The sequence below is a fragment of the Micromonospora sp. Llam0 genome (assembly GCF_003751085.1).
GTDB lineage: Bacteria > Actinomycetota > Actinomycetes > Mycobacteriales > Micromonosporaceae > Micromonospora_E.
On record NZ_RJJY01000001.1, the window covers coordinates 2,296,515 to 2,354,185 of the forward strand.

Annotated in this window: 41 protein-coding genes, 1 pseudogene and 1 CRISPR repeat array (2 of these 43 cut by a window edge); of the genes and pseudogenes, 20 read left to right on the forward strand and 22 right to left on the reverse strand. The window is 71.0% G+C overall.

Annotated features, from left to right (window positions below; translation table 11 throughout):
• Nucleotides 1-1,182: the 5' portion of a sugar transferase gene (locus EDC02_RS10340; RefSeq protein WP_123604688.1), read on the reverse strand. It extends 126 nt beyond the left edge of the window; only the first 1,182 of its 1,308 coding nucleotides appear in the window; the start codon lies at nucleotides 1,180-1,182; its stop codon lies beyond the left edge, outside the window.
• 191 nt (nucleotides 1,183-1,373) lie between these two features.
• On the reverse strand, nucleotides 1,374-2,480 hold the full coding sequence (locus EDC02_RS10345; protein WP_123601750.1) for an LCP family protein: 1,107 nt from the start codon (nucleotides 2,478-2,480) through the stop codon (nucleotides 1,374-1,376).
• 281 nt (nucleotides 2,481-2,761) lie between these two features.
• On the opposite strand from EDC02_RS10345, the gene EDC02_RS10350 reads away from it, so the two are divergent.
• The 6 genes from EDC02_RS10350 to EDC02_RS10375 all read left to right on the forward strand — a co-directional run bounded on the left by EDC02_RS10350 (nucleotide 2,762) and on the right by EDC02_RS10375 (nucleotide 10,302).
• A complete protein-coding gene (locus EDC02_RS10350; RefSeq protein WP_233606375.1) occupies nucleotides 2,762-5,452 on the forward strand; it encodes a hypothetical protein in 2,691 nt (896 codons plus the stop codon).
• Nucleotides 5,453-5,508: 56 nt separating this feature from the next.
• A complete protein-coding gene (locus EDC02_RS10355) occupies nucleotides 5,509-6,066 on the forward strand; it encodes an RNA polymerase sigma factor (protein ID WP_123601751.1) in 558 nt (185 codons plus the stop codon).
• Nucleotides 6,059-7,231, forward strand: a complete 1,173-nt coding sequence (locus EDC02_RS10360; RefSeq protein WP_123601752.1) for a hypothetical protein — start codon at nucleotides 6,059-6,061, stop codon at nucleotides 7,229-7,231. The genes EDC02_RS10355 and EDC02_RS10360 overlap by 8 nt, the downstream gene beginning before the upstream one ends.
• A gap of 113 nt (nucleotides 7,232-7,344) precedes the next feature.
• The gene (locus tag EDC02_RS10365; protein ID WP_123601753.1) at nucleotides 7,345-7,563 is read left to right on the forward strand and encodes a hypothetical protein; all 219 of its coding nucleotides are present in this window, start codon (nucleotides 7,345-7,347) and stop codon (nucleotides 7,561-7,563) included.
• A 14-nt stretch (nucleotides 7,564-7,577) separates the two neighbouring features.
• The gene (locus EDC02_RS10370; protein WP_123604689.1) at nucleotides 7,578-9,269 is read left to right on the forward strand and encodes an amidase; all 1,692 of its coding nucleotides are present in this window, start codon (nucleotides 7,578-7,580) and stop codon (nucleotides 9,267-9,269) included.
• Nucleotides 9,270-9,507: 238 nt separating this feature from the next.
• Nucleotides 9,508-10,302: a siderophore-interacting protein gene (locus tag EDC02_RS10375; protein ID WP_123601754.1), complete on the forward strand. Its 795-nt coding sequence runs from the start codon at nucleotides 9,508-9,510 to the stop codon at nucleotides 10,300-10,302.
• Between the two features lie 65 nt (nucleotides 10,303-10,367).
• Here EDC02_RS10375 and EDC02_RS10380 read toward each other — a convergent pair whose 3' ends face one another.
• Both EDC02_RS10380 and EDC02_RS10385 read right to left on the reverse strand, forming a co-directional pair.
• Nucleotides 10,368-12,827, reverse strand: coding sequence for a hypothetical protein (locus tag EDC02_RS10380; protein WP_123601755.1), 2,460 nt, complete (start codon nucleotides 12,825-12,827; stop codon nucleotides 10,368-10,370).
• 299 nt (nucleotides 12,828-13,126) lie between these two features.
• Nucleotides 13,127-13,603 (reverse strand): hypothetical protein, encoded by a 477-nt coding sequence (locus EDC02_RS10385; RefSeq protein WP_199757574.1) that lies wholly within the window; start codon nucleotides 13,601-13,603, stop codon nucleotides 13,127-13,129.
• A 469-nt stretch (nucleotides 13,604-14,072) separates the two neighbouring features.
• Here EDC02_RS10385 and EDC02_RS10390 point away from each other — a divergent pair, with 469 nt between their 5' ends.
• The gene (locus EDC02_RS10390) at nucleotides 14,073-15,767 is read left to right on the forward strand and encodes a S8 family serine peptidase (RefSeq protein ID WP_123604691.1); all 1,695 of its coding nucleotides are present in this window, start codon (nucleotides 14,073-14,075) and stop codon (nucleotides 15,765-15,767) included.
• 33 nt (nucleotides 15,768-15,800) lie between these two features.
• Here EDC02_RS10390 and EDC02_RS10395 read toward each other — a convergent pair whose 3' ends face one another.
• The 3 genes from EDC02_RS10395 to EDC02_RS10405 all read right to left on the reverse strand — a co-directional run bounded on the left by EDC02_RS10395 (nucleotide 15,801) and on the right by EDC02_RS10405 (nucleotide 20,157).
• Nucleotides 15,801-17,936 carry a hypothetical protein gene (locus tag EDC02_RS10395; RefSeq protein WP_123601756.1) on the reverse strand — a complete coding sequence of 712 codons (2,136 nt, stop codon included), beginning with the start codon at nucleotides 17,934-17,936 and terminating at the stop codon, nucleotides 15,801-15,803.
• Between the two features lie 101 nt (nucleotides 17,937-18,037).
• Nucleotides 18,038-18,931: a Clp protease N-terminal domain-containing protein gene (locus EDC02_RS10400; protein WP_158632121.1), complete on the reverse strand. Its 894-nt coding sequence runs from the start codon at nucleotides 18,929-18,931 to the stop codon at nucleotides 18,038-18,040.
• Complete coding sequence (locus EDC02_RS10405; protein ID WP_158632122.1) at nucleotides 18,928-20,157, reverse strand: CHAT domain-containing protein; 1,230 nt, start codon at nucleotides 20,155-20,157, stop codon at nucleotides 18,928-18,930. Before EDC02_RS10405 ends, EDC02_RS10400 begins: the two co-directional genes overlap by 4 nt.
• A 289-nt stretch (nucleotides 20,158-20,446) precedes the next feature.
• Between EDC02_RS10405 and EDC02_RS10410 the strand changes: the two genes are divergently transcribed.
• Nucleotides 20,447-21,751 carry a cytochrome P450 gene (locus tag EDC02_RS10410; RefSeq protein WP_158632123.1) on the forward strand — a complete coding sequence of 435 codons (1,305 nt, stop codon included), beginning with the start codon at nucleotides 20,447-20,449 and terminating at the stop codon, nucleotides 21,749-21,751.
• A gap of 285 nt (nucleotides 21,752-22,036) precedes the next feature.
• Here the strand turns inward: EDC02_RS10410 and EDC02_RS10415 are convergent, their stop codons facing one another.
• The gene (locus EDC02_RS10415) at nucleotides 22,037-23,428 is read right to left on the reverse strand and encodes a PHB depolymerase family esterase (RefSeq protein WP_123601759.1); all 1,392 of its coding nucleotides are present in this window, start codon (nucleotides 23,426-23,428) and stop codon (nucleotides 22,037-22,039) included.
• Between the two features lie 248 nt (nucleotides 23,429-23,676).
• Between EDC02_RS10415 and EDC02_RS10420 the strand changes: the two genes are divergently transcribed.
• The 4 genes from EDC02_RS10420 (at nucleotide 23,677) to EDC02_RS10435 (ending at nucleotide 28,190) form a co-directional block, all read left to right on the forward strand.
• Nucleotides 23,677-24,777, forward strand: coding sequence for a PaaX family transcriptional regulator C-terminal domain-containing protein (locus EDC02_RS10420; RefSeq protein WP_123601760.1), 1,101 nt, complete (start codon nucleotides 23,677-23,679; stop codon nucleotides 24,775-24,777).
• Nucleotides 24,774-25,892 (forward strand): caspase family protein, encoded by a 1,119-nt coding sequence (locus EDC02_RS10425; RefSeq protein WP_123601761.1) that lies wholly within the window; start codon nucleotides 24,774-24,776, stop codon nucleotides 25,890-25,892. The genes EDC02_RS10420 and EDC02_RS10425 overlap by 4 nt, the downstream gene beginning before the upstream one ends.
• A gap of 70 nt (nucleotides 25,893-25,962) precedes the next feature.
• Nucleotides 25,963-26,226 (forward strand): hypothetical protein, encoded by a 264-nt coding sequence (locus tag EDC02_RS10430; RefSeq protein ID WP_148083392.1) that lies wholly within the window; start codon nucleotides 25,963-25,965, stop codon nucleotides 26,224-26,226.
• On the forward strand, nucleotides 26,223-28,190 hold the full coding sequence (locus EDC02_RS10435; RefSeq protein WP_123601763.1) for an HEXXH motif domain-containing protein: 1,968 nt from the start codon (nucleotides 26,223-26,225) through the stop codon (nucleotides 28,188-28,190). Before EDC02_RS10430 ends, EDC02_RS10435 begins: the two co-directional genes overlap by 4 nt.
• Nucleotides 28,191-28,200: 10 nt before the next feature.
• On the opposite strand, the gene fxsT is transcribed toward EDC02_RS10435, so the two are convergent.
• From fxsT to EDC02_RS10450, 3 genes are read right to left on the reverse strand one after another with little or no spacing between them, the layout of a single operon-like run.
• Nucleotides 28,201-32,130 (reverse strand): FxSxx-COOH system tetratricopeptide repeat protein, encoded by a 3,930-nt coding sequence (fxsT, locus tag EDC02_RS10440; protein WP_123601764.1) that lies wholly within the window; start codon nucleotides 32,128-32,130, stop codon nucleotides 28,201-28,203.
• Between the two features lie 55 nt (nucleotides 32,131-32,185).
• Nucleotides 32,186-33,733, reverse strand: coding sequence for a hypothetical protein (locus EDC02_RS10445; protein WP_123601765.1), 1,548 nt, complete (start codon nucleotides 33,731-33,733; stop codon nucleotides 32,186-32,188).
• Nucleotides 33,734-33,763: 30 nt separating this feature from the next.
• Nucleotides 33,764-34,201, reverse strand: coding sequence for a hypothetical protein (locus EDC02_RS10450; RefSeq protein ID WP_123601766.1), 438 nt, complete (start codon nucleotides 34,199-34,201; stop codon nucleotides 33,764-33,766).
• Nucleotides 34,202-34,328: 127 nt separating this feature from the next.
• Between EDC02_RS10450 and EDC02_RS10455 the strand changes: the two genes are divergently transcribed.
• From EDC02_RS10455 to EDC02_RS10475, 5 genes and pseudogenes are all read left to right on the forward strand, one after another.
• Complete coding sequence (locus EDC02_RS10455) at nucleotides 34,329-34,829, forward strand: hypothetical protein (RefSeq protein WP_123601767.1); 501 nt, start codon at nucleotides 34,329-34,331, stop codon at nucleotides 34,827-34,829.
• A gap of 50 nt (nucleotides 34,830-34,879) precedes the next feature.
• Entirely contained in the window at nucleotides 34,880-35,983 is a 1,104-nt protein-coding gene (locus EDC02_RS10460; RefSeq protein ID WP_123601768.1) for a hypothetical protein, read from the forward strand.
• A 66-nt stretch (nucleotides 35,984-36,049) separates the two neighbouring features.
• Nucleotides 36,050-36,703 (forward strand): hypothetical protein, encoded by a 654-nt coding sequence (locus EDC02_RS10465; protein ID WP_123601769.1) that lies wholly within the window; start codon nucleotides 36,050-36,052, stop codon nucleotides 36,701-36,703.
• Nucleotides 36,704-36,743: 40 nt separating this feature from the next.
• Nucleotides 36,744-37,781 (forward strand): sigma-70 family RNA polymerase sigma factor, encoded by a 1,038-nt coding sequence (locus EDC02_RS10470; RefSeq protein WP_123601770.1) that lies wholly within the window; start codon nucleotides 36,744-36,746, stop codon nucleotides 37,779-37,781.
• Nucleotides 37,782-37,884: 103 nt separating this feature from the next.
• Nucleotides 37,885-38,337 (forward strand): annotated as a pseudogene (locus tag EDC02_RS10475) (SgcJ/EcaC family oxidoreductase); the annotation flags it as partial.
• On the opposite strand, the gene EDC02_RS10480 reads toward EDC02_RS10475, so the two are convergent.
• The 4 genes from EDC02_RS10480 to EDC02_RS10495 all read right to left on the reverse strand — a co-directional run bounded on the left by EDC02_RS10480 (nucleotide 38,338) and on the right by EDC02_RS10495 (nucleotide 42,855).
• Entirely contained in the window at nucleotides 38,338-40,782 is a 2,445-nt protein-coding gene (locus EDC02_RS10480; RefSeq protein WP_123601772.1) for an ABC transporter permease, read from the reverse strand. It abuts the pseudogene before it with no gap.
• Nucleotides 40,779-41,501 carry an ABC transporter ATP-binding protein gene (locus EDC02_RS10485; RefSeq protein ID WP_123601773.1) on the reverse strand — a complete coding sequence of 241 codons (723 nt, stop codon included), beginning with the start codon at nucleotides 41,499-41,501 and terminating at the stop codon, nucleotides 40,779-40,781. The genes EDC02_RS10480 and EDC02_RS10485 overlap by 4 nt, the downstream gene beginning before the upstream one ends.
• Entirely contained in the window at nucleotides 41,498-42,091 is a 594-nt protein-coding gene (locus EDC02_RS10490) for a PadR family transcriptional regulator (protein ID WP_123601774.1), read from the reverse strand. The genes EDC02_RS10485 and EDC02_RS10490 overlap by 4 nt, the downstream gene beginning before the upstream one ends.
• Before the next feature lie 554 nt (nucleotides 42,092-42,645).
• Entirely contained in the window at nucleotides 42,646-42,855 is a 210-nt protein-coding gene (locus EDC02_RS10495; RefSeq protein WP_123601775.1) for a hypothetical protein, read from the reverse strand.
• 230 nt (nucleotides 42,856-43,085) lie between these two features.
• Between EDC02_RS10495 and EDC02_RS10500 the strand changes: the two genes are divergently transcribed.
• Nucleotides 43,086-43,841, forward strand: a complete 756-nt coding sequence (locus EDC02_RS10500; RefSeq protein WP_123601776.1) for a Clp protease N-terminal domain-containing protein — start codon at nucleotides 43,086-43,088, stop codon at nucleotides 43,839-43,841.
• A 600-nt stretch (nucleotides 43,842-44,441) separates the two neighbouring features.
• The gene (locus tag EDC02_RS10505; protein WP_233605849.1) at nucleotides 44,442-45,419 is read left to right on the forward strand and encodes an asparaginase; all 978 of its coding nucleotides are present in this window, start codon (nucleotides 44,442-44,444) and stop codon (nucleotides 45,417-45,419) included.
• Nucleotides 45,420-45,665: 246 nt separating this feature from the next.
• Nucleotides 45,666-48,531: a CRISPR direct-repeat array (repeat unit 37 nt; unit sequence GTTGCGATCCTCACCGGGTCCGGGGACCCGGTGCAGC).
• A gap of 126 nt (nucleotides 48,532-48,657) precedes the next feature.
• Here EDC02_RS10505 and cas2 read toward each other — a convergent pair.
• From cas2 to cas3, 7 genes are read right to left on the reverse strand one after another with little or no spacing between them, the layout of a single operon-like run.
• Complete coding sequence (gene cas2 / locus EDC02_RS10510; protein WP_123601778.1) at nucleotides 48,658-48,948, reverse strand: CRISPR-associated endonuclease Cas2; 291 nt, start codon at nucleotides 48,946-48,948, stop codon at nucleotides 48,658-48,660.
• Nucleotide 48,949: 1 nt separating this feature from the next.
• Nucleotides 48,950-49,987, reverse strand: coding sequence for a type I-C CRISPR-associated endonuclease Cas1c (cas1c, locus tag EDC02_RS10515; protein ID WP_123601779.1), 1,038 nt, complete (start codon nucleotides 49,985-49,987; stop codon nucleotides 48,950-48,952).
• Nucleotides 49,980-50,624 carry a CRISPR-associated protein Cas4 gene (gene cas4, locus EDC02_RS10520; protein ID WP_233605850.1) on the reverse strand — a complete coding sequence of 215 codons (645 nt, stop codon included), beginning with the start codon at nucleotides 50,622-50,624 and terminating at the stop codon, nucleotides 49,980-49,982. Before cas4 ends, cas1c begins: the two co-directional genes overlap by 8 nt.
• Entirely contained in the window at nucleotides 50,621-51,484 is an 864-nt protein-coding gene (gene cas7c / locus EDC02_RS10525) for a type I-C CRISPR-associated protein Cas7/Csd2 (RefSeq protein ID WP_123601780.1), read from the reverse strand. The genes cas4 and cas7c overlap by 4 nt, the downstream gene beginning before the upstream one ends.
• Nucleotides 51,481-53,322: a type I-C CRISPR-associated protein Cas8c/Csd1 gene (gene cas8c, locus EDC02_RS10530; RefSeq protein ID WP_123601781.1), complete on the reverse strand. Its 1,842-nt coding sequence runs from the start codon at nucleotides 53,320-53,322 to the stop codon at nucleotides 51,481-51,483. The genes cas7c and cas8c overlap by 4 nt, the downstream gene beginning before the upstream one ends.
• Nucleotides 53,322-54,023: a type I-C CRISPR-associated protein Cas5c gene (gene cas5c, locus EDC02_RS10535; protein ID WP_233605851.1), complete on the reverse strand. Its 702-nt coding sequence runs from the start codon at nucleotides 54,021-54,023 to the stop codon at nucleotides 53,322-53,324. Before cas5c ends, cas8c begins: the two co-directional genes overlap by 1 nt.
• Nucleotides 54,020-56,254, reverse strand: coding sequence for a CRISPR-associated helicase Cas3' (gene cas3, locus EDC02_RS10540; protein ID WP_123601783.1), 2,235 nt, complete (start codon nucleotides 56,252-56,254; stop codon nucleotides 54,020-54,022). Before cas3 ends, cas5c begins: the two co-directional genes overlap by 4 nt.
• Before the next feature lie 877 nt (nucleotides 56,255-57,131).
• Here cas3 and EDC02_RS10545 point away from each other — a divergent pair.
• Nucleotides 57,132-57,671, forward strand: the 5' portion of a protein-coding gene (locus EDC02_RS10545) for a Rossmann-like and DUF2520 domain-containing protein (protein WP_199757575.1). The gene runs 357 nt beyond the window's last position; the window shows 540 of its 897 coding nt (coding positions 1-540); it begins with the start codon at nucleotides 57,132-57,134; the stop codon falls past the right edge of the window.

Genomic DNA, 57,671 nt, shown 5'->3' on the forward strand with positions numbered 1-57,671 from the left:
CCGCAGACCACTGACCTGGGCCAACCCGGTGAGTCCCACCGGGACCCGGTGGCGCATCGCGTAGCCGGGCAACTCGGCGGAGAACTTCGCCACGAAGTACGGACGTTCCGGCCGGGGACCGACCACGGTCATGTCGCCGCGCAGGATGTTCCACAGCTGTGGCAGCTCGTCGAGCGACGTACGTCGCATGAACCGACCGATCAGGCTGACCCGGCGGTCGTCGGCGATCGACCAGGTGGTCCGGGCCTCCTGGTCGGTCTCGGGACGCATCGACCGGAATTTGATCACCTTGAACGTCCGGCCGTACTGGCCGATGCGCTCCTGCCGGAAGAAGATCCCCCGGCCGCCGTCGATGAAGGTGGCCAGCGCACACAGGGCGAGCACCGGGCTGAGCAGGATCAGCGCCACCGAGGCGAGCGCCACGTCGGAGGCCCGTTTCACCATCCAGCGCGGACCGGACAGGGCGATGTGCCGTACGTGGACCAGCGGGATCGCGCCGATGTGGTCGGGTTGCCGCCCGTACGATCCCGACCCCCACATTCTGGCCACCGCCCAGAGGTCCTGGCTGGCGCACTCGGGTCGGCGCAACAGATCCATCAGCCCGGCTTCGGGGCAGTCCGGGTCGGCGATGATGAGCACGTCGCACTCGACCATGTCGATCAACCGGCCAAGGTCGTCGAAGGTCCCGGCCAGCGGCAACGACGTGCCCTCGGTCTGCCGGGCGGCCGAGTCCACGCAGCCGGCGAACCGCAGGCCGTAGCTGGGGTAGCGGCGCATCAGCCGGGCCAGCTCGGCCGCGATCGGACCGCTGCCCAGGATCAGGGCGTTGTGTTCGACCCAGCGGCGGCGGCGGGCGAAGACCACCACCGCCCGGGTGATCGAGCGTCCGATGATCAGCAGTACGGCCGAGACGGCGATCCCCCGCATCAGGTCGGCCACGTACTCCACCGAGTCGTGCCGCAATCCGGCGATGATCGCGACGGTGCCGGACGCGGTGAGCAGGCGTCCGCACAGGGTCGGTAGTTCGTCGAGGAAGCTGACATGGCGTCTGGCCCGGTAGAGCCCGCCGAACGCGAAGACGGCGATGGTCAACGCCGCCATGAACAGGGTGCCCCGCCAGTAACGGTCGGAGATCAGCAGCGGAGCGAGCAACGCGGCGAGGTCCACCGGGGCGGCGATCATCCAGGCCCGTAGCGGCCGAGTGCGGCTCGACGCCCGCGAACCGGCGTACGGCAGCACCGCCGTGGCGCCGGCCGACGGGTCCGGCCCCGCGTCCGGCCGTGGCCGGGGCACCAGCGGCAGCAGCGGGGCTTCCACGACGTGGCCATGCCTTCCCGGTTCGGTGGAGCGGGGCTGGTGGTCGGTGCTGGAGGTCACTGCGCAGCGGCGAGGATCTCGTCGACCGCGTCGCGACGGACCGCGTCGTAGAAGGAATCGGCCGCATCGGTGTCGGCGAACACCACGCTCTCGTCACCGACCCGCCCGGTGCCCTCGGTCGGGCTGGTGACGAAGGTGAGGTCGTCGCCGCGCAGGTGCCGCAGATCCATGCCGAAGTCGATCAGGGACAACGTCTCGTCGACCGCCACCGCGTCGGCGGTGGCCCGGATGAACGAGTTCAGCGTGGCGGGGCTGGACAGCACCCCACCGGATGCCGCCTTCTCCAGGATGGCCTTGATGACCTGCTGCTGGTGGCGGATCCGGGCGAAGTCGCCATCGGCGAAGGCGTACCGCTCCCGGGCGTAGTCGAGGGCCGCCGCGCCGTCCATCGTCTGTGGGCCGGCGGCGAACGACCGTCGGTTGTCCGGGTTGAGGGAGTGGTTGGAGGTGAATGCCTCCTCGACGTCGATCTCGACCCCGCCGAGCGCGTCGACGATCTCCCGGAATCCGGCGAAGTCCACCAGGGCGACGTTGTCCACCCGCACTCCGGTGAACTCCTCGACGGTCTGCACCATCAGCGGGATACCACCCCAGGCGTACGCGGCGTTGATCTTCGCTTCCCGTCCGCCGTGTGTTCCTTCCTGGTTTTCCGGCACGAAGACCCAGGTGTCCCGGGGAATGGAGATCAGCTGGGCACTCTGCCGGTCGGCCGCGATGTGCGCCAGGATGATCGTGTCACTGCGGGAGCCCGACGTGCTCTGCGGGTCCCGGGTGTCGCTGCCGAGGATGAGGATGTTCGTGGCGGTGGTCACCTTCTCCGGCCGGAACTCCTCCGGCACGTCCACGAATGCCTCCACCCGCTCGATCCCGGACTCGATCGACCGCAGGTAGAACCCACCGGCGAGCAGCCCACCGCCGCCGAGCAGCGCCAGCACCACGAGCACCGTCAGAACGATCCGCAGCCCGCGGCGACGGCGGCGCGGCGGAGCGGCGGCGGAGTCCACTACCGACCCGGGATCCTGCGCCCCCGGCCGCACCCCGTCGGCCACCCCGCCCAACTCATGGGTGGCCGTCGGGTCCGCGAGCTGTTCTCGACGTGACATGTCAGTGATAGTACTGACGAAGATTTCCGGATGATGTCCGCCCGGGACAGTCGAAGATCCACTTTAATCATCCACGCCGGTCTTATCCGCATTCATCTTCCGGCCGGCACCGCTCGTGACAGTGACCAACCGTCCGGCCATGCCGGCGGACCTGACGGATTCCCGTCAAACCGCCGGGCATTCTGCCCTAATCGTCCGGTCCGCAAGTTAGCGGGTGGCATGCCTGACCGACACTGGATGGACTGCCCGCTCGACTGCAGGATCGGAGTGCCGAGGTGACCATGGAGGCCGGTGCGGACCGGGGCCGTGACCGGCTCGTCTCCCGAGGCGTCGCCGAGTTGCTGGCCCTCGTCGGCCGGCTGCTGCGCCGGCCCCGGCGCGGCGAGCACGACCTGCCGGTCGTCGTGGCCGTCGGCGCCACCGGGTCCGAAGTGCACGCCGGGCTACTGCGCCGGCTGCGCCGGCCGGCCCGCCGCCGAGTGCCGCACGTAGACATCGACGCCGCCGAGTTCCCCGAGGGAGCCGGGATCCGCCCGCTGCTCGACGCGATGCACCACCAACTCGCCCTCGACGCGTTCGGCGGCGAGCCGTTCATCTTCCGCCACTATCCGCTGGCCCGTTGGCTGATGGACCAGCGGTTGGCCGACGTCGAGGTCGCCGAACGCCGGGCCCGGCTCACCCAGATGCTGCGCGACTGGCGCCGCCGGCCGGCCACCGAGAACCTGAGCGGCGCCTCGGACGCCGAGACCATGTTCGCCACCGCGTACCGGCTGCTGCTCTGGCTGGTCCTGCGGGCGGTCCCGGATGTGGTCTTCCGGGCCGCGTTGTCCGGGCGGCTACCGGTGATCGGCGGCCGGTACCGCTGGTTCATGCGCCAGCAGTACCTCGCGCCACGACAGAGCGGTACCTTCATCGGCTTCGCCGAACGACTCACCACCGACCTGCGAACCGGTGAACAGCCCGAGCAGGTGCGCAAGCTGCTGGTGCACGCCTTCCTGGAGGACCTGCGCGCGGGACATCTGCGCCGCGTCTGGTCACCGAACGGCTGGCAGCGCACCGCCTACCCGGTGCTGCTGCTGCGCGATGTCGCACCGGACAACGCCGGGCACGCCCTGCTGCGGCTGGTCAACGATGTCCGCAACGAGACCGGCCGGTGGGACCCGCTGCTGATCGTGGCCACCGCGGCCGAGGGCTACACCCCGGTACCGGGTGCCGCGGCCCCGGTCCGGCTGACCGAGGTGGACATCGGCCTCGACGAGTGGCGCGACGCCCTGCCGGAGCAGCGTCGGCTACGCCGCGCCGACGCGTGGATCCTGCCGCTGGCGGCGACGACCGACCCCGACGACCGGTACGGGCAGCCGACCGCCGCCGACCTCGCACCACCGGCGCCACCGTGGTGGGCCCGGCGCACCGTCGCCGCCGCCGTGGTCCTGGCCCTGCTCGCCGGTGGGCTGTTCTGGGCCGGCGGGCGGTGGGGTCCGGGTTGCCTGCCGCACCCGGGGCAGGGCGAGATCTCGCTGCGGCTGATCGACGGCGAGTGCGTCGGCTACAGCGACAACCTGGGATACGTGTTCAACCACGACCCGGGCCAGGAAGCACTGCGCGGGGTGCAGGAACGGATCTTCCGGCAGAACGAGGAGGTCATGCAGGTCTGGCGGAGCAGCCAGCGCCGTCGCCCGCTGATGACCCTGGTCTATCTGGGCATCATGACCGGCCAGCGGACCGGTCCCCGGGAGGTCTCCTACGTCTCCGAACGCGAAGAGCTCGAAGGAATGGCGGTCGCCCAGTACGCCCGGATGAAGGCGTCGGCGAGCACCGACGGCCAGGCGCTGCTGCGCATCGTGGTGGCCAACGGCGGCAAGCAGATGCGACACGCGGAGCGGACGGTGGAGCTGCTGGCCGGGCTGGCCCGCCGGGACCCGACGGTGGTCGGCGTGGTCGGCCTGGTGGAGAGCCGCACCACCACGGCACGGGCGCTGCGGCGACTCAACGAGGTGGGACTGCCGGCGGTCGCGCCGACGCTGTCCGCCGACGGGCTGCACCGCAACTCGCGGCTGTACCTGCAGATGGTCGCGCCCAACACCGACCAGGCCGAGCTGGTCTCGGCGTACGCCACCCGGGTGCTCGGCCTGTCCGAGGCGCACATCTACTACACCACCGGCGACAACAGCCCGCTCGCCGACGACCTGTACGTCAACACGCTGGTCACCGGCCTGACCGACCGGCTCGGCGAGCGGGCCACCGCCCGGGCGTTCCGGGTGGGCGACTCGCTCGGTCACGAGTGCGGCTACCCCGGCCTGCTCTTCTTCGCCGGCCGGTACTCGGAGTTCGACGAGTTCCTGGAAGCGCTGCGGGGCTGTCGGAACAATCCTCCGCTGCATCTGGTGGCCGACGACTCGGTCAACCGGTACCTGGCCAACCACCAGCTGCGGGCGAACGCGCCGGGCAACCTGCCGGTGACGTACGTGTCGAAGGCCGCGTTGGCGATGTGCACCCGGCTGGCGGCCGACGCGGTCGCCGACGAGTCACGCCGCCGGTTCCTCGACCTGATTCGGCGCGACGACCTGCTCGGCGAGCGGCGGTGCGTGGACGGCTCGGTTCCGCCGGTCGGCGAACGCGTGGCGCTGGCCTACGACGCGACGATGATGTTGATCGCGGCGGTGGAGCAGCTCGCGGCCCGGCTGAACGTCGGCTCCCAGCCGTGGGACGCGCGGGCGGTCAGCCCGGTCGCGGTCTTCACCGAGGTGCTGCGGCAGAACGCCGCAGCGGCGTACCCGGGGGTGACCGGGCCTACCCGGTTCTCGGCGGACACCGGCGAGCCGGTGCAGAAGCGACTGTCGCTGATGTACGTGGCCAGCGTGCCGCAGGTCGACCAGGAACCGCAGGAGGTCTTCTACTGCGGTCGGGCGCAGCCGGACGACCCGCCCGGCTGCCATCCGGCCCCGGCGGCCCCGACCGGCGACACCGGCTGAGCCACCCATCGGCCGACGGATGGAACCTTCCGGACCGCCGGGGAGTCGGGCACTGCATGGGAGAATCCCCGCCGGACGCCGACGGCGGCGGTCTGGCGCACCCTGACGACGTCGTCGGCCAGGTGTACGCCGGCAGCTACCGGCGGCTCGTCGTGCAGCTGTACGCCGTCACCGGCGACCTGAGCGAAGCACAGGAGACGGTGCAGGAGGCGTTCGTCCGCGCCCTGCTCGCTCCGCACCGCTTCGCCGAGCTGGACAACCCGGAGGCGTGGCTACGCCGGGTGGCGGTCAACGTCGCCCGCAGCCGGCACCGACGCCGGGCCGTTCTCGCCCGGCTGCTGCCCCGGCTGGCCGCCCCGGTCGACACCGAACGACTGATCGCCGACAGCTCGGCCGAGCACGTCGCGCTGATGCGGGCGCTGCGTCAACTGCCGGCCGGGCAACGACACGCTATCGCCCTGCACTACCTGGCCGACCTGCCGGTCGCCGAGGTCGCCGACGCGCTCGGCGTCACCGAGGGAACCGTCAAGTCCCGACTCTCCCGAGGCCGGACGGCCCTCGCCGGCCTGCTCGTCGACACGTCGACCAGTCACACCCGGAGCAGCCATGCCTGACCTGCGGCTGACCACCTTCGACCGGGAGCGGATCAACGAAGCGGTGATCCAGCCGGCGCTGGACCGGCTCCGGGCGCGGGCCCGACGCCGACGGCGGACCATGATCGTCGCCGCCGCGCTCGGCCTGCTGCTGGTGGCGCTGGTCGCGCCGGGCCTGGCCGCCACGGTTGGCCGCCACCGGTCCGACGGCCCCGTGCCGCCCGGCCCGCTGCGGGTCACCGTGTGGGACGACCAGACCGTGGTGGGCTTCGACGGCCCCGACGAGGACTGCCGGTTCCGGTTCACCCGCAGCGACGACGCCGGATCGACGTGGCTGCCGCTGAACGGACCGGACACCACGGCGGACTGTCTGCACGACGCCGACGGCCACCCGGTGTCGCGGGCGGTGGCGTTCAGTCTCACCCCGGACGTCTTCCTGGTCGGCGTCGGCGTCACCGACCACGTGTCCACCGACGCCGGCCGGACCTGGCGGGACGCCACCGCGACGACCCGCACCGTCACCGCGTTCCCGCCCGAGGCGCAGCCGGTGGACTGCCTGACCCACTGCGCCGACCTGCGCCCGCCGGTCGCGGTCGACCCGGTCGCCGGCACGGTGTACCGGCTGGCCGACCCGCCGACGGTCGGCGGGCGGGTGTACGTGGCTCCGGACGGGGCGATCTGGACCGCCGGACCGGCCGGAGCCGGGCCGGGCACCGTGGTCGCGGTCAGCACCGACCGGGGCGCCAGCTGGCGGGCCGCCGCCGGGCCGTCCGGCGCGCTGGTCGCCGGACTCGCGGCCCGCGACGCCCGGCAGGCGTTCGTCCTGTTCGAACCGTCCGACGCGGGCGGCACCGGCTCGTCGGCCGCCCGGCCGGTGCTGTGGCGTACCACCGACGGTGCACGCAGCTGGCAGGACCTGGCCATCCCGCTGCCCCGGCTGGGCCAGAGCGCGCTGACCGTCGGCGGCGACGGCCGGCTGCTGGTGGGCGGCCTCGGCCGGCACACGGTGCCGACGTGGACCAGCGACGACGACGGCACGACCTTCACCGCCGGCACCGCCGGCCCGTACGGCGAGCTCGGCGCCCTGCCGGGGCGGCTGTGGGTCTCCGCCGGACAGCCCGGCACGCCCGGCTCGGTCACCGTCGACGGAACCAGCTGGCAATCCGTGCCACTGCCGACAGAATGATCCGCCGACCTGGTCTGAGCTGCGCGGATTCATGATCACGTGACAGCTGCGTCACGGTGCCGACATCAACCGGCCGGAGATTGTGGCCACCGCTTCACCGCCCAGAGGTTCGCATGGCCCCCACCCCTCCTACCGACGACGAGTTCAACACGTTCATCGTCGCCCAGCTCGCCTCGCTGCGGTCCTTCATGCGCAGTACGGTGCCGGCCCTCGCCGGGTACCAGATGCCGACGTCGGACGCCGCCGACCCGGCGACCGCCATGGCGCTGTCCCAGCAGCCCGCACCGATCCTCTACCCGTCGATCAGCACCGAATGGCGCAAGCCCCGATGACCGCAGAGGACGCCATGACAAAGGCTTCGACAGACGTACAACTGCCGCTCGACCGGCTCCTCGACCGTCGGGCGTTCCTGGCCCGCACCGCCGCGCTGGCCGCCACCGCCACCGCCACCGTCGGCACCGTGGCGCTGCCCGGCCTGGCCGGGCTCGCCTCGGCCGCGCCGAGCGACACCAGCGCCCCGGCCGTCACATTCAACCCGGAGCTGGACCGGGGGGCCGCGTACAACAAGCCGCGCGAGTCGGCTATGTCCGACCCGACCGAATGGACCATCTCGGAAGCCGCCTGGATGATCCGGCACAACAAGATCGTGCCGGTCGAGCTGGTCCAGGCCTACCTGGACCGGATCGTCGCGTACGAGTCGACGTACCAGGCGTTCAACGTGGTGCTCGCGGAGGCGGCGGTCAAGGCCGCCCGGCAGTGGGCCAACCGGCCGCACCGGGGGCCGCTGCACGGCATCCCGCTGGCCATCAAGGACAACTACTTCACCGAGGGCGTGCCGACCACCGCGAACTCGTACCTGTTTCAGGACTTCGTCCCACCGTACGACGCCACCTCGGTCGCCAAGCTGGTGGTGCAGGGCGGCATCGTGCTCGGCAAGACCCAGATGGGTCCGTTGGCCACCACCCGGGCGACCCTGCCCAACGGTCAGGTCACCACCGTCAACGCCTGGACGCCGACGAACCCGTCGACCAACCCGGGCGGCTCGTCGACCGGCACCGCCACCGCCGTCGCCGGACGGCTGGCCAGCTCGGGGATCGGCACCCAGACCGGCGGCTCGATCACCTCGCCGTCCAACGCGCAGAACCTCACCGGCATCAGACCGACGATGGGCCGGGTGTCGCTGGCCGGAATCGTCCCGCTCACCTACACCCGCGACCACCCCGGCCCGCTCGCCCGCGACGCCAAGGACGCGGCGATCATGCTGATGGCGATGGCCGGGCCGGACCCGGCCGACCCGCGCAGCCAGGGCCTGCCGCCGGTGCCGAACCTGATCAACGCGGCGACGCCCCGCTACGACGGCGACAACCTGCGGATGCGGTGGAAGACCCGGATCGGGGTACTGCCCGGCTACGCCGACGGCAGCTCGGAGACGGCGGCGGCCCGCCGCGCGTTCCTCGCCGAGATGGCCGCCATACCGGAGTGCGAGCTGGTCGAGGTGCCGTTCCCGGACGAGTGGAGCCTGCTCACCGGGAGCGCGTTCAACAACGTACGGCTGCCGGAGCGCAGCGAGCCGTTCATGCCGTACCTGCGCAGCGACCTGCGCGGCTTCGGGGTGTCGGTGACCAGTTGGTTGCAGGGCGCGTTGCTGGGCGCCAACGGCTGGGTCACCGGCCAGCGCGCCAAGCTGCTGCTGCTGGACCGGATTCTGGACCAGATCTTCAGTAGCTGCGACGTGGTGGTGCAGACCAGCCCGGTGCCGTTCGACATCGTCGGCCTGCCGGAGATCGCGTTCCCGATCGGCTTCTCCGGCGGCGGGGTGCCGATCGGCGCCATTCTCGGCGGGCAGCCGTACGCCGAGGACCGCCTGCTGTCGGTGGCCGCCGCGTACCAGGCGGTCACCGACTGGCACTGGCGGCGACCGGCCGACCCACCGGCGGCCGCACCGTCACCGGCCGAGGCGGCCGCCGCCCGGTCTGCGGCCGCGACGTCGTCGCGGGGCCGGTTGACCGCCGAGGAGGTCGCCGAGCTCACCCAGTGACCGGACGCGCTTCGGCGCGGTGCGGGCCGTCCACCCGGTGGGTGGGCGGCCCGCAGTCCGTCGCCCGGCGGAACGCGGTGCCCCGACGCTCGCTGCGGGTCGGCCTTCCGGACACCCGGACAACCAACTAAGGTTAGGCAAACCTGACCCGATCACCCCGGGAGTCCGTGGCCACGCCAGCCGCACCAGCCTCTGTCGCTCGGCCGGGCACGCTCCCGCGCGACCTTATGGAGAAACGATGAGCTTCAAGGATGCCAAGAAGCACACCACGCTGTGTGTGGTGAACGTCGTCGGCACCGAACGGATCAGCCCGAACTTCATCCGGGTCACCCTCGGCGGCGACCAGTTACAGCGCCTGCCCGAACACGGATTCGACCACTGGTTCCGGCTCTTCCTGCCGCAGGAACACGGCGAGACCACCTTCGACCTGCCCAACCGGGCCGACACCATCGGCTACCTGAAGTACCTGCGAATCCCGTCGGCAACCCGCCCACACCTGCGCAACTACACGGTCCGCGCGTTCCGTCCGCAGGCCCGCGAGCTCGACATCGACTTCGTCGTGCACGGCGACGAGGGCGTCGCCAGCCGCTGGGTGCAACGCACCAAGGCCGGTGACACCGTCGCCCTGCTCGACCAGGGCTGCGGCTACGAGTTCGCCCCCGACACCACGTTCCACCTGCTGGCCGGCGACGAGACCGCGCTGCCGGCGATCGTCGGCATCCTGCGGGACCTGCCACGTGACGCCACCGGCCTGGCGGTGGTCGAGATCCCCGACCCCGCCGACGCCCAGCCGGTCGACGCGCCCGCCGGATTCGAGGTCCGCTGGCTGCCCCGGCCGGCCGAAGCCCGACCGGGCAGCCTCGCGCTCGCCGCGGTGCGGGCCTGGACGACCGACAGCCCGACCACGGTGTCCGCCTACTTCGCCGGCGAACAGGCGCTGCCCGCAGGGGCCCGCCGCCACCTGGTCGAATCCGGTGTCCCGAAGCGCAGGATCAGCTTCACCGGCTACTGGCGACTCGGCAAGACACACTGAACCGGCGCTGCTCCGGCACGACGACGAAGCCACGCGCGGTGCTCGGATGGTAGGTCGCCCAAGCCTCACCGGTCCGCCCATACAGTGACGTCGACCACCATCCGGGGCCGGGGCGGAGTCGGCGGTTCGACGACCTGGACCAGCGCGGTACGTCGCTCGTCGGTCAGGACGCACAGCTGGTCGCCGCGGTGGATCTCGCTGTGCCGGATCGTGGCCACCAGCCGGCCCGGTCGCTGCTGAAACGTCCGGCACGCCTGGTAACCGCCCGGCCGGCCAGCCCGCACGAGCGCGAACGAGGGCGTGTCCGACGCGCTGCGGATCTGGTGGTACTCGACGATGAGGTCAGCCAAGCCACCATCGCGGACCGGGCCGACCAGCCGCTCGGTGCTGCCACGGCCAGGCTCGCCGGTGTCGGCGTCGATCTTGTCGCGATAGTTGGTGAACACATCCGTCGTCGCCTGCAGGACGCAGCCGGTGCGGTGCAGCAGGACCGGCACGGGGGCTTCGACCGGCCGGTGGGCGGCCACCGCGTCACACACCACGGTGGGCGTGGCCCGGCTCGGACCGCCGGTGACTCCGACCGCGCCCGCAGTCACCACCAGTGCGCAGCCGGCCGTCACGGCCACCCACCATCTACGGCGCCCGGCACGGCGTACGGGCTCGGGATGCTCGTTCTCCCAGCGGTGGGCCAGACGCTCCCGCAGCAACCGGTGCCGGAACTCGTACACACCGCCCACCCGACGCAGTCCCTTGTGCCGTGACTCGTACGCCTGATCGAGGAAACGTATCAGTTGCCACGGCAGCGGGCTGCGCGCAGCCAGCCAGATACGCGCGATCGTAAAGTGCAGCCAGGCCGCTCGGGCGCCTCGCACGATCGCCGCACCGACGCCGAACGTGAAGGCCGTGGCCAGTACGGGCGGATTGTCGGCCGGTCTGACCACGAGCTTGAGCACGAGCCCGGCGAGCATGCCGGTCACGATCGCGCTGAACGCCATGCTCACCAGCGCGGCCCTGCGGTCGTTGCGCAGCACCCCGGACGGCCGGTCCCCTTGCGTCGTGTCCGTCATGACCTGGCCCTGCATCAGCAGCATGACCGCGCCGGCCGGCACCGCGATCAGGTAGCCGGCCAGTGCCATGTGCCAGGCCTGGTCTCGGCCGAACAACACCGTCAAGATCGCCACGAACAGTGTGGCTCCGGCGGCCCCGAACGCCGCGCCCCTTGTCGACTCCTCGATCAGGATCCGCGGCCGCGAGCCGAGCCGCCAGGTAAAGGTGACCGGAGCCGGTGGCCGCCGCGCGGCCTGCCAACCGGCGATGCCGGTCAGCAGCGCGACGACCACCGCGAAGGCGATCCCGACCGAGGCTACGTCCCGCGCGGCCCACAACCCGACCCTGCCGGCCATGTCCGGGCCCAAGGTCGTGACCACGTCCATCCACCGGCCAAGGGCCGCTCCGGCGATCACCGTGAGCACGGTGCAGGCCCCGCCGAGACCACCCAGGACGGCTCCCGTCACATGTGGTGGCAGTTCCGCCGGCAGCCGCCACCAGGCGAGCTCGCTGCTCCCGTTGCGCCGCAGCCGCGCGGCGAGGAACGCCAGAGGTGCCCAGTGCCGCCGCGCCCAGTCCGGGTCGCGCCGATCGGGATCGCCGGCATCGATGAAGGTGTCGATCAGCCGGCTCTGGACGCTCGTCCGGTCAGGGAACCGGCTCGCGTCCAACAGGCCGCGGGGACCGGCGTCCCGGGCACCGTACCCGATGCCGGCCAGCCAGAGCATGAACGGCGTCGCCATCGCCTCGGCCAGTGGTCCGTCCGGCGAGCGGTTGAGACGGGCGAACACCTCGTCCCACTTGGCCTGATGGTGATCGGGTGTCACCTGGCGCAGGTAGGCCATGGCCTGCTCCGGCGGCACCGGCTGCAGTTCGAGCACCGCCGCACCGTCGAGCGGGACGCGGTACCAGTGTTCGTCCACTCCGTTGACAGCGGACGTGTACTCGTCGCTGCGGCAGTTCACGATGATCGGATGCGGGCTGTCGCCGATCATCGTGACCGCCCGCGCGGAAGAACCCGCCCACGCGTCGAACTCGTCGAGAATCGGGAGCACCTGGCCGTCGCGTACCAACGTCAGCGCGTGGCGCAGGGCGCGCCGTCGCGGCCCGCCGAAGGCCCACCCGTACCGGCTGACCAACTGCCGGGCCAGCCACTGGTCGAACGGCCTCGGCTGCGGCACCCGCCGCCGCGAGCCGGGTGGGCGGTAGGTGAGGAGATCACCTGGGTCGCTGGCGCCCAGCGGGAACAACACCGGGATCGGCCGGTTCGGCTGGGTCGTCCCGGGCTGGGACGACGCACGCCGGGACAGCAACTCGTGGGCAAACGCCACCGACACGGCGGTCTTGCCGGCGCCTTCCGCCCCGAGCAGGACGAGACGCCGCCTGGGTAGCCGCTCGAAGGCGTCGGCGAGATCGGCGAGCGATTCGCTGGAAAATCCGGTCGACCAGCGCATGGCTACGTCATCGCTGCCGTACACAACTCGGTCATTCTGCGCCAGTCCGGACCGCGACGGTTTGCGCAACGAAATCCGAGCCTGCGGGCCGACGTGTCTCATCTCCTCATCCAACTGGTCGCGCACCTGCCTGGCCAGTCGTTCGAGGACGATGGAAGTTCCACGGCTGCCCCGGTCGCGGTAGCCAAAAGGCCCAAACAAGCTGAAGAATATTCCGCTCACGGCGATCGACCGGTCGCCGATGGCCGCTGCCGGCCCCGTTCCAGCCGCAGTGACGGTGTCACCCGTCCGTCGCGTGTGCCAGATCACCCGTACCACCCGAGTCAGCTGAGATGGACCCCGCTTGTCGCGATGCTGCCGTCGCCGACGGCCTCGACGTCGCCGGTGTTCGAAACGTCCACCCTCGCCGGCACCGCGTGGGCCGGTGCGCTCAGACCGCTGACCGCCGCCCCGCCGGCGGTGGCCGTTGCCGCACCGGTGGCGGTGACCCGTATCTCCGCCGGCACCACGGCTGCAGGGCCTGCCGGACCAGCGGATTGGTGGACCCGATCGGCCGCTTCTTCTCCCCGCTCGCCGATGTCGGGCAGTTGCCGGCCAGGAGTCGGCTCCAGCGCCGGCCTATCGGACCGGGCCGGCAGCGCACCGATCAGAGCGGCTCCCGCCAGTGCGGACAGGACGACGGCCGCCTGCTCCGCCTGGTCCCACCACAGTGTGACCAGTCCGGCACCGACCACCAGCGCGACCCGGACCGCCAATACCGACCAACGACGCACCAGGATCACCCGGCCAACTTTGAACATACGTAATCACTCCCGCATCTCGACTGTGCAGTTCGGTGCGGCACGGCAGATAACTGGCCACCGAGCCCCGATTGCCGAATCAGACGGGGAGCATAGTCAACCGACTCACCACTTCTCACGTCGACCCGGATGACATCGAGCCGCCAGGAAATATTTATCAGGGCGGATGGGGCATGGTCTTCCGAACACCACCTTGACCACCCGAGTCGATCATGATGACACCAACGACGAGGACATCTCGGGTTAGGACGAACAGTTCGTTCGAGCCACTGTTGACTATCGAGGCATGGCGGCGCGCATTCCCGGGGTGTCCAGTCCCGGGTGTCCAGCGAGGATCCGGCGGAGCGCTCCGGGCCGAACTGGCGGTCCGCCTCGAGATCAACCGGCGGTACAGTACCTCCCGGGACCGCGAAGAGTCGCCGTCCAACTTCAGTGTGAAACCGGCACACTCCACGAAAGGGATGATGTGGTGAGCAGACGCTTCACCGCCGGCGCCGTCGCGACCGCGACCGCGCTGGCCCTGCTGGGCGCCGTACCGGCCGGACCGGCCGCCGCCGCCCCCGACGCCGCAGGTGACGTCACCGAGTACACGGTGGTCGCTGAGGCCGGCACCGGCGCCGCCGAGGCGATGGCGGCCATCGAGGCCGCCGGCGGCACCGTCACCGGCAGCACCGCCGACGTGGGCATGTTCCAGGTCGTCACCGACGACGCCGAGTTCGCCGCCAAGGTCGCCGCCGCTCCCGCGCTGCTCGGCGCGGCGGAGAAGCGGGCCATCGGCTACGCGCCACGCCAGCGCTTCGACGCGGTGGAGCAGGAGCACCGCATCGCCGGTGCGACGTCCGCCGGGGCGGCCGGGCGACGCGGCACCCGGATGGACCCGCTCGACGACAAGCTGTGGGGCCTGCCGATGATGCGGGCGGACAAGTCACGCCGGGTCGAGCCGGGCGACCGGCGGGTCACCGTCGGCATCCTGGACACCGGCGTCGACGGGCAGCACCCGGACATCCGACCCAACTTCAGCTACTCGCTGTCGCGCAACTTCGCCCCCGACATCCCCGACATCGACGGCCCCTGCGAGGTCGAGTCCTGCCTGGACCCGGTCGACCGGGACGACAGCGGCCACGGCACCCACGTCGCCGGGACCATCGGCGCCGCCGCGAACCGCTTCGGCCTGTCCGGCGTCGCCCCCGACGTGACGCTGGTGGCGCTCAAGGGCGGCCAGGACTCCGGCTACTTCTTCCTCGACTCGGTGGTCAACGCCCTGGTCTACGCCGGTGACGCCGGCATCGACGTGGTCAACATGTCGTTCTACATCGACCCGTGGCTGTACAACTGCCTGGACAACCCGGCCGACTCCGCCGAGGAGCAGGCGTCGCAGCGGGCCACCATCGAGGCGGTCAACCGGGCGCTGCGGTACGCGCACAAGCGGGGCGTCACCCTGGTCGGTTCGCTCGGCAACAACCACGAGGACCTGGGCGACCCCCGCCCGGACTCGTCCAGCCCCAACTACGGCGGCACCCCCCGGCTGCGCACCATCGACAACGACACCTGCTGGGACCTGCCGGTCGAAGGCGCACACGTGATCGGTGTGTCGGCGCTCGGCCCGTCGAAGGCCAAGGCGGACTACTCCAACTACGGCACCGAGCAGATCTCCGTCGCCGCGCCCGGTGGCTGGTTCCGCGACGGGTACGGCACCCCGACCCACCGGACCTACGACAACACCATCCTGTCGTCGTACCCGCTGCACGTGCTCCAGGAGGAGGGCGCGGTCGACGCCGACGGCAACATCGTGCCGGACGCCGAGCCGTACGTGTTCAAGGACTGCACGTCGGCCGGGACCTGCGGCTACTACACGTACCTGCAGGGCACCTCGATGGCGTCGCCGCACGTCTCCGGGGTGGCCGCGCTGATCGTCAGCCGGTACGGCAAGCGCGACGGCCGCCGGGGCGGGCTGACCCTGGACCCGGACAAGGTGGAACGGCACCTGTACCGGACCGCCGCCGACACGGCCTGCCCCGAGCCGCGCCTGGTGTCCTACGCCAACGAGGGCCGGTCCCCCGAGTGGGACGCCTACTGCGACGGCGGCACCAGCTTCAACGGCTTCTACGGCCACGGCGTCGTCGACGCCTTCGCCGCAGTCACCCGACCGCTGCACCACCGCTGAGGACACCCGGTCCGGACGGCCGGGGTGGGCTGATCACCGCCCGCCCCGGCCGCCGGCCGCAGCCGGTTCCGCACCGGCCACGTCCAGCCCGGCAGCGGCCGCCGCCAACCGGTCGGCCAACGCCGGATGGGCCTGCCGAAGGCGACGCGCGGCGGACCGGTCGTCGAGCAACTGCCCCCACAGCACACCGCGAGCCTGGTCGAGCAGCTCGACGCCGGCGCCCGGATCGCCGCCGTCCACCGCCACCGCCGCCGCGTCCGCGCCGAGCAGGTGCCAACGCGCCAGCGCGTCCTCCTGGCCGCTGCGGCTGCGCCCGCGCCAGCTCAGTCGGGGAAGCTGGTCCAGAGCGACCCGGTAGCCGTCGGCGGCGGCCACCGGCTCACCCCGCCCGGCATGCAGGCCGGCCAGCTCCACGGCGGAGCTGACCAGCAGGTCGACCGGCAGCGTCGGGTCCTGCAGCACCTGCCGCCAGCCGTCCGACGCTGCCTCGGCGTCGCGCTCAGCGGCAGGGTCAGCCGGCACCCCGTCGCCGGGCGGTTCCGCAGCGGCCGCGGCGGGCGCGGTGCGCACGGACCGCTCCGGGCCCACCCACGAGTCCGGGTCGAGGCCACGCCGCTGCCGGTAGCGGTCCCGCAACGCCAGCGACAGTCCGTACCGCAGCCGGGCCGCCGACACGGCGGACGCGGCTTCCGGCGGCATCCGCGCCAGCACCCGCGTGCCGCGCTCCCCCACCTCGACCGCCCGATCGAGGCCGGCGGCGTCACCACCTTCGTACCAGCGACGACGGTAAATGCTGACCAGGTTGTTCAACCAGATGACCAGGTCGGCAGCTGCGCCGACGTCGGCGGCCGGCAGCGCCTCCTCGGCGGCCCGCACGGCGGCCTCACCGAGCTCGACCGCCTCGTCGATCCGGCCGACCGACTTCAACCGCAGCGCGTGCATGGCCAGCGCCGCCGGCCGGTCCCGGTGCCAGTGCGGCAGTTCGGCCAGCAGCCGGGTGCTCACCTCCAGCGCGGTGTCCCGGGCATGCTCGTCGCCGTACGCATTCCACCGGTCGGCCGCGATCACCGCGTAGTTGCTGAGGTACGCCCACCGGGCCCGGTGGCCCTCCGGGCAGGCGTCCACCGCCTCCGCCGTCCGCAGCAACGCCTCGTCCAGATCGGATGGCTCGGCCCACCAGTCGTAGCGGGTGACGAGCGCGCTGCCCAGCGCCGACAACGCCTGCGACCGGATCACCCCGTCGGATGCCGCCGCGCAGGCCTCGGTCGCCCGGTCGACCGCCGTGTCCAGAGCGGGCGAACCGCCGCCGTGTTCGGCGTACAGCTCGGCCGCGCTGGCGAGGTTCGCCAGCCGCCGCGGCCGCTGCGGATGATCCGTCGGAGTCAGGTCGAGGACCTGCCGACCGAGGTCGACCACCCGCCGGTAGTCCACCGGCCAGCCAGGCGGCGCGTTGAGCAGGGCCATGCCGAGGTTCGTCAGGGCCAGCACCCGCTCCGGATGCCCGGGTGGGCAGCGCCGCACCGCCGCCTCACCCAGCCGAATCGCCCGGGCCCGGTCAGCGTCCGGGCCGGGCAGCACCATCGTCCGGGCGGTCAGCGCCCGGCTGAGGTTACTCAGCAACGCCACCCGTTTCGGGTGGCGCGGGCCGCTGTGCCGCAACGCGCCGACGCCGGCCACCACCGCCAGGTCGGCGAACTGCCGGCTGCCGGTGGCCTCGAACCACAGCTGTGCCGCGTTGTCGAGCGCGTCGAGGGCCGGGGACAGCAGATCCTTCTCCGGGTCCTGGCCCGGTTCGGGCCGGCCGGCCCGGGCCACCGCCGCCGCCCGGCGGGCGGCCGCGATCGCCTGCGGAAGCTCGGCGACCTGGCCGCGCAGGTCCTGGTCGTGCACGATCATCGACGCGTACAGCGCCAACGCCGGGCCGAACAGCGGATCGCCATCCGGCAGTTGGCTGGCGGCCAGGTGCGCATACCAGAGCCCGGTGGTCAGACCGTCGGCGGAACCGGTGATGACCGACCGGGTCAGGTACGCCGTCGCGGCACCCGCCGTGCGCCGCAGCCGGTACGGGTCGTCCGCCGGCGTGTTGGTCAGGATCCGCTCGTACAGCCAGACCGCCCGGTCGGCCTTGGCCAGCGAGTGGTCCCGGTCCGCCTCGACGACCAGCCGCATCGCCTCGTCCAGCGCCTGCGCCGTCGCCGGCTCGACGAACGCCCGCCGGGCCCAGTTGCGTAGCCGGCCGGGCGGTCCGGTGCGCCGCTGGGCGAGCCGGGTCAGCCGCTGCTCGTGTTCCCGCTGACGCTCGGCGGCGGCGTCCGCGAGCGCCGGTCGACGTCGGCGCGCAGCCGGCGCGGGTCGACGCCGTGCCGGTCCAGCACCGCTGACCCGGCCGCGGCGGCTTGGTCCAGCAGTGCCCGGGCCAGGTCGGCGACGCCGATAGTCGGCGGGGCCGACCGGGCGTCGGTGGTGTCGTCGCCGTCGACCAGCAGGCACATCGCCCAGGCCAGCGCCTCGTGCCCGGCTGTGGACAGCGGCAGGAGCCTCGCCGGCTGATCCGGATCGCCGGCAGGGGAACGATCGTGGGCGGCCAGCACCGACAGTGCTTCGGCGACGCCCGGTTCGTCGCCGGTGGCCAGTGCCAGCAGCAGATGGTCGGGGCCGGTCTCGGTCGCCCCGGCCCGCCCGGCACGCACCCCGGCGTCGACCACGGCCCGACCTGCGGCGGCGTCGAGTGCGTCGGTCAGGCCACGGACACCAAGGTAGCCGCCGACGGTCCGCCGACGTACCTGCTCGACGGTGGACCCGGTGGCGGTCCGCGCGGCGGCCAGCTCCCCGTCCGGCTCGCGCAACGCGGCCAGCAGCAGGTGCACCGGTTCGATCCCGGCCGCGCCGAACCGGCCGGCGACCGACGCGGCGGTCAGCAGCACCCGGACCAGGTTGGCGTCCGCCGGGCGGTGCACCGGCGCGGACCCCGGGATCGGCTGTTCCGGTACGCCGAGCGCCGCCAGCACCGGTGCGACGACCGGGTCGCCGGCGGTCCGCAGCGCCACCAGCAGATCATCCACAGTGGTGCAGGTCGGTACGGTCGGCCGGTGGGCGGCCACTGCGTACGCGGCGTCGACGACGGCCTGCGCCGCCGTGCCGTACCGGTCGCCCGCCCCGGTCACGGGCCGGTGTGCGTGAACGGGCTCCACGCTGCCATCGGCGCCCCGGCGGCCCGCACCTGGTGGACCGCGTCGTGCAGCGCGTACGCCGACCGGTCGGCGTCGAGCCGACCGTCGACCGCCAACGCGGTGTAGACAGCCTCGGCGACATCCGCCGCCGTCGCGTCCAGCACCGACCACAGGGTACCGATCACATGCCGGTAGCCGGTGTAGTGCAGGGCGGCGGTCAGGGTGATCGCCTCGTCGGGCAGGTTCACCCCACCGACGGCGGTCTTGCAGGCGGACAGGAACGCGAACTCGCCCTGGTACTGCTGCTGGCTGATGTCGGTGACGGTGAGCGCGCCGTCGTGCAGCAGCAGACCACCGTCGGAGGGCCGCTGGAGGTTCTGGTCACCGTGACAGGCGAAGTGCGCCCAGCGGTGCCGGGGCAGCTGGGCGAGGACCGCCGCCCGGGTGGCCTGCCCGTCGTCGAGGAACGTGCAGTTGCCGGGTAGCAGCCGACGCAGCACCGCCTGTTCCCGGGCGACGTTGCGCAGCGGCGGCTGGTCGGGGGTGTGCGGCAGGCCGACGACCAGCATCCGGGGGTCGGCCGGACCGTCCCGGCGGGCCTCGACGGCTTCCCGCAGCACCCGCAGGGTCGGCGTGTAGGAGGAGACCACCCGGTCGATGACCGTACGTGGGGGCGTGCCAGGTGACGAACCACCGGCGGCGCGGTGGTAGCCGGCGGCGTGCAGCGGCAGCAGCGCCAGCGGCCCGGTCGGGCACCACCACATCCGCGGCCACGGTGCGCCGGCCGGTGGTGTGTCGGCCAGGCCGAGCGCGTCGAGCACCGGCCCGGCCACGTCGTCCCAGAGCCATTCGCAGACGTCGGCGAGGGTGCCGTCGTCGGCCGGCGACGGCACGGTGTCGAACTCCCGGGCGGCGCGCTCCGCGACGCCGAGACTGGTCAGGTAGGCGTTGGCCCGCTCGGTGACGATCTGTGCGGTGAGCCGGGGCAGCTCGACCACGCGTACGCCGGTGGGTTCGACGATCAACGCGTCGCACCGCCACCGGCTGACGTTGATCACCGCGACCGGCCCGTTGCGGGTCGCCGGCAGCAAGGTGGACAACCGGGGCGGCAGCAGGAAGTCCTCGAAGCCGGGCAGTTTGCGGACCTCGGCGACGGTGTCGTCCCACTCCCGGGCGGCCGCCATCCGCCGGTCGACGTCGCGTGACATCGGCGAACTCATCGGACCCTCCTCGTCAGACTCTCCTTGAACCTGTCGGACAGACAGTTTCGCCGGGACGGCGTTGTGTACGGAAACATCAGGTGACACGATCACGAAAAGCATTCACCTAATCCGATCGAGGAGGTGGACATGCGCACGCTGCGGCACCTGGCAGTCCGGCTGGTGGGCCGGAGGCGGGTCAGCGGCCGGTACGAGTGGTGGTACTACCACCAGGCGTAGACAGCCGTCGGACACCGGGAACGAGTGCAGGACCTCGGAGCGGGGTCCTGCACTCGGTAAGGAGCCACAGGTGGCACCGCGTAAGCAGGGCAACCGGCCACCGGGGCCGCGCGGGCACTGGCTCACCGGCAACACCCCGGCCTACGAGTCCGACCGGATCGGCTTCATCGAGCGCAGTCACCGCGAGTACGGCGACGTGTTCACGTTCGACGACCGCACCGTGTTCGTGATCGACCCGGAGTTGGCTCACGACGTGCTCACCCGGCCGGGCAACGCTTTCCTGCCCGAGCTGGCCCCGTTCGACGCCCGCCCCGATCTCGACCGGGCCGCCGAGCGGGCCGAGGCCTGGATGCCGGCCCGCCGGGCGGCATGGGCCGGTCTCGACCGGCACGCCAGCGCCGCCGCGGACGGGCGTACCGTCCAGATCCTCGACGCGGCCCTCGACGCCGCCGCCGGCCGGGAAACCGACGTGCTGGCGATGATGCGACGGTACGCCGCCGCGACGATCGCCGACTACTGCTTCGGCGCCGACGCCGCAGGGGTTCCGGAGCTGCTCGCCGAGGGCGCCGCCGCCACCGCGCCGTTCGAGACCGCGACGTACGGGTTCGCGGCCTGGCTGCCGGTGCGCCGCAACCGTCGGTTCTTCCGCACGCACCGCGCGTTCACCGACGCCCTGCTGTCGGTGGTGCGACGCCGTCGGGCCGGGACGGCCCCGGCCGGTACGTCTACCCCGGATTTACTGGACGTGCTGCTGGCGGCCCGGCCGGCCATGCCGGACCGGGCGGTCGTGTCGACGCTGCGCCCGGTCCTGCTCGGCGGACACGGCGTGCCGGCCGCCGCGCTGACCTCGCTGATCTGGGAACTCTCCGGCCGACCGGAGCTGGTCGCCGCGCTGCGGGCGGAGGCGGGCGGACCGGCCGGGTCCGGCGACCCGCCGCCAGCGGACCGGCTACCGCTGGCCGAGGCCGTGGTCAACGAGGCGCTGCGGCTGTACCCGCCGGCGTGGCTGATGACCCGGACCGCCCGTACGGCCACCGGGTTGGGGCCGTGGACGCTGCGGCCCGGCGACGAGGTGCTGATCGGCGCGTACCTGATCCACCGGGATCCACGGTGGTGGCAGCGGCCCGACGAGTTCGACCCCGGCCGGTGGGCCGCTGGCCGGCCGGCACCGGGGGCGGCGTTCCTGCCCTTCGGCGCCGGGCCCCGGGTCTGTATCGGTACGGCGTTGACCATGCGCCAGCTCACCCTCACCGTCTCCCGGCTGGCCCAGCGCGGCACGGTGGAGTCGTCGAACGCCGCCGCCACCCGGCTGCGGTTCGCCGGCCGACTCGCACCGGCCGGCCTACTGGCCCGATTTGTCGACGGAAGGTCGTGATCACATCTCGTTGCGTACCCGCAACGTGTATGCGATGGTCATGAGAATTACTCACCTCGATCGAGCGAGGAGGTAGCCATGCGGACACTGCGTCACCTGGCCGCCCGGCTGGCCGGCAGGAAGCGGGTCAGCGGCCGGTACATCTACTGGCCCTACCACTACGAGTAGACCGACCCGGCGGACGACGTCGACGACTGCAGGACAGGGTCCCCGGGGCCCCGCCGATCGGCGGGGCCCCGGGGACTCTCCCTGTCTGGCTGTCCGGGCCGGTGGTTCAGCCGCTGGTCAGCTGATGGTGCAGGCGGCGCCGTTGAGGGTGAACGAGGTCGGCGCCCCGGCGTTGCCGGTGTGGGTGGCCTGGAAGCCGATGTCCACCGAGCCGTTGACCGGGATACTGGCGTTGTAGGACATGTTGCGGGCCGTCACCTGACCCGAATTCGGGGAGTAGGTGGCGTTCCAGCCCCCGGTGATGGTCTGCCCGCCGGGCAGGGTGAAGACCAGCGACCAACCGTTGACGGCGCTGGAACCGGTGTTGGTGATCCGGAAGTTCCCGGTCAGCCCGTTGTTCCAGGCGTTGATGGTGGCCGCGACCCGGCAGGCACCGGTAGGCGGCGGTTGCGTCGTCGGCGGCGGCACGGTGGTGGGCGGCGGAGCCGTGGTCGGTGGCGGCGCGGTCGTGGGCGGCGGTGCGGTGGTCGGTGGCGGCGCGGTCGTGGGCGGCGGCGCCGTGGTCGGCGGCGGGGTCGAGGTCAACCCGAAGAACTCGATGGCGACGGCGGCCATGCCGCCGCTCGGCAGGCTGTGGCCGGCGCCCTGGACGCTGTACGCCTCGACCTGGACGGTGCCGGAGCTGTCAGCGAACTGGCGGCGGTTCCAGCTGGGCTGCGGGGTGTCGGTGCGGGTCGGGGTCTGGCTCAGCCCGAACACGTTGGTCCACTGGTCGACCGCCTCCTGCAGCAACGAGTACGGCACCAGGGTGTCGGCGGTGCCGTGCCACAGCTGCGCCCGCGGCTGCGGGCCGGAGTAGCCCGGGTACGCCTGACGGACGGCGTCACCCCACTGCTGCGGCGTCCGGTTCATGCTGCCGCCGGTGCACTGGCTGCTCCACGGCGGATAGTCGGCCGCGTTGGCGAAGCAGTTGTACGGCACCCCCATGAACGCCGACCCGGCCTTGAACACGTCCGGGTAGACGGCCAGCATGTGGTTGGTCATCATGCCGCCGGACGAACTGCCGGTGACGTACACCCGGTTGGGGTCGCCGCCGTACTGCTGTTGGGCGTACTGGACCATTGACATGATCGACACCGGGTCGCTGCCGCCGCCCCGCCGCTTCGCCGCCTCGGACCAGACGTCGAAGCAGTTGCCGAAGCCGGCCTGCTGGGTGGCGGTCGGGTAGATCACGATGAAGCCGTACCGGTCGGACAGTGAGGCGAACTCGCTGCCGGAGTAGAAGCCGGGTCCGGATCCGCCGCAGCCGTGCATCGCCACGACGATCGCCGGGTTCGCCGGGCGGCTGTCCGGCACGTAGACGTGCATCTGCATTCCGCCCGGGTTGTTGCCGAAGTTGGTCACCTGGACCAACGACGCCGCGTACGCCGGCCGGAGCGCCGGGACGACCAGGCCGGCGGCGACCAGCGACATCGCCATGCCGAGCAGCAGTTTTCGTCTGACTCTCATGCACCTGACTCCTTCCTGTCGTGTGCTGTCCCCTGTCGTGTGCCGGCCGACGGGACGTCCGGCCCTGCCCCGCCCGGCCTTCGCACGGCAACGTGTGGCACTTAGTGTTCCCGCCGGACAGACAAGTGTCAATCGATATAGCTCGATCATTGTCGAGGCCGGATCCGGGAACCCAGGTCACCTGCGCCAACCGGAGATCACGCCGTCTACAGTCGGTACCGCTGCCCCCGAGCCACGCCGGAGTGCCCGTGACGAGCCTGTTCAGCATCGAGGAGATCTATCCCGAGGAGGCGGGCCGACCGGTACGGCTGCCCCGACGGCAGACCGGCAACTCGCCGCAGGGCCTCGCCGTGACCCTGCTGGCCGACTACACCCTGCGAACCCGCACCTGGCTGCCATCGGCCGCCATCGTCGCGCTGCTCGCCGAATCCGGCGTCACCCCCGCCGGCGCCCGGACCGCTATCAGCCGGCTCGCCCGCCGGGGAGTGCTCGAAGGCAGTCGACGCGGTCGGCACAGCTCGTACCGACTCGCCCACGCCGCCGCCGCCAGCCTGGCAATCGGCGGACACTGGATCCTCACCGCCACCGCGACGGCCCGGCCGTGGGACGGCCAGTGGACCCTGGTCGCGTTCACCTTGCCGCAGGAGCACAGCGCGCAACGACGGGCGCTGCGCGGCCAGCTCCGGTGGCTGGGGTTCGCGCCGTTGTACGACGGGTTGTGGATCTCCCCCCGCAAGCTGCCCGGACCCGCGATGCGCCATCTCGTCCAGCTCACCCCCGGCACCATCTCGGTCTTCCGTGGCCGGCAGGCCGACCTGGGCGCCACCACCGGTCGCGACCCGCTCGACGCCTGGGACGTCGAGGCCATCGCCGGACAGTACGGCGACTTCATAGACCGGTGGCAGGCGCTGCTGCCCCAGGTGCGCTCCGGCCAGGTCGGCGGGCCCGCAGCAGTACGGGCCCGTACCGAGGTGATGGACACCTTCCGGCGGTTCCCCACCCTCGATCCGCAGCTGCCGGTCGAGCTGCTGCCGACCAACTGGCTCCGGGATCCCGCCCGGGAGGTCTTCGCCGCCGTCTACGACGGGCTCGCCGACGTCGCCGAACGGCACGTCCGGGCCGTCGTCACCCGCTTCGCCGGTGACGCGGCCCCCGACGACGTACGGGCCCACACCACCGGTGATCTGTTGGCGGGAGTCCAGCCAGCCGGTCCCGGCCCCGGCTACAGCCCTGGCCCGGGCTTCGACCCCGGCCCGGGCTTTGGAACGGGCCTGGGCCTCGGCCACGGAACTGAAGCCGGGCACCGGACGGCGCAAGCCGGGTCGGCGGCCCGTACCGTCGGGCGGTGACCACGACCGCACCGCAGCACCCCGACGTCCGCGTGGTCGCCGTCGGCGTCGGCGCCTACCAGGCCGGCGACGGCTGGACCCTGACCGGGCCGGTCGACGACGCCGTCCGGATCGCGCGGTTGTTCGTCGCCCACGGCGTACCCGCCGGCAACGTGGACCTGCTGACCGACCCGGCGCCGCCGGCCGGCGACCTGCCGGCTGGGGTGCGGGTGCGACCCGCCGACCGGGCCACCGTCCGCCAACTGCTGCTGCGCGAGCTACCCACCACCTCCGCGCGGGAACTGTACGTCTACTGGGGTGGGCACGGCTTCGTCGACCCGCGTCGGCGACGCCGGCTGTACTACGCCGACGCGACCGACACCGACGCCGTCGACCTCGACCTGGACTCGCTGCTGGCGACGTACGCCTCGGACCTCGTCGCGGCGCTGCACCGGCAGCTGTGGCTGGTCGACGTCTGCCAGACGCACGGCCCGGCCCGGCCGCGCCGGATCGACGGGCACGAGACCTTCCCGAGCGGCGAGCCGGCCGGCGGACGCAGCCAGGACGTGCTGTTCGCCGCCGCCGTCGGCCAACCCGCCGCCAACCTGGACCGGCAGCGGACCGGGCTGTTCAGCCGGGAGCTGCTGCGGTTGATGGACGTCGACGGCATGGCGGCGCTGGCCGACCCGCAACGGCTCGCGGAACTGCTCCGCACCCGGTTCGCCGCGCTGAACGCCGACGGTCTGACCGCGCAGACCCCTACCTACCTGTGGTATCGCAACGCGTACGGCGATGAAGGTCTGCTGCTGGCGGCGGACCCGGCCGGGCCGCAGCCCGCCGCCAGGCCGACGCGGCCGTCGACGGCGGCTATCGGCGCGGTGGTGGCCGCGCTGCTGGAGATCCCGGAGTTCCTCCGGCCGAACGACCGCGAGGAGATCCTGGCCCTGCTGCCCCCGTCGGTGTACGCCTCGATCCGGCGCAACCCGGCTGCCCGGATCGACGCCGTCAACATCGTCCGCGGCTGCCTGCGCCACGGCACCGGACTGTCCGAACTCGTCGCCGCCGTACGCTTCTTCACCGGCGAGGATCCCGCCGTCGACCACCTCGCCGAGACCGTCGAACGGCTCATCGCGTAAGCCCCTGCGGTCGACACCGCCGCTGTGACGCATGTGCCTCGGCGCTTCCGTTGCCGTGCGGGGATAGGCGATGATGAGGACATCGACCGTCACCTTTCGTGAAGGGCTACCGCTGATGGACAGCACCCCGGCCGGTATCGAGTCCGAGATGCTCGATCTGTCAACGGTGGACGTGGCGACGCTGCGCAGCGTCGACGACTCCGACATGGCCGCCGCGATCGCCCGGGTACGGCATCGGATCGCCGACGCCGAGGGCAGCATAAGCGGCTACAGCGGATCGTTCGCCAGTCGGGTCACCGGAGCCGACCCCCGGGCGGAAGACCGGATCGGTTGACAGGCCAGGCGGCGGCACCCACCCACGCGATCGCCGCGGACGACTTCCGGCAACTGGCCGCCACCGGCGGCGACGAACGGAGCGCTGCCGCCCTGCGCGGCTCCGAACGCAGCTGGCGGCTGACCGCGCTGCGCGCCCTGGTGGACGCCGCCGCGCGCCGCGCCGACGCCACCGGCCCGCTGCCCGGCGTCGACACCGCGTGGCGGCTGCTGGTCCGGGCCGACCGGGCCGACCCGGACACCACCGAGGACGTCGTCGCCCAACCGCAGGTCGGCATCTGGGTGGCACACACCCTGCGCCGGCTCACCGCCACCGGGCCCGGCGACAGCCGGGTGATAGGCGTCGGCGAGGACCAGGCCGGCGACGTGCCGCTCTGGGTCGACGTCGGCTACCTGCACACCCTGGCCGCCACCACGGCGGTCCGCGCCGGGCTCAGCTTCGACCTGACGGTCCCGGCCCGCCACGGCCAGGTCGTGCTGCCCACCGTCGCCGCCGTGGAACTCGCCCCGCAAGTCGACCTGGTGCGCGTGGTCGCCGCCGCCGGCACGGCAACGGTGACCGCCCACGGCACGGCGCCGATCGGCCCGGGCGACCGCCGCTGGCATCCGCCGGTCCGGCTGGTCACCACCGCCGGCGGCATCGACCTGCGGGTCGAGCTGCTCGACCGCGACAGCTACCGGGACCTGCGCGGACCCACGCCGCCGGCACCGCTGAGCTCCGACCGGGTGCGCCGCTGGCGGGCACTGACCCAGCAGGCCTGGGAGCTGCTGGTACGGCAACAGCCGCAGCGCGCCCGGACGATTGCCGCGATCCTGCGTACCATCGCACCGTTGCCGGCCCGGGAACGGTTCCGGCAGCTGTCCGCCTCCGGCGCCGAAGCCTACGGCACCGTCCTGCTGTCCGACCCGGACGACGCCACCCAGCTGGCGATGACGTTGGTGCACGAGATCCAGCATCACAAACTGGGCGCGCTGACCCATCTGCTGACCCTGGTGAACGACGATCCCGACCGGCGGTTCTACGCACCGTGGCGCGACGATCCGCGACCCGTCGCCGGGCTGCTGCAGGGGGTGTACGCGTTCGCCGGGATCACCGACTTCTGGCGGGTGCACCGCCGGCACGCCCCGGCCGGACAGGTCGGGCTGGCCGACTTCGAGTTCGCGCTGTGGCGCCGCCAGACCCGGCACGCGGTGCGATCACTGCTCGGCTCGGACCTGCTGACCGGGCACGGCACCCGGTTCGTCGAGATCCTGCACGACACGGTGGCCACCTTCCAGGCGGAGCCGGTGCCGGCCGGCCCGCAGCGGAAAGCCGACCGGATGGCCGTCGACCACCGCGCGCTGTGGCGGGCCCACAACCTGCGGCTCGACGCCACCGCGCGAGCGGAGCTGGCCGCCGCCTGGACCGACCGGCGGCCGGTGCCGGCGTGGCTGGCGGACGCTCGGTCCGACCGGCCGGCCGCGCTGACCCGCCCCGACCGGCCGGCCGCGCTGACCCGCCCCGACCGGGCCTGGTTCGACGCCCGCGCGGTGCTGACCCGTCACCGGCTGACCGACCCGGCCGGCTTCGACCGGCTGGCCAACGGCCCGGACGCCGTGACCGGCCTGGTCACCGGCGCGACCGCCGCCGACGTCGCGCTGGTCGGCGGCGACGCCGACCGAGCCCGCGCCGGCTACCTACGGCAGCTGGCAGCTGATCTGGCGGCCGGGTCGACGGCGGCGCACAGCTGGGTCGGGCTGGGACTGACCTGGCCGGACGGGTCGACGCACCCGGCGGCGCGGGCTCTGCTGCGCCGGCCGGAACTGGTGATGGAGACGCTGCGGCAGACCGCACGCGGCGGCACCGTGATCGACGTACCCGATCCGGTCGAGCTGGCGGCCTGGGTCGGTGCCGGACTGCCCGCCGACGCGGCCCAGCCGGCAGATTCCGCCGGCTGGCCGGCCCTGGACCGGACCCGCCGCTGAACCCGGCAGATCACAGCGGCAGCGGATCGATGTCGCAGTTGGCCCGCACCCCGGCCGCCGCTGCCGCCGTCGCCGGATGCAGTTCACCGAACGTGGACCGGAACCGGTCCACGATGTCGTCGAACAACAGGCTCGCCGGTGAATCCTGGCCCAGCCCGCGCAGGTCCATCGCGAGGTTGACCCCGCAGGCCAAGGTGATCGGATGGCCGGGACCGAGCTGCTCCGTACAGCTGGTGAACGTCTCGTCGTCGAGTGCCCGCGCCGCCCCGTACTCGCCGAGTTCGTACCGGGCGCTGGCCAGGTTGACTCGGGCGGCGAACACCAGGGCGTGGCTGTCCCCGAGCCGCTGCGCCAGCCGGCGCAGACCCTCCTCGGCCACCACCCGGGCCTGCTCGTGCTCACCGAGCAGGCGCAGCGTCACCGCCAGGTCGACCTGCGCCCCTGCGGTGTGCGGATGGTCCTCGCCGTACAGCGCGCGCAGACCCTGCACGGCCGCCTCACCGGCCTGCCGCGCGGCCCGCAGGTCACCGGTGACCCGCAGGTCGATCGAGACGGTCAGGTTGGCCAGCACCGTGTCCGGGTGGTCGTCGCCGTAGCGGGTGCGGAACCGCCGCAGCGCGTCGGTGGACAGGTCCAGCGCCTCGTGGTGCTGGCCGGCCTTACGTCGGAAGCAGGCCAGCTGGTGACTCTGCCGGACCAGGTCCGGATGGTCGTCGTACTTCAGCACCCGACGGGCGTCGGCGATGAGGTTCTCCTGGCTGGCGTGCGCCGTCACGTAGTCACCCAGCTCGCGCCGGTCGAGGTTGATGCCGCCGAGGGTGTTCAGGCTGTCCGGGTGGTCGGTGCCGTAGATGTGCACCAACTGCTCGTAGGTCTGCTCGTCGAGTTGCAGCGCCCGACCGAACAGCCCGGACAGCCGCATGCTGACCGCAAGGTTGTGCGCGGCCCGCAGGGTGAACGGCTCCTCGTCACCGAAGTTGCGCTTGGACTGCTCGTAGACGGTGATCGAGCGCTCCAACGCCCCGTCGAAGTCACCGGCGACGCGATGGTCGGCGGCGACCGCGCCGAGCGCGTCGAGCGTCTCCTCCTCGGTGTCGCCGACCGTCTGCCGGTACAGCTGCAACGTTCGGGCGTTCAACTTCGCGGCGGCGGCGTAGTCGCCGACGACGAAGTACATGAACCCGAGCCAGGTCGCCATCCGCAGACTGTCCGGGTCGGTCTCGTCGCCGCGGTCGATCCACGATCTGTACGCGCGCTGGGCGAGGTCGCGGGCACCGATGTGGTCGCCCCAGCGCCACAGATACTTCGCCTCGTTGAGCACCATGTCCCGGACCAGCTCGTTTCGGCAGGTCTCCGCACCGGAGGCGACGATGTGCGGGTACAGCTCGGCGTAGCGGGGCCAGTGGTCGGCGTCGTCGGGCTCGTCGGGGTCGTTGCCGGCGAGCAGCAGGTGGGCGCTGTGCCGCAGGTCCTTACGGTCCTGCTCGCTCATCTGGTGGATCAGGACCCGCTGGACCAGCCGGTGCATCTGCAACGAGTTGGTCCGGTGATCGATGCGGGCCAACGACAACCGGCCGATGGTCCGGATCGCCTGCTTGAGCCGGATCGGGCTGCGCACCAGCGGGTCGAGGTCGGGGTGGATCTGCAACCGGGGCTTGGACAGCAGCGACCGACCGATCGGCTCGGACGCGAAGAACGCGCAGACCTGCAGCAGTCGCAGCGCCGACGGGTCCCGGTCCCGCAGCCCGTTGAGGGAGATGTGCCAGGCGGCGGCGACCAGCGGCGGGTAGTCCTGCTCCACCTCGGTCACGTCGTCGACGTCGGGTTGGCTGTCGTGCAGCAGCTGCAGGTACTCGTCGGCGGTCATCGTCGTCTCAGCGCGCCACGCCGCCGCCTGTTCGATGGCCAGCGGCAGGTCACCCAACGCGGCGGCGAGCCGCTCGGCGTCGCTGACCAGCAGCTCCGGGCCGCGCCGACGAAGCAGCTCGATGCTCTCCTGCCGGTCGAACACGTCGACCGGCAGGCTGCTGGCGATCTCACCCCACCGGGAGTCGCGCGAGGTGACCACGATGCTGCCCGGCCCACCCCGGGGGAAGAACCGCTCCACGTCGTCGGGATCCTCGGCGTTGTCGAACACCAGCAGCCAGTTGGCGTACGGGCGACCGACGCGCAGCGCGTCGAGCACCGCCGGCACGGCGGTGTTCGCCGTCGCCGGCACCTGCAGGTCAAGTCGGTTGGCGAGCTCAGCGAGCGCGGACTGGATCTGCGCCGTCCGCTCGGCGGGGATCCACCAGATGAGGTCGAAGTCCTGCTGGTGCTGGTAGACGTACTCGATGACCAGATGGGACTTGCCGACGCCGCCGGCACCGTGCACCGCCTCGGGCAGCACCGCAGTGGTGCCGGCGCGCAGCCGCTGGTGCAGCGTGTCGAGCAGCGCCCGCCGCCCGGTGAAATTGGCGTTGCGCTGCGGCAGGTTACCGACGACGGCCGACTGCTGGTCGCGTCGCTGGGCGTGCAGGACAGCGGTGGTCGGCGGGACGACACTGCCGGTCGGAGACACCGCACTCCCTTCTGGGTCGGATCCGGGGTGGGGCGTCGGCTGCCGGGCACCGAACGGGAAAGGCGCTCCCGGCGACGCCATTATGTCAGACATCGTCGGCTCCATACCTGTATGACTCGCTTGCGAATTTGTCGCCGGATAGCGGGATCTGCGGGGCCGCACCGGCGATCCCAACGCCTGACCGAGCCGCTCGGCGGCGACCAGGTTCGGGCCGCCCAACGCCAGGTGCACCGCCAGCTCGACCCGCAGAAACGGCTCGGACGCCGGGGTCACCCGGGGGTACGTGGCCTGGCGAGGACTGCGGACCCGACGGGTCAGGTTGCGTACCGCCTCGATGTCCCGGCCGAGCTCGCCCTCCACGGTGTACTGGACCTCGATGATGCGGTCCCGGTAGCTCGACGCCAGCAACTGGTCACGGACCCCGTGGCGGAACTCGTACCGCAGCCGGGTGTCCCCGCCGGACGTACCGCCGCCATGCCGCACCGGCCGCAACAGATCGCTGGTCAGCACCTCGGTCAGATGCGCCGGGCCGAGCCGCCCGGCGGTCCGCTGCACCGCCCGGATGATCCGCGAGGTCAACGGAGCGGCGGCGAGCCGGGTCGCCAACGCGAACGCCCGAGGCGACGCCTTGGCCCGGAACCGGGCGACCAGCTCCGTCGCCCGTGCCGCCGACCGGGACCGACGCGGTGCGTGCACCGTGCCCGGAGCCCGATCCGACGAGCGCACCAGCAGCGCCGGCATCCGCACCGTACCGGCCGTCGCCCCGGCCAGCAGCCGAGCCCACCGCGACAACCAGTCGCCGCCGCGCTCGATCACCGGCACAGCGGTCCGCTCCGGCGCGCCGGGCTCCGTCGCCGACCACGGGTCCGGCACACTGGTCCGCCATGGACGCTCGGCGGTCGGCAGCCGGGCGCTGGCCGGGGTCCACAGCACTTCGGCGGTGTCCATTCCCCGGTCGTACCAGTGCTGCTGCGGCAACACGTTGACCACGGCCAACGCCGCCAACGCCGCCCAGCCGACGAGTACCGGGAAGATCAACCCGGTGGTCCAGGCCGGCGACCGGCCGTGCGTCACCAGGAAGACGACCGGCGGCCCGCCGTCACCCGGGGAGACGGTCAGCGGGGCGTCCGGATCTTCGCGCCAGCGCACCGCACCGTCGGCGACCACCACGGACCGGACCGACACCGAGGCGAAACACTCCTGCTCGCGCAGCATCGCCACGAAATCGGCGAACTCGTCGGACCAGAACTCCATCACCGGGTCGTCGTCGATGACGACGAGGACATCACGGCGGCCGACGATCTCCAACTGCCAGGCAGGAGCGGACAGCGGCGGCCGGACGGCGAAGGCCGACCCGCGCGACGACGATGCATCCATCATGGAGCACCATCGGGGCGGGTGGTGTCGCCGACCGTCCCCCGGTGACCGTCACCGCTCATTCGCGGGCCTCTCCCAAGTCGTCGCCGGCTGAGCCAGGCTGTCCGGGCTGCCGCAACGGATCGTCCCACAAGATCACAAAGCCGTGCCCGACGTGCCGGCCCGAGGCAGACGGATCCTCACCCCAAGCCGACTGCCTCAACTTTGAGGCATGCGAGGGCAACTGCGCCACTCCCCCGGCGAAACCATTCGCCGACTCCACCATCGATCGCAGCACCCGGCACAGCTCAGCGGCCAACACCGGATCGCGGTGCCAGACGATGGCTGGGACACCGGACCGTACGCCGACGAGCAGTTGCCGCTCGGCCGCGCTGTCCGGCAACGGCGAATCGCTCAACACCAGAACGACCGCCGCCTCGTCACCCGTCAGCAACGCCTCCAGTTGGGCGTCGACCTGATCGGGCGCGGCGCAGAATATCTGAGAAGACCCACCGCCCGCAGCAACGCCACGCCAACGCACCCGCCAACGCCGATGCCACTCGGGGGATCGCAGCCGCTCCAGCGAGCGGATCACCAGTGGATACTCCACCACCAGCGGACTCGGCACCGGCGACCGAAGTTCCTTGCGCCAGGCGTCGACCGGCTCGTTGATCAACTGCCACGGCAGGACGATTTCGATCGTTACCGGCCCCGCCTGGTGTGCCCAGCGCCGCTCCGTCTCCGACAGCACCTCGTCGACCGCGGCCTCCAGATCGCCATAGCGCACATGACGGTGCTCACCGCGCACCGGCGCCCAGGTCGGCGACGCCCACTGGTACCAGTGCGACATGATGAACGTATCGTCGTCGCCGCCGTACTTCTCGAACTGGATGATCAGGTAGGCCGTCGCCGGGCCGACGTCGCCGTCCGGGACGACGGTGGAGGCGGTGACGGTGGAGCCGGTGACGGCCGCCCCGACGAGTGCGTCCTCCGGCACGTCCCACTCCTCGGCCAGCGTCCGTACCAGCCTACGCAGCCGCTGCCGCGACCCGGCCGGCACACTGTCGTCGAGCCGGCCGAGCAGCCGCAACCAGTGCGGCACCCCGCCGGTCGACGGCGCCACCACAAGATGGGCGAACAGATGCCACAGCGACGTACAGTGCTCCGGCAGCGGCAGCTGCCGGCACTCGACCACGAACCGATGCCACCGCGCGGTCACCGGCACCAGGGACAGGTCGCCACGCAACCAACCCAGATCATGCTCGGCGAACTGCTCGAACACCTGCCACTCGTCGGACAACTGGAACAGCGTCAGGGTCCGCACACCGTCCGGCTCCAGCACGTCGAGACACTCGGCGAGCAGGCGCAGCCCGCCGGTACGGTCGATGCAGGCCGTCACCAGCTCCACCAGCTGCGGCCGTAACACCGCCAGGTCACGCAGCCGCAGCGGCCCGCCGAACGACTCCTCGACCAGACGCAGCAGCACCTGCCGGCTGCTCGGATCCCGGACCACGTCCGACTCCTCAAGCAGACCGGCTACCTCGGCGGTGATCCGGCGACGCTCCGCCCACTGCGGGGACGACACACGCCGCTCGCCGTCACTCGGGTCCAGCATCGGGCTGGCCATTCCAATGGCACCGGGCCGACCCGGCCCGGATCAATCGGGCCGTCCCGGCCCGAACGGATCCAATGTCTCCAGCGCACGAACCACGTCGTCGGCGTTACCAGCCAGCTCCGCCCGCCGCCGCTGACCGTCCTGCTCGAACACGGCGATCACCCGCAGCGGGCCGGAGCGGCTACGTAGCATCGACTGGATCGCGTACCAGCCGGCCGACGACGCGATACCGACCGCGATCTGCAGCAACGTGTCGGCCACCGGGCCCCGGGCGGACAGGATCTCGGACTCCGCCGCCGGATGCCAGGTACGCGCGGTGACCCCCTGCGCGGTCAACTGGTCGACCAACTGTGTCGTGTGTGCCGGGTAGACCGGTGTGCCGTGGTCAAACGCCTGCGGCAGAAACACCACGTCGGTGCCGGCCACCGGCCCCGGACCGGCATCTGCGGGCACGGTGACGACGGATTCCTCGGAGAGCATGTGACGATGGTATGTGGACCACGCGACCCAGCCGACCCCGGACGTCCGACCCGGTTGAGCGACACTGCTACAACAGACCACACAGGCATGACTGTCACCCTTTGCAGCGATCGAGCGGAGGTGCGCGATGCCCGACCCGACCGAGCCAGGCTGGCGGCCGAGCTACACCGGCGACGACAGCCTCGGTGATGTCGGTGCCGGTCGACGCCTCGGAGCACACCTGTACTACCTGTACCGGGCCGGCCGGAACGAGATTCCTGAGATCGCCTCCGTCTACGCCATGCTGACCAGGCGGATGCACGGCATCGTCGATGCGCTGGAAACGCAGTTCGATCGTCCAGGGCTCGGGATGGATCCGGCGCATCTGCGGCTGATGGAGTTGCGGGACGAGACACATGACGTGTTCCGTCAGACATGCCTGCGGATGCAGATGGTCGGCTCTGCGCTCGTGGACATCGCAGACTCGTACGCCGCCACTGACGGGTTGGCCGCCGACGAGTTCTCGCGGCTGCTGGACGAAAACGCCGAGGACTACCGGGCCTCGCCGCCGCACGTCCCTGAACTGCCCGGGGTACACGATCCCCCGCCAAGCAGACAGAGTCATGACGGACGCCTCGGTGGTATCTAAACTGATATGTCCCTGCTTCCCGGTATCGACGCGATCATGAGGAAGTCTTCGTGGCCGAACCTTCGATCACCTTCAATCCACGCGAGTTTCACCGTAAACTCTCGGAAATCCAGGGCTACTTCGCCGAGCTGTACTACATCGACACCGCGATGGCCTTCCTGGAGAAAGAAGAAGCCAGCTGGTGGCACCAGACGCCGGTCGGCCCCGGCACGCACTACATCGAGGCCCGGTTCGGGACCACGTTCCCCTTCACCAAGATCTACCACGTGCCGGCGGACTACGTACGCCTGCCGTGGCACGAAAGCCGCAAGGAGGAGGTCGAGGAGCATCTCCAGACGCTAGCCAATGACGCGGAGACCTGGGCGGCGACCGAGGTCAATGCCATCACGACCCGGGTCAAACCGTATACCTGGCCGGTGGGTGCCTGGTACGAAAGCCAGTGCATCCAGCCGATCCTGAGCGCACACGACATGCTGACCGACGAGGTCAGCGCCGACTTCGGAAAGCTGAGCCACAGCCTCGGGAACTGGGAGGGTGACGCAGCCGACAACTTCGCCACCAACTTCTACAACCCGTTCGAGCACACCCTGCGTAGTCAGAAGCAGCTACTTACCGCGCTGGCCGCTGGCGTCACCGCCGCCAAGGCAATCGCCGAGTCCACTCAGCACAGCCTCATAAACGTCGTGCATTACACCGGTGAGGCGCTCCGCGAGCAACTGGAACTTGCCCAGAGCATGGCGGAACTGGCGCGGCAGGAATCGCTACGCAACATTTTGGTCATCGCCGGGGGTGCGGCGACGGTGTTCGGTGGGATCCTCGGTGGCGCGACGGCGACCGCCGGTGGCCTGTGGGTAGCGAGTTCAGGCGTTGTTGCGGGTGGCGTGAGCATCGCCGCGACGACCATCCCGGACGGCGGCTGGGCGGCGCTCGATCTGCAGGGAAGCACCGCCGCTGACCTGCTCAGATCAGTCTCGGACGCGATCGGGCAGATCATCGAGAACGACAGCGACCAGCACGCGGCGCTGCGGGACGTGACCCAGGAGGCGCTCAACCGCGTCGACTCGCTCCGAAGCGGCGACGAGGATGGCCGGCTCATCCCGGTCGAGCCAAACATCTTGTCCGGCGTCGACGGGACCGACTTCTACCTTCCCTGACGACATCCGACACGACGGCACTGGAGGACTGCCATGCGTCTGCGTACCGCTCGACTCCGAGGCGGCATGATCGCGGTGGCGCTCGTGGTCGTCGCCGCCGGGTGCGGCGCCGGCGGCCCGACGCCGCCGCCTGAATCGAATCCACGGTACGAGCAGATTCCTGAAGACCTGTGCGATCGGCTGCGGTTCGAGGAGGTGTTCGACCGGTTTACTCTGGACCTCGCCCCTTCCCATCAGGATGGCTCGGACTACCGCACGGAGCGCAGCTACTGGCGGGTGCGATGCGACTTCGGCGCTCTCGCACCCGACGAGCGCTTCACCACCGAGTTCGGCGAGTTCCAGCCGTCCGGCGCTGTGCAGGTCCGCGTCTACCACGACCTGACGGGCGCGGTGCAGGCGTACAACCAGGACGTCGCAAACTACATCGATCTGCCGGAGGAAACCGGGCCGAACCCCATTACCGCCGATCTGGCCGGTTGGTGGGGCGACAGCGGCAGGTCGCTCCAGACGGCCCTGGTGCTGGATCCCGATGACTTCACCCTCGGCGACTTCGCCGCCTCCCAGCTCGACGTCACCCACCTCATCCGCCACGACAACCTGGTGATGATGGTGTACGCGGGCGCGGTGGCCCCCACCGGGGAGACCGCAGAGGCGGTCACGCTGCTGCACGACCTGGCGGAAGCGCTGATCGACGAGACGGCCAGCCATCTCGACCGCTGAGCACGAACATCGGGTACGGCGGACGCGTACCGTTTCGCGGATGAGCAAGGAAGGAGACCGGGTGAGCAGCCCGGATCGGACGAGTGGCACGCCCGTACCGCAGTTGTTGACCGCGGCACGCGCCGGTGACGGCACCGCCTTCGGCCACCTGGTCGGCCCGCTCCGCGACGAGCTGCACGCCTACTGCTACCGGATGCTGGGCTCAGTGCACGACGCCGACGACGCGGTGCAGGACACCTTCGACCGGGCGTGGCGCAACCTGGACCGGTTCGAGGACCGGGACGGGTCGATCCGGCCCTGGCTGTACAAGATCGCCACGAACCGTGCCCTGACCATCATCGAGCGTCGCGGCAGGCGGGAACTCCCCACCGACCTGAGCCCGCAGGGGGCACCCCTGGTCGAGACGGTGTGGCTGGGTCCGTACCCGGACCAGCCGGCCGGACCGACGGCGTCGCGCAGCCCGGAAGCGCAGATCATCGCCCAGGAAAGCGTCGAGCTGGCGTTCGTCGCGGCCCTGCAACACCTGTCGGCCACGCAGCGGGCGGTCCTGCTGCTCCGCGACGTACTCGCCTACCCCGCCAGCGACGTCGCCGACCTGCTGGACACGACGGTCCCCGCCGTCAACAGCGCCCTGCAACGCGCCCGCAGAGCCGTCGCCGAGCTGCAACCGGCCGCCAGCCAGCAGCGGACCCTGGCCGCGCTCGGCGACGCCGCACAGCGGGAGCTCGCCCGACGGTACGCGGCCGCGTGGCAGGCGAACGATGTCGAGGCCATCGTGGCGATGCTGACCGAGGACGCACGCTACTCGATGCCGCCGATGACCACCTGGTACGACGGACGCGACGCGATCCGCCCCTTCCTGGTCGACGTGGTGCTGCGGCACCGCTGGCGGTTCCTGCCGACCCGGGCCAACGGGCAACTCGCCTTCGGCACGTACCTGTGGAACGACGACCGGAACGCGTACGTCCCCGCCGGCCTGGACGTGCTCACGCTGCGCGGACAGCAGGTCGCCGAAGTGGTCGCGTTCCTCGACGCCGACTTGCCGACCTTCGGCCTACCGGCCCAGCTGACTGGCTGACTGGCCGGCCTGTCGGACCGGTGTGGCGTGGCGCGATGAGTTTGCGGCCCGGCCGGGGTGGTAGTGCCGACGGACACACCGACCGGAAGGACACCCGCCGACCATGGCCACCAACGAGGAACAGATCCGGACGCTGATCGGACGCTGGGCGGCGGCGGTGCAGCGCCGCGACCTGGCCGCCGTCCTGACCGACCACGCCGACGACATCGTGATGTTCGACGTCCCACCACCGCAGCAGGGGGTACGCGGCATTGACGCCTACCGGGAGAGCTGGCCGCCGTTCTTCCAGTGGCTGGCCAGCGGAGGTGGGGTGTTCGAGATCGAATCGCTGAAGGTCACCGCAGGCGACGACGTCGCTTTCGCGCACGCGCTGCTGCGCTGCGGCACCGAGGCGAGCTTCGCCGAGCACCCGGACGTCCGGCTGCGACTGACCCTCGGCCTGCGCAGGCAGAACGGCCGGTGGATCGTCACCCACGAGCACCATTCCTTCCCACTGGCCGACACCACCCCGCAGGACCCGGCCCCGGATCAGAGCGCGGCCCAAGCCGAACAAGACCTAGGCTAGCTGCACCAGGACGAACCGACCTGCCACCATCGCGGCAAGCACAGGCGGCACGAGCACGATGACCGACAGCGCCAACCACGGTACGTGCCAATGAAGCTCGGTGCTGAAACTGACGTAAGCCGCCGCCGGGCCGATCCCGGACAGCAGGCCGAGCACGGCGCCGACCCCGACGATAAGCCACGCCTGAGCTGTCGTGATGCGTCGGCGGACGTGGGGAGCCGCGCCGACCGCAGCCATGGTCGCCAAGTCCGGCCGCAGCTCCACCGACGCCAGTCCGACCGCCACGGTGCTCGCCACGACGGTGACCAGGACACTCACCGTCGCCAGGAGGTAGAACATCACGCCCACCTCACGCGACGACTGGTCGTCCGCCGGCACGGCGTCGACGGTTACCGGCGACGCCGGCGGTTCGGCGGCGGTGAGCTGCGCCGCGAGCAGGATCGAGTTCGCCGCAGCCAGCTCCTGCTCATCCGGCATCCGCGTCGTGTCCACCACAACGAGCCGGACCCTGGTGTCCAGGCCGATCCGCTGCGCGGTCTCCGGCGCGAGCACCAGGCCGGGAAGCCTCGTGTAGTACTCCGACCGGCTGGCAACGACGGCGGGCACCAACGTGAGCCCTTTGCCGTCCGACGACAGCGCGATACGGCCATCGGGCATCACCAGTGTGTCGTTGAACGCGACCGCGTCACCTCGGTCGAGCGCCTCCTGCTCGGGCCGGGTGGCGGGCCGGCCGGTCACCAACTGGACGACCTCTGCCCCGCCGACGGCAACGTCCCGCTGCTCGGCGGCGACGGAGACCGTCGCGGTCGGGCCGGCCGGCAGATCGTGGTGGGCAACGTTGGCCTGCAGGTCCGTAGCGGTGACTACCCTGACCGTGGCACGGCTCGGCAGGGCACCGGCGACCCGTCGCAGACCGTCCGGCCCCAGCTTCTCCGCCGCGTCCACCGGGACCAGCACCTGGCCGGGACGGGCGTCGAGTCGGCTCGGGGTCACTTCGCCGCGAGCCGCGCCCGCCAGGGCAAGTGCGACGCTGCCGGCGACCGCGGCGGTCACCGCGGCAACAGCCGCAGCCGTACGGAGCCGATGCCGGGCAGCATGGCGCAACGCCAGCCGTGACGGCATGGGAAGTAGACCGGCGACCCGACCGCTCATCCGCACCAGCGCCGGCGTGCCGGCGACCACGCCGAGCAACAGCGCGACGCCGCCAGCGGCAAGCACCTGCGGCCGCCCTTGTGGGTTGCCGGAGACCAGCAACGCCACCACCCCCACGACAAGGAGCGCCAACCCAGCCACCGCGCCGAGGCCATCGACCTTCGACGTGTCCCGCTGGCCGCCGAGGGCGCCACGGACCGAGCCTTGCCGGACGGCGCGGGCCGGCAGCAGCGTGGCCAGCAGCGCGATGCACAGCGTGACGCCGATGACGCCCAGCAGCCGACCGGCCGGAAGCGACACGTCGATCAGGGGATGGTTGGCGACCTTTTCGATCAGCGGGGCGGCGGCGGCGAACGTCGCCAGCCCCAGGAGCACACCTGCGGACGCGGCCACGGCACCGAGCAGCAGCCCGCCTGCGACGACGATCCAGGTGACCTGCCGGGGCGTCGCACCAGCTGCGGAGACCAAGGCCAGCTCCCGACGCTGACGTGCCGCCCCGACCAGGAACGCCGCCCCGACGAGCAGCACGACCTGCGCGCCCGCGAACGTCACAACGAGCAACGCCGCCGCCGTCTCGAGCCGGCGTTCCCCGGTGGTCGGGGCCATCTGCTCCCTGGACAGCACCGAAAGGTTGCTGGACCCGGCGTCCGTCCGTGGCGGCACCCATTCGTCGCCGTCGGGCAGCCGCACCATCAGCTTTCCGGGCGCCGACGAGAGCGGAAACGCGTGCGGGACGAGCAGCCCCGATGTACGCAGCGACCGGCTCCAGTCGACGACACCGACGACGGTGAGCTCCCGCTGCGGCATCCCAGCGGTGACCGAGCCACCCAGCCGCAGCCCAAGATCCGCCGCCAGCCGCCGGGTCACAGCCACCTCGGCGGAGCCGTCCGGTGCCCGCCCGGACCGCACCACGTACCGGCCGTCGTTGGCCGGATGCGCCAGATCCGTCGCTTCGTACTCCTGTGCCCGCAGCCCGGCCGGGGTCCGCAGCACCGTACTGGCCTGGATCAACCCGGTGGTGTCGCTACCGGGCGGCAGGGTGGCTTCGACCCCCGCGAGGTCACCCGACCCGACGATCAGATCCGCACCGCCCAGCGTAAAGGTGATCTCCTGCGCCGACGTGCCGCCAAGGTTGCTCCAGCTCGCGGTCAGGATCGTGCCGGCGTACGCGGGAATGAACAGCATCAGCAGCACGAGAACGCTGCGCCCCCGGTGACGCAGCGCCGAACGACGGGCGAGGCGCAGCGCCACCCGCGACGGGCCGACCAGATTGGCCCCGATCATGACGACTCACCCAGCAGCCGCCGAGGATCGTCGCGTTCCGGCGTCGCGTCGACGAGACGCCCGTCGCGGACGAAGATGGTCCGGTCCGCCCAACCGGCGTACCTCGCCTCGTGGGTGACCAGCACGCCTGCCGCACCGGCGTCGATCCGCGCCCGCAGCACCTTCAGCACGGCGACGCTGGTCTGCGAGTCCAGGGCGCCGGTCGGCTCGTCCGCCAGCACCAGCCGCCGCCCGCCGACCAACGCCCGGGCGATCGCCACCCGCTGCTGCTGCCCGCCGGAAAGCTGATCAGGAAACCGGTCGGCTTCAGCGGCCAGGCCGACCTCGTCCAGCGCGGCGACCGCCGCCGACCGAGCCGACCGCACCCCGGCACCGGCCAGCTCCAGCGGCAGGGCGACGTTCTCAGCCGCAGTCAGGTCGGTCACCAGGTTGTAGTCCTGAAACACGTAGCCGATCCGGTCCCGCCGCAGATGCGCAACCGCAGTCGGGTCGAGACCGCCGAGCTGCACCCCTTCGACCTCGACCGAGCCGGCGGTGGGCGTGTCGAGACCACCCGCGACGGCGAGAAGCGTCGACTTGCCGGATCCGGACGGCCCCATCACCGCGACCAGCTCACCCGGCCTGACCGACAGGCTGACACCCGCCAACGCCCGTACGGACACCTCGCCAGCCTGGTACACCCGCTCCACGTCGGTGAGCCGCAGCACCGGGCCGCTCATCGCCGCGCCTGCTCGGGCATCGGCTGCTCGGTCGCGACCCGGCTCGGATCGGGCGGTGGCCGGTCGTGCCGACGGCGCAGCGTCGTCGCCTCGGCATGGTCGAGCCACCGAATTTCGCTCTCCAGGCCGAAGATCAGATGGTCCAGCAGTAGCGTCCAGGTGAGATCGTCCTCTGCGTCGGAGCGCCGACGCAGATCTGTGTAGTCACGCATCTGCCGCATCGACTCGGTCCGCTGCTTCTGCACCACGAGTGCGATGTCGACGTGCGGGTCGACCGCCGCCATCGCCAGTTTGATGGCCAGTTCACTACGCGGGCGGTCGGTTTCGGTGATCGGAGTGACGTACCAGCTCTCCAGAGCTCGCCGACCCTGCTCGGTGATCGCGAACATCTCCCGGCCGTCGCCGTTGGTCCCAACCGGAGCGACATCGCCGTCCCGGGCGAGACGGTCAAGCGTGGTGTAGATCTGTCCGACGTTCACCGCCCAGCTGCCGCCGGTGCGGGCGTCGAACTCGGTCCTGAGCTGGTAGCCGTACTTGGGGCCGTCGGCGAAGAGAGCCAGTAGCCCCCACCGCACCGCAGTTCGCTGCATACCGGACACCCTACCAAGTAAGTAGTTACCCAGTAAGCACTCCCCCTAGATGCGGCGGTACACGCCTCGTGTCTCCACCCGGTACGGTGACGTGTCATGCACGCGCTGAAGCCCTGGCATCTGGCCGTCCTGCTGCTCACCGGTCTACTGTGCGTCGGCGGTACCACAGCAGTCATCGCCGCTCTTCTCGTGGCCGCCAAACGGGGCAAACGCTAACCCGCAAGAGCCTTCCCGCGTACGCTGCGAGCTGCACCGGGTCCGGGGACCCGGTGCAGCCTAGGCGCAATCCGGCATGGCCTGCACGTGCTGTGCGAGTTGCGATCCTCACCGGGTCCGGGGACCCGGTGCAGCAGCGCGACCGTGCCATCGCCCGCGCTGACTGTGGTTTCTCAGCGCAGCTGATCCGTTCTCACTGAACCTGATCCGTACCTGATCCGTTCTCACGGAACTTGATCCGCCCGTGTCCTGTCTTGCGCGACCTGGCCTGCCGTCGGCTTGAACAGCGTTACGGACTCCACCGCGTCGGGCTCGACGGACCCCGGCCGCGCTATCCCTCACGCGCCGAGCTGAACAAGGCCACCCGCCAACACCGGGTCGAACTCCCACGCCACCGGCTCCGCCACGAAGTACGCCTCGCTACTGGAGCCGCCGCGAACGAGGACCACTTCTTTGACCTGATCCGCGCGACCGACCTGCTCATCCGGCAACGCCTCGGTCGCCTCGACGAGGTCACCGGATACGCGGTCGGGATGCCCGACCACCACGCCGCCACTGGCGGCACAATCTGGTACGGCGGCGGCCGACTCGCACCCGACCTGGCCCTACCCAAGCTGCGTCATCACCGGAGGGCAGCGCAACCCGCCAATCGTTGAACCAGGGTGGCCTGGACTACATCCGACCTCGTACGCCGGAAACGCATCCTGGATAGATAACCCCATAGGGGGTATGCAAGGGTTATGCTGTTCCTGATGGCGTGCACGAGGGGGTTCCAGTGATGCCGAAGATCAACGTCTACCTGCCCGACGAGTTGGCCGAAGCGGTTAAGGAAGCCGGCGTGCCCGTCTCCGCCATCTGCCAGCGGGCGCTGGAACAGGCGGTGCGACGGGTCACCGCGATCCGGGAAACGACTCTGGGTGATCTGGACGACGCGGACCTGGCCGCGAAGCTGCCGCACTTCACGGCGCGGACCCGTGCGGCACTCAAGCTCGGCATCGAGCAAGCGGCAGAGGCGCCGGCGGTGGGCAGTGGGCATCTGCTCGGTGGCCTGCTGACCGAAGGCGGCAACCTGGCCCTACACGTCCTACGGGCGGTGGAGATCGAACCCGACCGAGTCGGCCGTGAGCTTGCCCGCCAGCCGTTGACAGAAGCTGGCGTCGCAGCGGAAGACGCGGCGCGGCGCTTCAGCGGTCCGGCGTCCAACGCGCTGGAGTTGGCCGTCACGGAGGCGACCGCGTTCGGACACAACTACGTCGGTTGCGAACACCTGCTGCTGGGGCTGATCGCCGAGCCCGACGGCACCGCCGGGCAGGTCCTGCGGTCGTTGGGTGCGGAACTGCGATTGACCCGCCGCGCGGTGGCGGCAGCCCTCGCTGGCTACGTGCACCTGCGGGCCCAGACCCCGCAAGCCGCCGCCAGCGGGACGACGGAGACGGCGGCGGCGTTGGCCGCCGTGGTCCGCCAGGAACTGCAGCCCATCGTGCAACGAATCGAACGGCTGGAGGAGCGGGCCGGTGTGGTCACCGAGAGCTGAAACCGGCCTCGACCACCCACCCGGCTCGTCGCGGGGCCGGCCCGGTGCCCAGCCGGCCGCCGGCCCGAACCGCACGACTGGAAGGTGCCCAAACGCGCGTGCCGCCCTGGCCGCAATCGCCGCGACGGCAATGTTCCTACTGCTTCTGCTTCCGTTGCTGGCCGCAACCCCGTAACGCCCTGTCGGGGTACGGCTTGAAGTACACAGGCAAGTACGGCCACACGTACACACCGTGACGGCAAGATCTGCGCTGTACCAGACGTTGGACCGTGCGGGGGTGCCGCGATTTCAAGATCCCTACCGCGCCGCTTCCGCTCCTCGCCGCTGCGCGGCTGCGGTGCGGGCCGGCTTGCTACCGATGACAGTGTCTGGCTGCGGCTGCGCGCCGAAGCTCCTCCATGCTCACGGCCCGCTGCCAGAAGCACGCCGGTCCCGGCTGCCTCTGCAAGGTCTGGAGGCACCTCGGCTGGGGCCATCCAACTTGTTGATCATTTGTCCTTGCAGCGGGTACGACAAAGCTCTGCATACCTAGCCGTACGCGCCTATGTAGACGAGCTTGTACCCCGACACGCCCCGACCGGACAGGTGAAGGAACCGTACGTGACCAAACGTGTGCTGCTCCTGGCGACCAAGGACACCATCGCCTACTCCCGCCGACCCGGTCACGAGGCCGTCGCATCCGGTGCGGATCTCCTCAAGACCATCCCCGCAGACCTGCTGACCGCCGACGTGACCGTCGAGGACGTACTCGCCGAACCGAGCTGGGACATATCACCAGTCACGATGGTGACACTGGCCCGCCGGGCCCGCGCCGCCATCCTCGACGACGGCTTCGACGGCGTCGTGATCACCCACGGCACCGACACCCTGGAGGACACCGCCTTCCTCATCGACCTACAAGCCGGACCGGCCGCCCTACGCGGCGGGATCGTTCTGACCGGGGCGATGCGCCACCTGGACGACCTGTCCACCGACGGCCCACGCAACCTCGCCTCAGCCATCACCGCTGCGGCAGACCGCGCCCTCGCCGGGGTCGGCGTCGTGGCCTGCCTCAACGACGAACTGCACGCCGCCCGCTGGGTCACCAAGGTCGACGCCACCAGGGTGGCCGCATTCTCCTCGGCGCCACATCCGCCGGTGGGCCGTGTGGTCGGCACCGGGGTCGAGATGCTGGCAACCCCGCCACCGAGGCCACCCGAGTCGCAGGGCGAGCCGGAATCCGACGTCGCCCTCATCAAGACCTACCCCGGCATCGATCCAGTCCTACTCACCGCAGTAGTGGACGCCGGTGCGCGCGGGATCGTGCTGGAGGGCACCGGCATGTTCAACGTCCCGGTCAGTCTCCTCACCACCATCAGCGACCTGACCGAATGGGACATCCCCGTGGTCATTGCCTCCCGATGCCGCACCCGCGACATCGACCTGGCGGAGCTGCCCCTGGGCAGCGGCCTTGCCGTCAATGTCGGTGCGATCGGAGCCCGCAGCCTCGCCCCCGGCAAGGCACGCAGCGCCCTGATGGTCGCCCTCGGCCCAGACGGCGGAGTCAAAGCCGCACGTGACTGGTTCCAAAGACTCTGATCCGACAACAGGGACACTTTCGCAACCACAGACCAGATTCAGCGAGACGATCTGGCGCAAACCGCCAGCACAGACCAGATTCGACGAGACCCGGCCGGATAGCAGCGTCTCACTGGATCTGGTCTCCCCCTGCTCGGCGGTCCGCAGCCTTGGACCACATTCGTTGAGACAGGACAGCCCGACTGCGTGCCGCGTCCGGGGCCGTCGCCGGCCGTGCGGGCGTCGACGCGGCGGCAACTGCACGGCGTTGCGATCCTCACCGGGTCCGGGGACCCGGTGCAGCGTTATGGCAACTTTTGACCGCTGTGCGCCGGTTGTCTCGTTGCGATCCTCACCGGGTGCGGGGACCCGGTGCAGCGCGGTCAGTCGCGCCGAGGATCTGGTCACGGCTCAGGAGTTGCGATCCTCACCGGGTCCGGGGACCCGGTGCAGCTCCGCCGCGTAACATGCGTAACGAGTTGGCTACAGGTAGTTGCGATCCTCACCGGGTCCGGGGACCCGGTGCAGCCGGTCAGTACAGCCACCGCTGTTCTCCTCTACTCCTCGTTGCGATCCTCACCGGGTCCGGGGACCCGGTGCAGCACCAGCGCGACCACCTCGGCGGTTCGCGTCAACCTGAAGTTGCGATCCTCACCGGGTCCGGGGACCCGGTGCAGCGAGTTCTGGCGATTCGGCGACCCAGCGGCCTGTCTCGGTTGCGATCCTCACCGGGTCCGGGGACCCGGTGCAGCGCCCTACCCAGTCTGAGTTGCGGCTTAGCCACCCGTTGCGATCCTCACCGGGTCCGGGGACCCGGTGCAGCGAAGGCGTACGTCGACTCATCGGGTGGCGGTGGCGGGGGTTGCGATCCTCACCGGGTCCGGGGACCCGGTGCAGCTTTGGATGTACGCGCACTGCGACTCATGCAGCTGGTGTTGCGATCCTCACCGGGTCCGGGGACCCGGTGCAGCCGACGGTCATCCAAACCCAAGCCAACAACACCAAGATGTTGCGATCCTCACCGGGTCCGGGGACCCGGTGCAGCAAGACCAACCTGACCGAGACGGGCGACGTCGCCGCGGCGTTGCGATCCTCACCGGGTCCGGGGACCCGGTGCAGCTGGTCGTGCGTCCAGGCGACGCCGGTCGCCGCGAGCGGTTGCGATCCTCACCGGGTCCGGGGACCCGGTGCAGCCTGCTCGTCTCGATGGGGGCCGATGGGGAGACATGAGGTTGCGATCCTCACCGGGTCCGGGGACCCGGTGCAGCGATAGACCGTCTGGCATTCGGTGCACCCCACCATCCTTGTTGCGATCCTCACCGGGTCCGGGGACCCGGTGCAGCGTCGATCGCCTCGGTGCACATCGAGCGCGGCGTGGTCGTTGCGATCCTCACCGGGTCCGGGGACCCGGTGCAGCCGTAGCTGCTGTAACACTTCCAGCGCCACCACCAGGCGTTGCGATCCTCACCGGGTCCGGGGACCCGGTGCAGCCCCGGTCCGCTGGCGGCCCTGGTGGCGGCCGGGACAAGTTGCGATCCTCACCGGGTCCGGGGACCCGGTGCAGCGCCGACACCGGGTTGCCGGTTGGGTTTCAGGCAATCGGGTTGCGATCCTCACCGGGTCCGGGGACCCGGTGCAGCCATCACCCGCCGCGACATCGCCCCCGACTGGGTGAGCGTCGTTGCGATCCTCACCGGGTCCGGGGACCCGGTGCAGCTGCTGCACGACGGACCCAAGGTCGACGAGGTCTCCTGGTTGCGATCCTCACCGGGTCCGGGGACCCGGTGCAGCATCGACGACGACGCCGACGACTTCTGGACGGCCGCCCGCGTTGCGATCCTCACCGGGTCCGGGGACCCGGTGCAGCGATCCTGCCGTTGTTGATCACCCCGATGGGCGCAGGGTTGCGATCCTCACCGGGTCCGGGGACCCGGTGCAGCTTCAGCCATGCCGGTGAGACGTGCAGCTGCGCGGCGTTGCGATCCTCACCGGGTCCGGGGACCCGGTGCAGCACGCGGTTCGGGCTGGAGATGACGCGGCTCGGATGGGAGTTGCGATCCTCACCGGGTCCGGGGACCCGGTGCAGCCGCGCCGACGCGACGTCGCCCTCCGAGCTCGCCGCGATGTTGCGATCCTCACCGGGTCCGGGGACCCGGTGCAGCCATCAACCGCAGGTTGAAGCCGCAACTGCAGGAGGCGGTTGCGATCCTCACCGGGTCCGGGGACCCGGTGCAGCAGCCAGGTCACGTTGCCGGCGCCGTCGCGGACGGGTTGCGATCCTCACCGGGTCCGGGGACCCGGTGCAGCCAGGCGACGATGCCCAGACGAACCGTCACCTCGCCGGGGTTGCGATCCTCACCGGGTCCGGGGACCCGGTGCAGCTCGCCGCCAGCTTCCCGACCATGGCGACGGTCTTCTTGTTGCGATCCTCACCGGGTCCGGGGACCCGGTGCAGCCGAGTTGGTCCAGTCCGCGCTGGCCGAGCTTGAGGCGTTGCGATCCTCACCGGGTCCGGGGACCCGGTGCAGCCGGTCGGGCGCCGCGTGACAGGCAGGCCCGGACGGGGGCGAGTTGCGATCCTCACCGGGTCCGGGGACCCGGTGCAGCCGAAGCCCTGCATCTGGCCGACCCGGCGCAGGTGCAGGTCGTTGCGATCCTCACCGGGTCCGGGGACCCGGTGCAGCCTTTCAGGGCGCCGTGCCCTGAGGTGCGCACCCGCTCGGCGTTGCGATCCTCACCGGGTCCGGGGACCCGGTGCAGCCGCGGCGGGACGCCGGCTGGTAGCCGGCCGGCAGGGTGTTGCGATCCTCACCGGGTCCGGGGACCCGGTGCAGCCTCCGTACATCGTAACGATCGGCCGGCCACCGCCGCCGTTGCGATCCTCACCGGGTCCGGGGACCCGGTGCAGCCTCCTTGAGTGGGAGATCTACTACACCAAAAGGCTGGTCGTTGCGATCCTCACCGGGTCCGGGGACCCGGTGCAGCCCTGGCCGACGCCGAGGCCGTAATCAAGGACCGAGGCGTTGCGATCCTCACCGGGTCCGGGGACCCGGTGCAGCACCACGCTGCTGTGGCCGCCGGGCACACCGTCACTCAGTTGCGATCCTCACCGGGTCCGGGGACCCGGTGCAGCCCGGCTCGCGAGCTGCGAAAATAGAAGGCAATCACTTGACTCCCGGTCAGCAGGCGAGCCGATACGGGCTTTTTGCCCGATGTAGTGGTTCGGAACCTCCCGGGATTTCGTGTTCACCGGAGGTTCCTAGATCACGAACGGGCCGCGTGGGTCGATTCCACGGGGACGTCCAAGGTGTTCGACGTCGTCGAGAGCCATCGCGGGAAGACGATAGATCCGTACGCTGTCGCGGGTCGGGTCGATAACCGCCTCGATGGCCGCGACCAGCTTGACCTTGTCCGCGTCCCGGCACACCACCTCGAAGACCGACTTCTGGACGCGGTGCCCGTACCCCTCGCAGATCTTCGCCACCTTGCGCAGCCGGCGGGCCCCAGCCGGGGTGGTCGTCTCGACGTCGTACGTCACGAGCAGGTCCATTTCAGGCGACCGTCCACGGCTGGTACGCGGCCAGGTCCCCGCGAAGGTGCCGGGCGAGCAGCCGTGCCTGTACGAGCGGCAGCAGCGCGCCTTCGACGTCGCGCCGCAGGTACGCGTGCGGCCAGGCCCGCTGCCGGCTCTTCTGCCAGGCGGTGAACACCTTCTTACGCCCATCGTCGGTCAGCTGGTAGGCGCCGTTCGGCAGGTGGTCGAAGTCTTTGTCGCTCAACTCGCGCCGGTTGAGCAGGGTAAAGACCAACCGGTCCACGAGCAGAGGTCGGAACTCTTCCATCAGGTCGAGCGCGAGCGCCGGCTTGCCGGACCGTACGCCGTGCAGCAGCCCGATGTACGGGTCGAGCCCGACCTGCTCCAGCGCTCCGTGCACGGCGCCGCGCAGCATGCCGTAGAGGAAGGAGAGCAGGCAGTTGACCGGGTCGGTGGGCGGGCGCTTGTTGCGGCCGGCGACCTTCCACTCTTTGCTTCTGGTGACCAGGTGCGGCATGGCGGCGAAGTAGTCCCGGGCGGTGATTCCTTCGACGCCGAACACTTCGTCGATGGTGGTGGCGTCGCGCAGCAGGTTCAGCCGTTCGGCGATCAGGTCGGCGCTGGCGCGCAGCGCGGTCTGGCGGAATCCGGAGCTGTCCCGGGCGGTACGCAGTAGCACCTGCCGACTGTTGTGGATCTTCCCGGCGATCATGGCTTTGGAGATCGACACCCGCTGTTGGTGATCGTCGGCGGCCCGGTGCTGGGCCTGCCGCAGCAGCGGGTTGCCGGTGGCCGGCCCGACCGTCCGCATCAGGAACCGCCCGTTGCCGGTGAGGTAGGTGACGGACCGGCCGTCGGCGGCGCAGCGCAGTTGCAGTTCCTGGCTGACGTTGACTCCGCCGAAGGCGACGAGGTGGTCGAGGCGGACGAGCGGTACCCGTTTGGGCGGGGTCTTCGGCTCGTCGTCGGGGTGGAAGGCCCGCAGGGTGTCGCCGTCGAGGTGCAGGCTCGTGCCCGGCCTCTGGATGTACAAAGTGTTCAGCAGTTCAGTCACGCCAGGTTCCGAGTGGTCGCGGGGTGAACAGGTCGAGTAGTGGCCGGCTGTGCCCGTCGGTGGCTTCGGGCAGGCAGGCGTCGCGCAGGGAGCACCGCCGGCAGCGTTTGTCGTTGCGGGCGAGTGGGAGTTTCGACGTGCCGAGGATTTTCCGTACCGCCCCGGCGGCTTCGATGACCTGCTCGATCAGTGTGTCGTCGATGGTGACCGGGTGGCGGCGGCGTTCGGCGACGGAGTAGATGTAGCCGAGCGGCACCTCGAATCCGGCGTCGATGAGGCACAACGCCTGTCCGCCGAGCTGCAGCTCGGCTGGTCCCCCGGCCTGGTACCGGCCGACTTTGTATTCGACCGGTGTGGCGACCTGTCCGGTGAACTCGACGACGTCGCAGACGCCGCGCAGCCCGTACGTCTCGCTGCCGACCGGTAGTGACCGTACGACGGTGACGCCGGCCCGGCGGGTGACGCCGGGTAGGTCGACGGCGGTGTGGCTGAGGTCCCCGCGTACGGTTTCCGCGCTCTCGTCCCACACCTGTTCGACGTGGATGAGCGCGGTCTGCCGGTGGCAGTAGGCGTAGTGTTCGAGGGCGGACAGCGGGACCTCGCGGATCCCGCTGTCGCTCTCGACCGGGTCGGTCACAGCCAGAGGTCCACCTCGGTGGTGAGTTGGACGCCGTCGGGCAGCGGGGTGTCGGCGATGGTCCGCTGGTAGTCGAGGTGCTGGCGGGCCGGCTTGTCGGGGTTGGTCCGGCTGACCTGGATCCGCTTGGTGAGGCTGGCTGCGGGGGCGACGCCGAGCGCGTCGGGGTGGCTGAAGATCCACAGCCCGCAGAGCTTCATCTCGCCTCGGGTGGCGGACCGGTCGTGGTCGAACATCATGGCGATGGCCCGCCAGAGCGCGGTGAGGTCGTCGGAGGTGACGCCGGTCTTGGCGGCGCGCGGGGCGGAGTAGAAGGCGTGCGCCCGGTAGAGGCCGTACGGGACGGTCCACTTCGAGCCCATCTCGGTGCGCTCGCCTTTGTCGATGTCTTCCTGGCGGGTCTGGGTGACCCGGGTGATGGCGTGGTCGGCCGGCAGGATCGGGTCGATGCTGCGGGCGAAGCCGACCTGCAGTGGGCCGCGTACCTGTCCGGCGCCGCCTTTGGCGCCGGTGCTGAGCACCGCGCCGAACATGCGGATGTCGAAGTAGTGCTCGCAGAGCCACTGCTGCGCCTGGTCCGCCCGCCCTGGTGCGGCGGCGAGCCCTTCCTCGATGCGCGTGTTCAGCGCGTGGCCGGCTTCGACGAAGATGCCGTACCGGGGGTCGTCGCCGCGCATCAGCGCCACCGTGTCCCGGATCTTGCGCTTGATGGCGACGTCGGTGACGAGGCCCTGGCCGGTTTCGTCGTCGGTGCGGGGCTGGTTGCCGCCGTCGGGGTCACCGTTGGGGTTGCCGTCGGTGACGTCGAAGAACATCACGACGTCGTGACGGCGGGCGGGGTCGAGGTGGGCGGCACTCATGCGGCGTCTCCTTCAGGTACGTCAGCTGCCGGCGTCCCGTCCGCACCGGGCGGCAGGTCGGCGGGTGGTAGGTCGGTGTTCTTCTTGCTGGCGGCGGCTTCGATCCGTTCGGCTCGCATCGCGGCACGCTGGTGGTGGTAGCCGAGGACGAACGCGGCTTTCTGCGTCAGCATGGCGGAGCTGGGGATCGACGTGTCGGCATCGATCTGCGCGAAGATGTCGTCGAGCCGGTTGGCGTACGCGCCGGCCCAGGCCGGTTTGCCGAGCGGGCCGCGGAGTCGGCGCAGCCAGGCGGTGGCGGAGCGCCGTCCGTTGACCAGCACCGCCTGCGGGTTGGTGATGGCCCGGCCCATGTAGCGTTCGGCGAAGGTGGTGTTGAGCTGCTGGTTCGCGGCGCGGTAGACGGCCTGTTGCAGGTCGTCGAGCACGGCGAAGGCGCGACCGGACAGGTACGCGGGGTCGCGGTTGGCGTCGTTCAACGTCGGGGTCAGCCTTTCTGCGTGGTACGGAGGAAGCCCGGGGCGGCGTAGGACGGCGAGGCGGATCAGGGCGACCCGGGCGGCGTCGACGCGGCCGTCGGTGCGGATGCGGTCGATGACGTGGGCGAGGATCTTGGGTGGCAGTGGCGCACCGAAGACCGCTGACCGCCACAGCGCGTGGTAGAGGCCGCCGGGGCGGTCCTCGCCTCGGGCGCCGAGTTTGATCCAGCTGCCGGGGCCGCTGCCCCGGCCGGGCTGCCACCGGCCGGCGACCCGGGTGAGCTGGACGAGCTTGACGAGGGTCGGAGCGCCGTCCCAGCCGGCGATCTTGTGGTCGTCGATCCAGCGACGGAGGTTGGCTTTCACCGCCGGCAGCGGCATTTCGACCCAGTCGCGGACGACGACACGGGCGACGTTGCCGGAGACGGTGACCGAGCAGAACTTCGACAGCTCGTCGACGGTGGCTTCGGTGCCGCGTGTCGGGCTGACGATCATGTCCAGCGCGGACTTCTCGTCCTCCTGGTCGAGCGGCCCCATCGGGTCGAACGACGCGCCGCCGATCACCCACCAGGTCAGCCGGGCGTTCTGGCCGGGCAGGCTCGCATGGTGGTCGGTGTCGCTGAGCAGCACGGTCAGCGACGACATGAACGTCAGTCCACAGGTGACGCAGATCGGGGTGTTGCCGAGGAACTTGGTCAGCTCGTAGCCGTGCACCGCCTCGTTGACGCTGACCAGCGACGCGCCCTGGGTGGCGCCGGGCAGCAGCCGCTGCGGAATCTGCTGCGGGATGGTCTTGAGCAGGTCGCGCACCTCGCCGCAGACGAGGCACCGGCCGGCCCGGCCGAGCCCTTTGCGGCCGGCGGCGACGGTCGCCCAGTAGCGACGCGCGCTGTCGTGCTCGAAGGCGAACTCTCCGCCGACCCGGATTCCGACCATGTCGGCCCGGCCCCACTTGTCCGGCTGCTGCACCTGGTGGTGTTGGCGGCGGCGGTAGAAGGCGGCGACCGCCGGGCCGGGTCCGTCGGGTTCGGCTTCGGCCCAGTCGCGGATCAGCTCGACGAACGCGTCGTGCTGTTTGCCGATCCGGTCGGCTTTGCCGCCGTCGGCGACCCAGCCGAGCGCGTACTCGACGTTGTCGACGGCGAGGGTGGGGGCGATCCCGACGGTACGGGTGACGGCCGGCACGCTCCGTTCGATGCCGAACCGGGCGCCGGCGGCGTCGCTGGCGGTGTCGGTCTGCCCCCGGTAGCCGCCGTCCCGGTCGATGTCGACGATCAGCCGTACGGGTTTGCGGCCGTAGAAGGGCGGGAGCACGTCGTCGCTGGTGGCGGCGAACTCGACGAGGCGTTGCAGCAGCATCAGGCGGCTCCGCCAGCGGACGGCAGCGCCATTTCCATACCGCGCGGTGGCACGTGCAGGACGCCTTCGACGACGCGGGCGGCGAACCATTCCATCCGGGGCTGGCCTCTTCCGTCGCGGTGGATGGTGTGCAGCATGATGCCGACTTCTTCGTTGACGCTGGTGTCGCGCGGGGTGTCGTCGGGCCAGCTGAAGTCGGCGCTGAATTCACGCGTACCGAGGTAGGGCTGTTGGAAGCAGGCTCCTCGGCGGACCCGGCGGCGCAGCTGGTCGCGGTAGGCGGCGGCGGGTTTGTCGGCGTGGGCGGCCGGCACCAGGTGGGCGTGGATGCGGTAGGCGACGTCGCGCAGGCAGACGGCGTTGCGTTGGTCGCGGTGGGCGACGGTGTCGACTCGGCGTTTGCCGCGGATGGCGTCGGCGAGCGGGGCGACGTCGGTGGTTTCGTTGCGGCGGATGGTGAACTGCTTGATCGGTTTCAGCACTTCGATGGCGACGATCTCGTAGCGGATCTCCGGCTTCCAGTAGATCGCTTCGAGGACGCCGACGGCCGCCGTGGGGGTCATCACCGGGTACGTGACCCGTTCGACTTTCAGCTCGGGGCGGGAGAACAGGGCGGCGTCGCCGCTGACCTGGACGGCGATCGGCAGGTCGCCGTCCTTGCTGCGGCGCAGGGCCAGCCCGTTGACGACTTCCGTGGTCACAGGATGAAGTCCTCCAGTTTCGGGTCGAAGATCATGCCGGTGTGCGGGTCGTAGTCGCCGCGCCATTCGACGAGCGCGCCGACGCGGACGTCCGAGCCGAGGATCGGTTGCATCAGGGCCCGCACTCCGGCGTCGCGCTGGGGCACGCCGGGGTGGACGGTGGTGGTGTAGGGCTGCAGCCGGCGCAGGTCGCGCATGTCGGGTACGGGCGCGGTACGTACCCGCTGGACGAGTTCTTCGACTTCGGCGCGTTCGTCGGGCGTGCCGGCGCCTTGCGGGGTGACCACCGAGATGCTGTCGGCGCTGATGATGCGGAAGGCGCGCTTGTGGTCGCGGTGTCCGCTGTCGTCGAGCGGACCGTCGGTGACGGTCTCATACGCCCAGTCGGCCCGGGATCGCTGGATCTGCTGGCCGACGTGCTGCGGGTCGTTGAGGTTGAGCGTGCTGTAGACGGAGCGGTAGTAGGCGGCGAGTGCGTCAGGGTCGTCGGGGTCGGCGCGGCCGGGTCCGAAGTGGGTGGTCGCGGCTCCGACGAGCCGTTTGTACGTCTCCGGGGCGCTGCCGTCGGCGGGCGCGAAGATGACGACGCGGCCGTGGTCGAGTCGTCCTTCTCGGTTGGCCCGGCCGGCGGCCTGTAGCAGCGAGTCGGCGGGGGCCATCGCCCGGTAGACGGTCGGGAAGTCGACGTCGACGCCGGCTTCGATGAGCTGGGTGGAGACCAGCAGGACCGGTTCGTCGTTCGTCAGCCGGTGACGGACGTCTTCGAGTACGCGCTGCCGGTGCGCCGGGCACATCCGGGTGGACAGGTGCCGGGCGTGGTCGAGGTCGCCGCCGTCGCGCCAGGTGTCGAAGACGGCCTGGGCGTTGGCGGTGGTGTTGACGACGACCATCGCGGCGGGCGGGCTGCCGGCGGAGGTGGTGATGTCGGCGGCGGCCTGGTCGGCGATGTCGGCGAGGGTCGGGGCGGGGTCGAGCTGCCATTCGTAGCGGACCCGTTTGAGCTGGTTGGCGACGGCGGGTACGTCGGTCAGCACGTCGGTGTAGTCGACGCCGTCCAGGGTCGGCAGCGACCAGAACTCGGGCTGGGTGGCCGAGGAGAGCAGCACAGTGGTGCCGAAGTGCCGCACCAGCAGCCGCAGCCCGTCGAGGATCGGGACGAGCATGTCGTGTGGCAGGGCCTGCACCTCGTCGAGGACGATGACCGATCCGGCGAGCCGGTGTACCCGGCGCATCGCGGACGGCCGGCGGCCGAACAGCGACTCGAAGAGGCGGACGAAGGTGGTCACGACGAACGGTGCGTCCCAGTTCTCGGCGGCGAGTCGGCCCCACCGGCCGGTGGCGGCGTCGTCGAAGTTGACCTGGCTGTGGTGTTCCAGGACGACCGGCTCGGCGCCGGGCTCGTCGAGCATGCCACGGTAGACGGCGGCGTTCTGCCCAGTGATGGTCAGAAACGGGACAGCGACGATGACGCGACGTTGCTGGTGCTTCTCGGCGTGCCGCAGCGCGAACCCGGCGGCGCAGAGCGTCTTGCCGGCCCCGGTCGGCGCGGGCAGCCGGTAGATCCCCGGCGGTTGGTCGGCGAAGCTTACGCACTGGGCGTAGACCTGCTCGCGCAGGTCGTCCACCGGGGACGGCTTGCCTGCGGCGAGCATGGTGGCTCGGCGTTGCTCCAGCATGGCGGCGCGGCGCTGCTCGAACAGCTTGTACAGGTGGCCGAAGTCGGCATCGGCGCGGACCCGGGGCGCGGCCAGGCCGTCGAAGTGCGCGCCGGTGTCGAGACCGTCGGCGTCGACCAGAGCGCTGTAGCACAGCCGCAGCGCCATCTCCCCCACGAGCCGGTCCTGCGGCCACGTATCGGGGATGGTGTGCCGCAGGTCGGCTGGCAGGTCGGGCAGCAGTCGGGGCAGCTCGGCCTCAGCGGAGGCGACGTCCTGCGCCCGGCTGAATCCCTGCTTGAGGGCCTTCCCCAACGAGCTGGTGTCGATCAACCCGCCGCGATGGCCGAAGATCGCCCCTGAATAGCCGCCGAGCCCGCGCTCATGCGCGATCCGAGTCCCCAACGACTTGTGATCGATGCCGACCGGCCGACCGGAGTCGGCGACCTTCGTCAATTTATCCTGCCAGGCGCAGGACGCTTTCCCGACGTCATGGAGTGCGCCCAGCCAGTACGCCAACTCGCCACCACCGAACGGCGACGCGAAACGCCTGGCCAGCTCGGCGGTCCCCCGCAAATGATCTTCAAGTCGATGCCAGCGACCGCTGTTCCTACCCGGACTGTGCGCCCACAGCGACCGCTCCCCTGACACGAAAAATCCTCGCAGCTTCCAATTAGAACTGTTGGACCCGCCAATCCAGCCATCAATGAGGCGCACCGTCAAGACCCGGAACGGCCGAACTTCGGTCGGCCCGTAGGCCGAGCCGTGACTCGACCTACGGGCACATCGCTACGCACGGATCCGAGAACACGTCAACGTTTCGACCCTCAGCACCAAGTGCCGCAGGCACCCTCAGGCGCTCGCAGCAGTCTACCCGATCTGGCTTCGTTGAAGTGTTTCTGACCCTTGTGTAGCCTGCAGTGTCGATCTTGAAGGCCTTGTGTTAGCGTTCCGTGCTCCAGGTCCGATGTAGCTCCAGCATCGGACCCTCGAAGTATGGGGTGGCCCGCTGTTCGCAGCAGCGGGCCACCGAGGCCAACTTGTCGTACCCAACGAACGAAGGAGGCGCACGAGTGACACTACCAGCAGGGAGAAGGTCGACCAGTCCGCAACAACAGCCCACAGATCCTCGACTTCCGGTGAGGTGGGCGGTGATCCTCGGCGGTGGCGCGATGGTCGGTTTGTTCGTCGCACGCACGGAAGGCCCAGCGAGTGGCGTCATGGCCTTCATGATCGCTGTCGGCCTGCTGTACGCGATCTTGCGGCCATAGGGTCGACCGGCGGTGCGGGATGGATCTTCGTCGTTCCGCACCGCCGGCACCTGATCCGAGCGCCCCACCTGCGGTCGCTGACGTACCCCACCGACGTCCGGTACGGTGTTGCCGAATGTAATTCGGGGGCTACTCGCCGCCGATCATGAACTCGGTCGAAGCGAGGGATGCCAGTGCCGACGATGATGGACCGGCCAGTCGGTGTCATCGGTGCCGGTCGGGTCGGCACCGCTCTCGGGCTGGCGCTGGTCCGCGCCGGATACGAGCTCGTCGGGGTCACCGCGAGGTCCGAGGCGTCCCGCCAGCGAGCCGCCGACGTCCTTCCTGGCACCCCGCTGCTGGACGTGCCCACGCTCGCCAAGAGCGCCCGCATTCTCCTGCTCTCCGTCACCGACGACGCCATCGGATCGGTCGCCGCCGAGTTGGCGGATGGCGGTCTGCTCCAACCGGGGCAGATCGTGCTGCATGTCAGCGGTGCGTGCGGTCTGGCGGTTCTCGCACCGGCGACCGAGGCCGGTGCCGTACCGCTCGCCGTCCACCCGGCGATGACCTTTCCGGGCCTCCCGACCGATGCCGACAATCTGGCCGGTCTGGCTTACGCGGTCACCACCCGACCGCATGACCGGCCACTCGCCGAGGAACTAGTGCGCGACCTCGGTGGCGTTCCGGTGTGGATCGCCGACGAGGACCGCACCCTCTACCACGCCGCGCTGGTCTTCGGC

What these genes read in the sequence shown, in the direction of transcription:
- EDC02_RS10345 (WP_123601750.1), bottom strand. Translation starts at nt 2,480, where the DNA reads ATGTCACGTCGAGAACAGCTCGCGGACCCGACGGCCACCCATGAGTTG.
- EDC02_RS10350 (WP_233606375.1), top strand. Translation starts at nt 2,762, where the DNA reads ATGGAGGCCGGTGCGGACCGGGGCCGTGACCGGCTCGTCTCCCGAGGC.
- EDC02_RS10355 (WP_123601751.1), top strand. Translation starts at nt 5,509, where the DNA reads ATGGGAGAATCCCCGCCGGACGCCGACGGCGGCGGTCTGGCGCACCCT.
- EDC02_RS10360 (WP_123601752.1), top strand. Translation starts at nt 6,059, where the DNA reads ATGCCTGACCTGCGGCTGACCACCTTCGACCGGGAGCGGATCAACGAA.
- EDC02_RS10365 (WP_123601753.1), top strand. Translation starts at nt 7,345, where the DNA reads ATGGCCCCCACCCCTCCTACCGACGACGAGTTCAACACGTTCATCGTC.
- EDC02_RS10370 (WP_123604689.1), top strand. Translation starts at nt 7,578, where the DNA reads ATGACAAAGGCTTCGACAGACGTACAACTGCCGCTCGACCGGCTCCTC.
- EDC02_RS10375 (WP_123601754.1), top strand. Translation starts at nt 9,508, where the DNA reads ATGAGCTTCAAGGATGCCAAGAAGCACACCACGCTGTGTGTGGTGAAC.
- EDC02_RS10385 (WP_199757574.1), bottom strand. Translation starts at nt 13,603, where the DNA reads ATGTTCAAAGTTGGCCGGGTGATCCTGGTGCGTCGTTGGTCGGTATTG.
- EDC02_RS10395 (WP_123601756.1), bottom strand. Translation starts at nt 17,936, where the DNA reads ATGCGGCTGGTCGTCGAGGCGGACCGGGACCACTCGCTGGCCAAGGCC.
- EDC02_RS10405 (WP_158632122.1), bottom strand. Translation starts at nt 20,157, where the DNA reads ATGAGTTCGCCGATGTCACGCGACGTCGACCGGCGGATGGCGGCCGCC.
- EDC02_RS10415 (WP_123601759.1), bottom strand. Translation starts at nt 23,428, where the DNA reads ATGAGAGTCAGACGAAAACTGCTGCTCGGCATGGCGATGTCGCTGGTC.
- EDC02_RS10430 (WP_148083392.1), top strand. Translation starts at nt 25,963, where the DNA reads ATGATGAGGACATCGACCGTCACCTTTCGTGAAGGGCTACCGCTGATG.
- fxsT (WP_123601764.1), bottom strand. Translation starts at nt 32,130, where the DNA reads ATGATGGATGCATCGTCGTCGCGCGGGTCGGCCTTCGCCGTCCGGCCG.
- EDC02_RS10445 (WP_123601765.1), bottom strand. Translation starts at nt 33,733, where the DNA reads ATGGCCAGCCCGATGCTGGACCCGAGTGACGGCGAGCGGCGTGTGTCG.
- EDC02_RS10450 (WP_123601766.1), bottom strand. Translation starts at nt 34,201, where the DNA reads ATGCTCTCCGAGGAATCCGTCGTCACCGTGCCCGCAGATGCCGGTCCG.
- EDC02_RS10455 (WP_123601767.1), top strand. Translation starts at nt 34,329, where the DNA reads ATGCCCGACCCGACCGAGCCAGGCTGGCGGCCGAGCTACACCGGCGAC.
- EDC02_RS10465 (WP_123601769.1), top strand. Translation starts at nt 36,050, where the DNA reads ATGATCGCGGTGGCGCTCGTGGTCGTCGCCGCCGGGTGCGGCGCCGGC.
- EDC02_RS10470 (WP_123601770.1), top strand. Translation starts at nt 36,744, where the DNA reads ATGAGCAAGGAAGGAGACCGGGTGAGCAGCCCGGATCGGACGAGTGGC.
- EDC02_RS10480 (WP_123601772.1), bottom strand. Translation starts at nt 40,782, where the DNA reads ATGATCGGGGCCAATCTGGTCGGCCCGTCGCGGGTGGCGCTGCGCCTC.
- EDC02_RS10485 (WP_123601773.1), bottom strand. Translation starts at nt 41,501, where the DNA reads ATGAGCGGCCCGGTGCTGCGGCTCACCGACGTGGAGCGGGTGTACCAG.
- EDC02_RS10490 (WP_123601774.1), bottom strand. Translation starts at nt 42,091, where the DNA reads ATGCAGCGAACTGCGGTGCGGTGGGGGCTACTGGCTCTCTTCGCCGAC.
- EDC02_RS10500 (WP_123601776.1), top strand. Translation starts at nt 43,086, where the DNA reads ATGCCGAAGATCAACGTCTACCTGCCCGACGAGTTGGCCGAAGCGGTT.
- cas2 (WP_123601778.1), bottom strand. Translation starts at nt 48,948, where the DNA reads ATGGACCTGCTCGTGACGTACGACGTCGAGACGACCACCCCGGCTGGG.
- cas7c (WP_123601780.1), bottom strand. Translation starts at nt 51,484, where the DNA reads ATGAGTGCCGCCCACCTCGACCCCGCCCGCCGTCACGACGTCGTGATG.
- cas8c (WP_123601781.1), bottom strand. Translation starts at nt 53,322, where the DNA reads ATGCTGCTGCAACGCCTCGTCGAGTTCGCCGCCACCAGCGACGACGTG.